The sequence below is a fragment of the Desulfatiglans anilini DSM 4660 genome, assembly GCF_000422285.1.
Classification (GTDB): Bacteria; Desulfobacterota; DSM-4660; order Desulfatiglandales; family Desulfatiglandaceae; genus Desulfatiglans; species Desulfatiglans anilini.
The window spans coordinates 1-57671 of the sequence record NZ_AULM01000024.1 but is presented as its reverse complement, the minus strand read 5'-3'; the positions used below and the strand labels follow the sequence as shown (position 1 = coordinate 57671).

49 protein-coding genes (1 of these 49 running past the window's edge) are annotated in these 57671 nt (G+C 60.2%); 19 read left to right on the top strand and 30 right to left on the bottom strand.

Annotated elements, in window-relative coordinates; genetic code table 11:
* The 5 genes from H567_RS0115090 to H567_RS0115070 all read left to right on the top strand — a co-directional run.
* Positions 1-427, top strand: the 3' end of a protein-coding gene (locus H567_RS0115090; protein WP_051184962.1) for a phenylacetate--CoA ligase family protein. The gene continues 893 nt to the left of window position 1, outside the view; only the last 427 of its 1320 coding nucleotides appear in the window; its start codon lies off the left edge, out of view; it ends in the stop codon at positions 425-427.
* An 86-nt stretch (positions 428-513) separates the two neighbouring features.
* The gene (locus H567_RS25225; protein WP_051184960.1) at positions 514-1605 is read left to right on the top strand and encodes a TRAP transporter substrate-binding protein; all 1092 of its coding nucleotides are present in this window, start codon (positions 514-516) and stop codon (positions 1603-1605) included.
* A 293-nt stretch (positions 1606-1898) separates the two neighbouring features.
* Entirely contained in the window at positions 1899-2375 is a 477-nt protein-coding gene (locus H567_RS25220; RefSeq protein ID WP_051184958.1) for a TRAP transporter small permease, read from the top strand.
* A complete protein-coding gene (locus H567_RS0115075; protein WP_028322042.1) occupies positions 2368-3672 on the top strand; it encodes a TRAP transporter large permease in 1305 nt (434 codons plus the stop codon). The genes H567_RS25220 and H567_RS0115075 overlap by 8 nt, the downstream gene beginning before the upstream one ends.
* A gap of 72 nt (positions 3673-3744) precedes the next feature.
* Entirely contained in the window at positions 3745-4257 is a 513-nt protein-coding gene (locus H567_RS0115070; RefSeq protein WP_051184955.1) for a response regulator, read from the top strand.
* A 1-nt stretch (position 4258) separates the two neighbouring features.
* Here the strand turns inward: H567_RS0115070 and H567_RS0115065 are convergent, their stop codons facing one another.
* The 4 genes from H567_RS0115065 to H567_RS0115050 form a co-directional block, all read right to left on the bottom strand.
* The gene (locus H567_RS0115065) at positions 4259-5542 is read right to left on the bottom strand and encodes a TRAP transporter large permease (RefSeq protein WP_028322040.1); all 1284 of its coding nucleotides are present in this window, start codon (positions 5540-5542) and stop codon (positions 4259-4261) included.
* A complete protein-coding gene (locus H567_RS0115060; RefSeq protein ID WP_035254641.1) occupies positions 5539-6075 on the bottom strand; it encodes a TRAP transporter small permease in 537 nt (178 codons plus the stop codon). The genes H567_RS0115065 and H567_RS0115060 overlap by 4 nt, the downstream gene beginning before the upstream one ends.
* Positions 6063-7148: a TRAP transporter substrate-binding protein DctP gene (gene dctP, locus H567_RS0115055; protein WP_051184952.1), complete on the bottom strand. Its 1086-nt coding sequence runs from the start codon at positions 7146-7148 to the stop codon at positions 6063-6065. Before dctP ends, H567_RS0115060 begins: the two co-directional genes overlap by 13 nt.
* A 169-nt stretch (positions 7149-7317) precedes the next feature.
* Positions 7318-7854: a hypothetical protein gene (locus H567_RS0115050; protein WP_028322037.1), complete on the bottom strand. Its 537-nt coding sequence runs from the start codon at positions 7852-7854 to the stop codon at positions 7318-7320.
* Positions 7855-8203: 349 nt separating this feature from the next.
* Between H567_RS0115050 and H567_RS0115040 the strand changes: the two genes are divergently transcribed.
* A complete protein-coding gene (locus H567_RS0115040) occupies positions 8204-9103 on the top strand; it encodes a protoglobin domain-containing protein (protein ID WP_028322035.1) in 900 nt (299 codons plus the stop codon).
* Between the two features lie 62 nt (positions 9104-9165).
* On the opposite strand, the gene ligA is transcribed toward H567_RS0115040, so the two are convergent.
* The 4 genes from ligA to H567_RS0115020 form a co-directional block, all read right to left on the bottom strand.
* A complete protein-coding gene (gene ligA, locus H567_RS0115035) occupies positions 9166-11181 on the bottom strand; it encodes an NAD-dependent DNA ligase LigA (RefSeq protein ID WP_028322034.1) in 2016 nt (671 codons plus the stop codon).
* Positions 11182-11239: 58 nt separating this feature from the next.
* A complete protein-coding gene (locus H567_RS29970) occupies positions 11240-11377 on the bottom strand; it encodes an entericidin A/B family lipoprotein (protein ID WP_153306212.1) in 138 nt (45 codons plus the stop codon).
* 291 nt (positions 11378-11668) lie between these two features.
* The gene (locus tag H567_RS0115025) at positions 11669-12748 is read right to left on the bottom strand and encodes a DUF1786 family protein (RefSeq protein WP_028322033.1); all 1080 of its coding nucleotides are present in this window, start codon (positions 12746-12748) and stop codon (positions 11669-11671) included.
* Positions 12749-12773: 25 nt separating this feature from the next.
* Positions 12774-13979, bottom strand: coding sequence for an MFS transporter (locus tag H567_RS0115020; protein WP_028322032.1), 1206 nt, complete (start codon positions 13977-13979; stop codon positions 12774-12776).
* 660 nt (positions 13980-14639) lie between these two features.
* Between H567_RS0115020 and H567_RS0115015 the strand changes: the two genes are divergently transcribed.
* A complete protein-coding gene (locus H567_RS0115015; RefSeq protein WP_028322031.1) occupies positions 14640-15092 on the top strand; it encodes a GNAT family N-acetyltransferase in 453 nt (150 codons plus the stop codon).
* Between the two features lie 206 nt (positions 15093-15298).
* On the opposite strand, the gene H567_RS0115005 is transcribed toward H567_RS0115015, so the two are convergent.
* From H567_RS0115005 to H567_RS0114975, 5 genes are all read right to left on the bottom strand, one after another.
* Entirely contained in the window at positions 15299-16780 is a 1482-nt protein-coding gene (locus H567_RS0115005; RefSeq protein WP_028322030.1) for a helicase HerA-like domain-containing protein, read from the bottom strand.
* Positions 16781-16990: 210 nt separating this feature from the next.
* Positions 16991-18169, bottom strand: coding sequence for a hypothetical protein (locus H567_RS0114995; protein ID WP_028322029.1), 1179 nt, complete (start codon positions 18167-18169; stop codon positions 16991-16993).
* A gap of 234 nt (positions 18170-18403) precedes the next feature.
* Positions 18404-19600, bottom strand: a complete 1197-nt coding sequence (locus tag H567_RS25210; protein WP_035254637.1) for a cation:proton antiporter — start codon at positions 19598-19600, stop codon at positions 18404-18406.
* Between the two features lie 48 nt (positions 19601-19648).
* A complete protein-coding gene (locus H567_RS0114980; RefSeq protein ID WP_028322028.1) occupies positions 19649-20131 on the bottom strand; it encodes a cation:proton antiporter regulatory subunit in 483 nt (160 codons plus the stop codon).
* Positions 20132-20202: 71 nt separating this feature from the next.
* On the bottom strand, positions 20203-21258 hold the full coding sequence (locus H567_RS0114975; protein ID WP_153306211.1) for a hypothetical protein: 1056 nt from the start codon (positions 21256-21258) through the stop codon (positions 20203-20205).
* Positions 21259-21437: 179 nt separating this feature from the next.
* On the opposite strand from H567_RS0114975, the gene H567_RS0114970 reads away from it, so the two are divergent.
* From H567_RS0114970 to H567_RS0114955, 4 genes are all read left to right on the top strand, one after another.
* Positions 21438-22211 carry an ADP-ribosylglycohydrolase family protein gene (locus H567_RS0114970; protein WP_028322026.1) on the top strand — a complete coding sequence of 258 codons (774 nt, stop codon included), beginning with the start codon at positions 21438-21440 and terminating at the stop codon, positions 22209-22211.
* Positions 22212-22481: 270 nt separating this feature from the next.
* Positions 22482-23723, top strand: a complete 1242-nt coding sequence (locus H567_RS25205; RefSeq protein ID WP_161626633.1) for an ABC transporter substrate-binding protein — start codon at positions 22482-22484, stop codon at positions 23721-23723.
* Positions 23724-23773: 50 nt separating this feature from the next.
* Complete coding sequence (locus H567_RS0114960) at positions 23774-24172, top strand: RidA family protein (protein ID WP_028322025.1); 399 nt, start codon at positions 23774-23776, stop codon at positions 24170-24172.
* Between the two features lie 195 nt (positions 24173-24367).
* Positions 24368-25147 (top strand): enoyl-CoA hydratase/isomerase family protein, encoded by a 780-nt coding sequence (locus H567_RS0114955; protein ID WP_028322024.1) that lies wholly within the window; start codon positions 24368-24370, stop codon positions 25145-25147.
* A 192-nt stretch (positions 25148-25339) separates the two neighbouring features.
* Here H567_RS0114955 and H567_RS0114950 read toward each other — a convergent pair whose 3' ends face one another.
* On the bottom strand, positions 25340-25918 hold the full coding sequence (locus H567_RS0114950) for a cache domain-containing protein (protein ID WP_028322023.1): 579 nt from the start codon (positions 25916-25918) through the stop codon (positions 25340-25342).
* Positions 25919-26126: 208 nt separating this feature from the next.
* Here H567_RS0114950 and H567_RS0114945 point away from each other — a divergent pair, with 208 nt between their 5' ends.
* From H567_RS0114945 to lon, 5 genes are all read left to right on the top strand, one after another.
* Complete coding sequence (locus H567_RS0114945) at positions 26127-26687, top strand: class I SAM-dependent methyltransferase (protein ID WP_153306210.1); 561 nt, start codon at positions 26127-26129, stop codon at positions 26685-26687.
* Between the two features lie 181 nt (positions 26688-26868).
* Positions 26869-27450: an LEA/WHy family protein gene (locus H567_RS0114940; protein ID WP_084517365.1), complete on the top strand. Its 582-nt coding sequence runs from the start codon at positions 26869-26871 to the stop codon at positions 27448-27450.
* Positions 27441-27965 (top strand): shikimate kinase, encoded by a 525-nt coding sequence (locus tag H567_RS0114935; RefSeq protein ID WP_035254635.1) that lies wholly within the window; start codon positions 27441-27443, stop codon positions 27963-27965. The genes H567_RS0114940 and H567_RS0114935 overlap by 10 nt, the downstream gene beginning before the upstream one ends.
* A complete protein-coding gene (locus H567_RS0114930; RefSeq protein ID WP_028322019.1) occupies positions 27962-29878 on the top strand; it encodes an ATP-binding cassette domain-containing protein in 1917 nt (638 codons plus the stop codon). The genes H567_RS0114935 and H567_RS0114930 overlap by 4 nt, the downstream gene beginning before the upstream one ends.
* 404 nt (positions 29879-30282) lie before the next feature.
* Positions 30283-32709, top strand: coding sequence for an endopeptidase La (gene lon, locus H567_RS25200; protein WP_051184948.1), 2427 nt, complete (start codon positions 30283-30285; stop codon positions 32707-32709).
* Positions 32710-32785: 76 nt separating this feature from the next.
* Here the strand turns inward: lon and uvrA are convergent, their stop codons facing one another.
* Both uvrA and H567_RS25190 read right to left on the bottom strand, forming a co-directional pair.
* Positions 32786-38098 (bottom strand): excinuclease ABC subunit UvrA, encoded by a 5313-nt coding sequence (gene uvrA, locus H567_RS25195; RefSeq protein WP_035254632.1) that lies wholly within the window; start codon positions 38096-38098, stop codon positions 32786-32788.
* A 272-nt stretch (positions 38099-38370) separates the two neighbouring features.
* Entirely contained in the window at positions 38371-39207 is an 837-nt protein-coding gene (locus tag H567_RS25190; protein ID WP_035254630.1) for a J domain-containing protein, read from the bottom strand.
* A 679-nt stretch (positions 39208-39886) separates the two neighbouring features.
* On the opposite strand from H567_RS25190, the gene H567_RS0114905 reads away from it, so the two are divergent.
* Positions 39887-40609, top strand: coding sequence for a uracil-DNA glycosylase family protein (locus H567_RS0114905; RefSeq protein WP_035254628.1), 723 nt, complete (start codon positions 39887-39889; stop codon positions 40607-40609).
* Between the two features lie 318 nt (positions 40610-40927).
* A complete protein-coding gene (locus tag H567_RS0114900; protein WP_028322016.1) occupies positions 40928-41329 on the top strand; it encodes a thioesterase family protein in 402 nt (133 codons plus the stop codon).
* Positions 41330-41367: 38 nt separating this feature from the next.
* Here H567_RS0114900 and H567_RS0114895 read toward each other — a convergent pair whose 3' ends face one another.
* The 14 genes from H567_RS0114895 to H567_RS0114830 all read right to left on the bottom strand — a co-directional run bounded on the left by H567_RS0114895 (position 41368) and on the right by H567_RS0114830 (position 55961).
* Entirely contained in the window at positions 41368-41868 is a 501-nt protein-coding gene (locus H567_RS0114895; RefSeq protein WP_084517361.1) for a tetratricopeptide repeat protein, read from the bottom strand.
* A complete protein-coding gene (locus H567_RS0114890; protein ID WP_028322014.1) occupies positions 41849-44209 on the bottom strand; it encodes a transglycosylase domain-containing protein in 2361 nt (786 codons plus the stop codon). The genes H567_RS0114895 and H567_RS0114890 overlap by 20 nt, the downstream gene beginning before the upstream one ends.
* A 210-nt stretch (positions 44210-44419) precedes the next feature.
* Entirely contained in the window at positions 44420-45652 is a 1233-nt protein-coding gene (locus H567_RS0114885) for a 3-hydroxyacyl-CoA dehydrogenase (RefSeq protein WP_035254626.1), read from the bottom strand.
* Complete coding sequence (locus tag H567_RS0114880) at positions 45649-46575, bottom strand: ACP S-malonyltransferase (RefSeq protein WP_028322012.1); 927 nt, start codon at positions 46573-46575, stop codon at positions 45649-45651. The genes H567_RS0114885 and H567_RS0114880 overlap by 4 nt, the downstream gene beginning before the upstream one ends.
* A complete protein-coding gene (locus tag H567_RS25185) occupies positions 46568-47008 on the bottom strand; it encodes an acyl-CoA thioesterase (RefSeq protein ID WP_279614995.1) in 441 nt (146 codons plus the stop codon). Before H567_RS25185 ends, H567_RS0114880 begins: the two co-directional genes overlap by 8 nt.
* Before the next feature lie 183 nt (positions 47009-47191).
* Positions 47192-48454 (bottom strand): beta-ketoacyl-[acyl-carrier-protein] synthase family protein, encoded by a 1263-nt coding sequence (locus tag H567_RS0114870; protein ID WP_084517359.1) that lies wholly within the window; start codon positions 48452-48454, stop codon positions 47192-47194.
* Positions 48455-48466: 12 nt separating this feature from the next.
* Entirely contained in the window at positions 48467-48787 is a 321-nt protein-coding gene (locus tag H567_RS0114865; protein WP_028322010.1) for an acyl carrier protein, read from the bottom strand.
* Between the two features lie 121 nt (positions 48788-48908).
* Positions 48909-49319 (bottom strand): 4'-phosphopantetheinyl transferase family protein, encoded by a 411-nt coding sequence (locus H567_RS29035; RefSeq protein WP_161626631.1) that lies wholly within the window; start codon positions 49317-49319, stop codon positions 48909-48911.
* A 291-nt stretch (positions 49320-49610) separates the two neighbouring features.
* A complete protein-coding gene (locus tag H567_RS25175) occupies positions 49611-50339 on the bottom strand; it encodes an enoyl-CoA hydratase/isomerase family protein (protein WP_051184944.1) in 729 nt (242 codons plus the stop codon).
* Positions 50340-50421: 82 nt separating this feature from the next.
* Positions 50422-51522 (bottom strand): hypothetical protein, encoded by a 1101-nt coding sequence (locus tag H567_RS0114850; protein WP_028322008.1) that lies wholly within the window; start codon positions 51520-51522, stop codon positions 50422-50424.
* Between the two features lie 54 nt (positions 51523-51576).
* A complete protein-coding gene (locus H567_RS0114845; RefSeq protein ID WP_028322007.1) occupies positions 51577-52821 on the bottom strand; it encodes a beta-ketoacyl-[acyl-carrier-protein] synthase family protein in 1245 nt (414 codons plus the stop codon).
* A gap of 93 nt (positions 52822-52914) precedes the next feature.
* Positions 52915-53163: a hypothetical protein gene (locus tag H567_RS0114840; protein WP_028322006.1), complete on the bottom strand. Its 249-nt coding sequence runs from the start codon at positions 53161-53163 to the stop codon at positions 52915-52917.
* 492 nt (positions 53164-53655) lie between these two features.
* A complete protein-coding gene (gene eno, locus H567_RS0114835) occupies positions 53656-54924 on the bottom strand; it encodes a phosphopyruvate hydratase (protein WP_028322005.1) in 1269 nt (422 codons plus the stop codon).
* 107 nt (positions 54925-55031) lie between these two features.
* Positions 55032-55961, bottom strand: a complete 930-nt coding sequence (locus H567_RS0114830) for a glycosyltransferase family 9 protein (RefSeq protein ID WP_028322004.1) — start codon at positions 55959-55961, stop codon at positions 55032-55034.
* 268 nt (positions 55962-56229) lie between these two features.
* Here H567_RS0114830 and pgk point away from each other — a divergent pair, with 268 nt between their 5' ends.
* A complete protein-coding gene (pgk, locus tag H567_RS0114825) occupies positions 56230-57528 on the top strand; it encodes a phosphoglycerate kinase (protein WP_028322003.1) in 1299 nt (432 codons plus the stop codon).
* The last annotated feature ends 143 nt before the right edge of the window (positions 57529-57671 follow it).

The following is a 57671-nucleotide window of genomic DNA, read 5'->3' as shown; positions in this document are numbered from 1 at the left end:
CTGTGAGACCATGCCCCTTCTCAGGTACCGCATCAAAGACCTGGTCAAATTCAACCGGGAGCGCTGCGATTGCGGCAGAACCTTCCTGAGGCTGGAGGGGGGAATCTTGGGACGTTCGGACGACATGTTCCAGTTTGGCGGGGTCAATGTATTCCCATCGGCCATCGAAAATCTCATCAGAGAGGTGGAGGTATTCTCCAACGAGTATCAGATCGTGGTTCCAAGGATGGGCAGCGGAAAACGCATCCGGATCCGCGTGGAACCAGCTTCCGAGGACGTTTCGGCGGAAAAATTGGAACGGGCCGTCCGTGACTTCATCGAACACTTCAAATATATGGTGACGTTTACGCCGGAAGTGGAGATTGTCGGGGTCGGTGAACTGCCCCGATTCGAACTGAAGGCCAAAAGGGTCATCCGGGAAACGTAATACCGCGTGTCAGTGGAACCCTGCACAGGATGGCAGGGTTCCCGTTTTTTCATCATGGGTTCTCAACAGAAAGGGAGGGGTTGGAAATGAAAAAGTTATCGGTCGAGCGTCATTTTTCTCCGGGGGTTGTGCTTGGTGTAGGCCTGGCCTTTTTTGCCATGCTCTTGACGGGCCTTCTGATGCCGGGTGCGGCGGATGCCAAGGATGTCATCCACCTCACCTACAGCGGATTCATGCCCCCCACCCACTCCCAGAGCAAGGTGGAGGCGGCCTGGTGCAGGGAGGTGGAGAAAAGGACCGACGGGCGGGTGAAAATCGCGCATTATCCGGGCCAGACCCTGACGGATGCTTCGCAATGCTATCAGGGGGTGAAAGAGGGGCTTTCCGATATGGGGTGCTCCGTGCTGCAATACACCCGGGGACGTTTTCCGCTGATGGACTTCATCAATCTGCCTTTGGGTTTCCCGAGCGGGCAGGTGGCGACGGCCATCATCAACGAGGTGTATGAGAAATTCCAGCCGGCCGAACTGGACGAGGTGAAGCTGTTGTACCTCCATGCCCACGGCCCCGGCTTCATCCACACCAAGGACAAACCCGTCCACAAGATGGAGGACCTCAAGGGCCTGAAGATCCGCTCCCATGGCCCGACAGCCAGCATGATCCAGGCTCTCGGCGGGACGCCGGCCGCTTTTCCCATGAACGAACTCTACCAGGCCCTTCAGAAGGGCGTGGTCGACGGTGGATTGTACCCGCTCGAATCCAACAAGGGCTGGAAAATGGCCGAGGTGACGAACTATGTCATCGCGTGCTACCCGACCGCCTATTCCCTCGGGTTTTTCGTCGCCATGAACAAGGACAAATGGAACGCCCTTCCGGACGACGTCAAGGCGATTATCGAGGAGATCAACAGCGAATGGGTCTTCAGGCATGGCAAGGCCTGGGAGGCGGGGGCCTTCGAAGGCATCAATTTCCTGCTGGATTACGGGAATACCATGATCGGGATCGGACCGAAGGAATCGGCGCGGTGGACCAAAGCCGTCCAGCCCGTTCTGGATGAGTATACCAGTGAAACCAAGGCGAAGAACCTTCCCGGAGACGAGGTGCTGAAGTTCGTCCAGAAGAGGCTCGAGGATGCGAAGAAAGGGGAATTCAAGAGCAAATACAAAGAGGCGGAATAGATTCAGCTGAATGAGGTACGATCGGAGGAATATTTGCAGGGAGGTTTTTTTCTTCTCATCCTCCGGGTGCGCAGTCCCACCCCTTCGGTGCGGGTCGTGGTATGACCCCTGTCGGGGAACCAAGCGTCTGTGCGGGGCGGCCTGCAGGTCGCCCCGCACAGACGTACAGGTGGAGGCCCAGATCGGTAAGGAAGACCATTCCGGGATGGAAATGCATTGAAATCTGAACGGCAACCATTGTGAGGGATCGAGCAATTTTTTTCCCGATCCCCCACAAGTCAGGAGCGCGGTAGATGAAGATCGCAAAAGCGCTTTCGGATTTTCTGGTGAAGTTGGGGGGGATCTGCCTTTTGGGGATGATGCTTCTCACGTGCGCGGATGTCGTGGGCAGTCTGTTCGGGCACCCTCTGTTGGGCTCGGAGGAACTCGTCGGTATGATGGCTTTTTTGCTGCTGTCTTTTGCGCTGCCCTATACGGAGATCGAGAAAGGCCATGTGGGGGTGGATCTGCTTTATATGCGGTTTCCCAAACGGGTCAAAGGAATCAACGATTGCCTAGTGACCTTGATCACGACGCTGTTCTTCTGCCTTGTCGCCTGGCAATGCTTCCTTTATGCCCGAGAGATGGGGCAGGCCGGCCAAGTCTCCCCGACTCTTCAATTTCCCACGTTTTATCTCATTTACGGAGTGTCCTTCGCCTGCCTCAATCTGGCGTTGATCATGTTCATTGAATTCCTGGTGTATGTGAGGGGAGGCGATCGGGATGAGTGATTTTACGCTTGTTGGCATCATCGGCATCGTGCTCCTGCTGGTGCTTTTTTTTACGAGAATGGCGGTCGCCTACGTCATGGCCATCGTGGGGTTCCTCGGGTACAGCTATTTGACGAACCTGAGGGCGGGCATGAAGCTCCTGGCCGTGGACGTTTTCAGCGTATTTTCATCCTACGGCCTGACCCTGATCCCTCTTTTCGTCTTCATGGGTTACATCGCCTTTTATGCCGGTGTCAGCCGCCACTTGTACGACGTGGCCTATAAATTCATCGGGCGGGTCCGGGGAGGACTGGCCATGGCCACGGTCATGGCCTGCGCGGCCTTCGGGGCCGTCTGCGGATCGGCTACCGCCACGTCGGCCACCATGGGGACCATCGGATTGCCCGAGATGAAGCGGTACGACTACGGAGGGCAACTCGCGACCGGCTCCGTGGCCTCGGGCGGGGGGTTGGGCTCCCTGATCCCCCCGAGCGTGGTCCTCATCATCTACGGTATCCTGACCGAACAGTCCATCGGGAGCCTGTTCATCGCCGGTATCGTACCCGGCATATTCATCACGGTTCTCTTCATGGTCGCCATCTGGATCTACTGCCTGTGGAAGCCGGAGCAGGGCCCCAAAGGAGAGAAATTCAGCCTGAAGGAAATGCTGTATTCCCTGCGGCACCTTTGGGAAACGATCGCCGTCTTCGCATTCGTGATGGGAGGCCTCGTCATGGGGCTGTTCACGCCCACGAAATCAGGGGCTGTGGGGGCGATGCTGATCCTCACCATCGTGGTGGCGCAGAGAAAGCTTTCATGGGAGAATTTCTTGAACGCCGTTTACGGGACCTTGAAGATCTCCTGCATGGTCATCATGCTGATCGCCGGGGCTACCGTCTTCGGACACTTCCTGGCCCTGACCCGCATCCCGATGGATCTGGCCAGTTCCGTCGGGATGATCCACTGGCCTCCATGGGCGATCATGGCTTTGATATGCCTCATCTTTCTGATCGGGGGCTTCTTCATCGACTCGATGGCGCTCATCATGTTGACGATTCCCATCTTTTACCCGATCGTGGTGAATCTGGGATATGACCCCATCTGGTTCGGGATTGTCATCGTGCTCGTCACGCACATGGGCACCATCACCCCGCCGGTGGGAATATGCGTCTACATTGTGCGGGGTATCGCCGGGGACGTCCCGCTGATGACGATTTTCAGGGGCTCGGTTCCTTTTTTGTTGGCTCTTATCGTAGGGACCGCGGCGATCATCGCGTTTCCCTCCATTGCGACGTTTCTGCCGGAATTGATCGAGTAGGGTGCGTGCGAGGGCTTTTCGGGCCGCCGTTTTTTGTCCGCAAGAGCGTATCCTTATTAGGGAGATGAACCTATGGCTAAAAAGGGATCTGAGAAAGGCGCCGCGCTATCTCGGCTGGAAGGGAAGAAGGTCCTTATCGTAGATGATGAACCGGATGTGCTCGATAGCCTCGAGGACCTGCTTCCCATGTGTTCCATCACGGCCGCTTCCACTTTCGATGAAGCGGCGGAGCTGCTCAATACCAGGCATTACGACCTCGCGGTCCTGGACATCATGGGCGTGGATGGCTTCAATCTGCTTCAAATCGCCCGAAGCAGGGGGGTGCCGGCGGTAATGCTCACAGCGCACGCCTTGTCTCCCGAAAATACCCTGAAGTCTCTGCATGAGGGGGCGGCTTCCTATGTCCCCAAGGAAAAACTGAACGACATCCAATTGTTTTTGGAGGATGTCCTCGAGGCCCGGGAAAGGGGCCGGAGCCCCTGGTGGCGCTGGCTCGAGAGGCTGGGTTCCTATTACGAGAGGAAGTTCGGAGAGGAGTGGAAAAAGGAGCACAAGGATTTCATCGAGAAACGCATCTCTTATTGATCTAGTTCGTGTAGCCCAGTAGCTGCGGCAGCCAAAGGGAAAGAACCGGGAGGTAGGTCACGAGCAGCAGGATGCCTATCTCCGCGCAGATGAACCAGCCGGCGTCCTTCAAGCAGGCTTCATAGGGGATGCGGGCGATGCGCGAGGCGGTCATCAGGCTCATTCCCATGGGAGGCGTGGTGTTGCCGATATTCAACCCGACCATCATGACCATCGCGAAATGGATCGGATCGACGCCGAGCTGGGTCATGGCGGGTGAAAGCACCGGACCCAGCACTAGAGCGGCGGGGATGACGTCGATGAACATGCCGGCGATCAGAACGACCGCGTCCACGAGCGTCAGAATGATATAGGGGCTGGCGTCCAATGAAGCCACCCATTTGCCGGTCTCTTCCACGACACCCGACAGCGTGATGAACCAGCCCAGGGCCGCGGCGGCCCCGATGAGCAGGAAGATCATCCCCGAGAGTACGACGGTGTTCAGCATCGACTGCCAGATCTCCCGCAGACCGAGGCTCCGATACCCCATCCAGCCGAGAAGGATCGCATAGAGAGCGCCGCCGGCGGCGGCCTCCGAGACATCCGTGATGCCGAAAAGGATGCAGCCGAGGATGAAAAGCCCCACGCCCATGGGCGGTGTGGCTTGGATGGCTGCACGGGCTACCGTCCCGAGGGCGGCGCGGTTCGATTTCGGGTATTTCCGCCGCGTGCTCAGGACCCAGCTTTGGGCCAGCAGGCCCAGGCCGCAAAGGAGCCCGGGGATGAGGGCCGCAGCGAAGAGGGCCGGGACGGAAAGCCTCAGGATGCTCGCGTAGATCACCATCACGACGCTCGGGGGTATGATCGGTCCGATGACCGACGAGGCGGCGGTGACAGCTGCGGCATAGCCGGCGGTATACCCCTGTTTTTTCATGGCCGGGATGAGAATGCCGCCTACGGCTACGGTATCGGTGATCGCGGTGCCGGTCAGACCGGCGAACAGGATGCTGACGAAGATGTTGACATGGCTCAGCCCGCCTCGCAGGTGCCCGAAAAGGCTGTCGGCGAAGGCCACGAGCCTGGTGGTCATGCCGGATTGATTCAGGATCTCCGCCGTAAGGACGAAGAAAGGGATCGAGACGAGGATGTATCCGGATGTGCCGGAATGGAGCGATACGGCCACAGGCTCCAGGTATTCCCAGCCGCCCATCTGGAAGAGCCCGATCAGGGACGAGATGCCCATGATATAACCGATCGGGACGGCCAGAATCAGGAGAAGGATGAAGGCGATGAGGACGGTCGTCATGGAAGTTCCTCAGCTCTTTGCTCCATGGCGGCCTGGATGATCGCAGGGCAGGCGAGAATATGGACGAGCTGGACGGCGGCGCTGGCCGGCACGGCCGCCAGCCGCCATTTGAAAGAGATTTGGAGCTTCGCCGAGATCATCATCATCTGGTCGGCCGCGACGGTGGCGAGCCATCCCTGCCACAGGACCACCGCGAGCCAGATCCCTGTGGCCGCATAGCCGGCCAGCCGGATGGTTTTTTCATATTGCGCGGGCAGGGAGCGAACGACCCCTTCGACGGCGACATGTTCACCCGCCTTGAGGGCGACGCTGATTCCGAGGAGCGCGATCCAGACGAGCAGGATGCGCGAAACAGGCAGGGGCCAGGGCAGGGGGTCGTTCAGCGCATAACGGAAGAAGACCCCGTAGACATTGATGGCGAGGAGCACCGCCACCATGGCTCCGCAGAGGCGAAGCACGATGCCGTTCAGTTTATCGCTGAAGGAGACGATCAGGTCCATGGCGGCGGGGATGGGGCCTGCTAACGGCCCCACTTGTCATGATATTCCTGGTCAAGTCCTTTGCTGATGCCGTCTACCGTGGTCCAGACCTCGTTGAGCAGCTCCGGGGCGAGACCGAAATCCTTCGTCGCCCAGGTGAAAAAGGCCGGCCGCATGAGTTTCTTGAAGGCCTCTTTTTCCTGACTGCTCGGGATGTAATGGTCCTTGTACTTCCGGGTGCCTTCCTTCCAGCCGAGGTAGCAAAGGTGTGCCGCGACCCCGCGGGCATAGACGACGGCCTGGCGGGCGGCGCGCAGGATGATCTGCTGATAGGTTTCCGGCAGATTCTTGAACCACTCGTCGTTGACCACCCAGTTGCCCGTATTGTAGATGTGGCCCGTCCAGGTGGTGTATTTGCACGTGTCCCAAAAGCGCATCGCGGTGTTGAGCCCAGGCGCGTTGAACTGGCCGTCGGCGACCCCGGTCTGAAGGGCGGTGGGGACTTGCCCCCACTCGAGCGGGACGGCCTTGGCGCCGAGCGATTCCATGACGGCGATGTGCGCGGGGTTTTCCTCGACGCGGATCCTCAAGCCTTTCATGTCTTCAGGCGTTTTGATGAGCCGCTTGTCGTTGGTGAAGGCCACGAACCCGCCACCTTCATCGAAGGTCCCCAGCCAGCGCAGACCGGTCGCCTTCCGCATCTCGTCCATGAAGCCCGCATACCATTCACTGTCGAAAAAGGCCCAGGCGGTGTTGTAATCGTCGAAAAGGAAGGGCGTTGTAATCACCTGGTATTTTCGGAAGAAAGAGGAAAAGGCGCCTGAGGAGAGGACGGCGGCCTGCACGGTTTTCCCCTGTTGAGCCTTGGCGGTGTATTCGATCTCGGTTCCCAACTGCATGGCCCCGAAGATCTTGACCTCCACGGCGCCGCCGGTCTGGGTCTGGACGATATCGGCGAAGCGGACGAGGGCTGGATGCACCTCGTTGCTTTCCATGTCGGCAGGATACAGATGGGCGATCACCATGCTGTATTCGGCTTTTTCCGCCGAGACCGGGGTTGCCGCAATCAAAAACAGCGCGGCCGATAACAGCGTCAGAATGCCGTGGCGCAGGGGATTTTTTTTCATCTCGGAGTCCTCCTTGGTGCGCTGCCGTTCCTCCAGCTATCCGCGCGGCTGACATGATCTGGAGAGGACGGGAACGGGTTTGGCGGGGCGGGATCCTTTTCCGGCCGGATGTGTCAGGTGACAAGATGAAGCAGGGGCTTGTCCCCTGTCAAGCGGAAAGAAAGAGGGATCAGTCGTCTTCGATCCCGAAATCATGAATTTCGAGCAGCACGTGATCAAACGGCGCCTGGGTTTTTCTTTCGTAGCGGAAGACGCCGAGACCCCCGGCGGGTATTTGTTTGATTCGAGAGAAGAAAAAGGTCTCCTTCCGTTCGATGTTCTGCAGCAGGGTCACCTTGATGCCGTAACCGGTCAGGGTCCGGTCCCCGGAATTGCGTATCCCGCCCGAAAGGGAGATCCCGGAGTCCGTCTTTTCCCACTCCACTGCTTCGAGAGCGAGGTGATGCCGGTAGGTTGCTTTCTCGGCGCGATTGCGCTCGATGGCGATGGTTTCGAGCAAGACCATGAGGGTGAGCTTGTCCGCCGCAAAGTAGTCGCGCGCCTTCGCGACGGCCTCATCGAAGCGTCCGGCCCTGGCATCCTCACGGATCTCCCGCTTCAGCCGCTCGTCCTCGGAGCAGCCTGAGAACAGGATCAGCCATGCCGCTGCAGCGATGCCGGCCAGCACCCTCCTGATGGTGTGTCTTTTGAAAGAGCGGTCCTTCATGACGGAGGACTTTCGTTGTTCTGGACAATGCATGCTGTTGAAAGACGGCCGGTTCCATGAGGACGGCCGGCCCGGGAGGTCGGATCATGCTGAAAAAACGGCTCGCCTCCTGAAAGATCCGTGATCAGGATGGACTTGACAAGAGCCGTCCGGATGCGGCGACGCGCCGTCCGATGTTTCCAGGGGATCTTTTCCGGCGCATTCCAGGCCCCTGTCACTCTCGCCGCAAAAGGCCGTTCGACGGTCCCGAACGGCCTTTTGGTTGACATCGGCAAAAAGGCAAGTAGAATCCACAGGGTGGATGATCGTCTCGTTTTCGACAAGCCGCTCCCGAGTTGGAGGTCACTTGATGGAAAATATGCAGGACATTCGCAAGCACTACCGGTTTTCGACGCTCGACGATAAAAATCTCGCGGAGCTTGCGGGTATCTTGCTGCCGTATGGAGATCAACTGGCCGAGGATTTTTACACCTTTCTCCTGGAAACTCCGCAGACCGCGGCCTACTTCACCACCGATGCGGCTGTCGCAAAACGCAAATACACCATCAAGAGCTGGTTTCGAGACCTCCTGACGGCGGACTACGATCACCGGTACCTGCTTCGCCTGCAGCGGATCGGCAAGATCCACGTGAAGATCGGACTGAATGGGCATTACGTCAACGCGGCCATGAATTTCATCCGAACCTTCTGCATCAGCCACCTCGTCGCCGAGGTGCAGGACACCTCCCGCCGCCAGGACCTGGTGGAGACCATGAACAAGGTCCTCGACATCAGTCTGGACGTCATGACGAGTTCCTACCGGGAGGCCGAACTCAAGAAGGTGTTCATCTCGCACCGGGCGGAGCTCTGGCTGGTGCGCTGGGCCGAACGCCTGCTTCACGGCCTGAATCTGGTGCTCATGGTGGGGCTGGTGCTCATGTCTGCAGGGGTGGCGGGGCTCCTGGTCTCGGACATCCTTTATGCCCTGCGGGAGACCCTCGAGACCGGCATCATCCGCGCCCTCGGCTCCCTCCTGATCCTGTGGATGATGATCGAACTCCTCCACACCCAGGTGGAGCATCTCCGGGGGGGCGGCTTCCGTGTCCAGGTCTTTGTCGAACTGGCGTTGGTCGCCTTCATCCGCAAGCTGTTCGTGGCGGCCATCGATGAAAAGGACGCCGTCACCTTCGCTCTGCTGATCGGCGGCCTGCTGGTCCTCGGCATCGTCTTTTATCTGACCGCCAAGATCGAGCCTCGCAGCCGGTCCTGACAAGCGGACTTCTTCCCGGGTCCGATCGAGGGTGCCGCCAGGAACGGGGTTCACCCGGATGTTCACCCGCCCGTCATGTCGCGAAACGCCGCCTCGTCGAGGATCGTGATCCCCAACCGCTGCGCCTGGTCAAGCTTCGACCCCGGATCCCGGCCGGCCACCACGTAATCCGTTTTGCGGCTGACCGAACCGGTCACCCTGCCGCCGAGTTTCTCGATCAGGCGCCGAGCCTCCTCCCGCGTGTATCCTTGGAGCACCCCGGTCAGCACGAAGGTCTTCCCGGCAAGGGATGCATCCCGTGACTCCGCCTCTTCGACGGGGAAGGCGACTCCGCCCCTCTTCAGCTTTTCGATGAAGGTGATGTTCTTGGGGTTATTGAAGAAATTGGTCACGCTGAGGGCGATGGTGGGCCCGATCTCGTGCACCTGCTCGAGATCTTCCTTGCTTTGGCGGGCGAGGTTTTCGATGGAATGGAAATGGTGTGCGAGCACACCGGCCAAATGCCTCCCGACGTTTCGGATCCCCAAAGCGTAAATGAGGCTCGTGAGCGTAGGATTCCGGCTGTTTTCAACGGCCGCCAGAAGGTTTTCAGCCAGTTTGTCCCCCATGCGGTCCATCTTCATGAGGTCTTCCCTGGTGAGAAAATAGAGGTCGGCCGGATCCCGAATGATCCCTCTGTCCACCATCTGTTCGAGGAACTTGTAGCCGAGTCCTTCCATGTCCATGGCCCCTTTGGAGACGAAATGGGCCAGATGCTCCTTGACCTGCGCGGGGCAGGCGATGCCCGTGCAGCGGTGGATCGCTTCCCCCGGCAGCCGCTCGACCTTGGAGCCGCATACCGGGCAGGTCTCCGGCATGGTAAAGGGCGGCGGGTCGCCCCGGCGTTTGGAGTGGATGACCTTGACCACCTCGGGGATGACGTCCCCGGCCCTCTGGATAACGACGGTGTCCCCCACCCGCACGTCCTTCTTGTGGACCTCGTCTTCGTTGTGGAGGGTTGCGCGGCTCACCTCCACGCCTCCCACCCGGACCGGCTCGAGCAGCGCGACGGGCGTCAAGGCGCCCGTGCGCCCCACGCTGACGAGAATGTCCTTGACGACGGTGTGTTCCTGCTGGGGCGGGAACTTCCACGCGACGGCCCATCGAGGGCTTCGGCTGAGTTCCCCGAGGCTCCGCTGAAAGTCGAAGGCGTCCACCTTGATGACGATGCCGTCGATTTCGTAGGGGAGGCTGTCACGGATCTCCAGGATCTCATGATAGAAGGCGTGCACCTCTTCGGCGCTTCTGCAGAGGCGGATGTGCGGGCTGACCCTGAACCCCAGTTTTTTCAGGGCTTCAAGTGTTTCCCACTGGGTCGCCGGTTGGGGGGAATCCATCCGGCCGATGCCGTAAGCGAACATGCCCAGGGGGCGTGAGGCGGTGATGCGCGGGTCCAACTGCCGCACGGACCCGGCTGCGGCGTTGCGCGGGTTGGCGAAAAGGGGTTCTCCGCGTTCCACGCGGTCCCGGTTGAGCGCTGCGAAATCCTCCTTGCTCATGATGATTTCACCCCGCACCTCGATCGTATCGGGCACGGGGTTCCCCATGAGCTTCAGCGGGATGGATTTGACGGTCTTGAGGTTGTGTGTCACATCCTCACCGACCGTCCCGTCTCCTCGGGTCGCCCCGAGGGAATACGCCCCTTTTTCGTATCGGACCTCGACCGCCAGACCATCGAATTTCGGCTCGACGGTGTAATGGATATCCGTTTCGGGCACCTTCAGCAGATCCTTGACCCGCCGGTGAAAATCCCGAAATTCGGCCTCGGTGGTGCACTTGTTGAGGCTCAGCATGGGGACGGTGTGCCGGAGCGTCCTGAATTTTTCAAGCGGTTCCGCTCCGACTCTCTGGGTGGGCGAGTCGGGTGTGACCAGTTCGGGGTATTTCTCTTCGAAGGCCTTCAGTTCGTCGAAGAGCCGGTCATATTCGGCATCCGAGATCTCGGGGTTGTCGAGGACGTAATACAGGTGGTTATGCCGCCGGATTTCCTCACGCAGGTGCCTGACGCGTTCGATTTCCCGGGGTGTGGGCTTGCTCATGACGCCGTCCTTGGGTTCCACAGCCGATCGACTTGGCAGAATGGTTCGGTTGTCCTGCCTATTTTGCGACGTCTTGAATGGTTTCTCCGGCCCGCTCGACGTCCCTTCCGAAGCCCTTGATGGTGTTACAGGCGCTGAGGGAAAAAAAAAGAAGTCCTGCCAGGAGGAGCACACAAATTTTCTCTGTTGCAGGCATCATTTGACGACTTCCTTTCTATCTGCTTTATAATCGCCGGACCCGGTATCCCTGTCTGTTCACCCAGAAGAAGGACAGGGTGGGTCGAGGCTGCTGCGAGCGATGCAATTCAACAAATTTCCATTATACCATATTTATAGCCACGCACACCTCCAATTTCGTGGATTCCAGGACCGATGCATCATCGTTTGAAGAACCGGGCGGCCGGGCTTGCCGGGGGATGCCCATGACGCCGCTCTTGGACAAGCCTTTTCCCGGACGTGCCTCCGAGAAAAAAGGGGCAGGGCGAGATTAAAGAATCTCCGCCGGATCGAGCCCCTGTCTGCGCCGGATGGCCTCGAGCAGCCCCCCGCAGCCGGTCATCATGTTGTCCCCGAAAGGAGCGCCGTAGACGATGGGTAGCCGGGAATCCTTCAACAGGGCGCGTTTGGGTCCTGTTGCGATGATCGGCAGTGCGTCTTCCCAGGGGAAACGCCGCCGGGTATACGCCCCGTGTCCGCCTTCGCGCAGGATTTCCTCGTGGGTGAGTTTTCCTTCGGGCAGGTCTTTCAGCAGACGGTCTAGACTGGAGGCCGTGATGTCCCGCGTATGATACTCGAAAAATCCGGCGATTTCGTCTCGTTCGAGCGCGGCTCCCACGGTGTGGGAGGTGGCCACGTCCAGCACCATGACCCTTTCTTTAGCGAGGGCGGCACGGTCGCGTGAAGCGCCCAGAATGGCCGCCATCCCGCTGTCCATGACGTAGATCCCTTCTTCCACCGGCAGTTTCCGCGCGGATTCCGCAAGCGATTTCAAGCGGTTCATGGCAGCCGGCACTTCCTCCGCGCGGTATAGAAGCGCGGACGGGGAGGGACTGCGGTCCAGGATCTCCGTGAAAAGGTGGTGCCGGAAGTCGAGGTGCGACACCCCCGGAGGGGCCACGCCATGGTCCTGGGCGCAGAGGCCGACGCAATCGAAGGCGAAGGGCACCCCGAAGCTTTCGATGAGCCTGCGGATGCGCTCCGGGTCGACGTCCGCCAGTTCGAGCCGGTTAAGACCGGGATCTTTCATCCGTTCCAAGGCTTGGGCTGCGTCCACGACCTCGATTCCCCAGGAACGGACCTTCTCCACGTCGTGATGGAGGGTTGCAGCCGCCTCGGTGGTCATGACCACCCGGGCCGAATCGGCCTTGCCGCGTAAAATGCTCCCAAGAGCTCCGCCGCCCATCTCACAGCCGGTCAGGAGGATGTCCCCCTCGATGGCCGACGCCTCCTCGGCCAGACGCCGGACGGGTGATTTGACCACCGCCTTGTAGTGAATATCGAGTGCGGCATCCCAATACAGCACATCCATGGTGCCTGCGCCGACATCGATCAACAAATAACGTTCCATCTCCGGAATGTCTTCCTCCTCTAGGTCAATCGGTTTCGCCGGTGACTGGCTTTCTCACGAACCAGACAAGGGCGACCGCCAGGACGGCCGCGAGGGTGCAGATGACGAAGGCCGCATTGTATCGGCCGGTGGTGTCGCGCAGAAAACCGGTCACCCAGTTGGCCACGATGGCCCCCAGCCCGTAAAACGGGGTCCACATCCCGATGACGCTTCCCATGTACTCCTTCGGGAAGTAATCGCCGGCCGATGCCCCGTAAATCGGAAAGGTGACGCCGTAAAAAACGGCCATGGCGCCTACGGAGACGTAGAGCCATTGCCACGAGGGGCCGCTTAAAAGAATCCCAGCCAGGCTGGCGGCGATCATGCTGTTGGAGATGATGATCGTACGCCTTCGGCCCAGATAGTCCGAAAGGGGCAGCATCGTGAGGACGCCGATCACCTGACAGGATCCGTGCACCGTCGCCAGCAGACTCGCCTTTTCGAGGGGCAGCCCGAGCTGGTCCTTTGCATAGTCGACCATGAAGGTGGTGATCCCGTACAGGCCGTAGGAGGCGCAAAAGTAGCTCCACCCGATGAGCCAGAAGTTCCGGTGTCTGAAGACCTTCCGGAGCGGGATCTTCCGTTTCGAACCCCCCGTCGTCAGGGGGATGCCGATATCCTTCAGGCCCCAAGGCACGGCGCCGGCCGCCTCGGGGCTGCTCCGGAGGAGCCCGCCGTTCAGGAAGACCATGCCAAGGGCCCCGGCAGCCAAGAAATACCAGGCATGGCGCCAGGTGAAGTTGGTGACGATCCACGGGAAGGCCGCCCCCATGGTCGCGAATCCCAAACCGTAACCCGTCGAAAGGATTCCCAGGGCGAGTCCCCGCCGGTTAGGGGCGAACCAGCGCTGGACCACCGTGATGACCGGCGTCCACATCCCTGTCGCCCCGAGTCCCACGACGGCATAGGACAACAGGACCGTCCAGAGCGAATGGGACCGTCCCATGGAGAAGAGGCCGGCCGCCAGGATGAAGGCGCAGGCGGTGATGATGCGTCTGGCCCCCAGGCGGTCGGTGAGATAACCCGTCAGGGGCGTGAGGGCGATATAGGCGAAAAGATAGGCATTGAAGATGGAGCCGCTCGCGGTGCGGCTGAGGTCCAGTTCCTTGATGATTTCGGGAAGGACGACGCCGTAGCCGAGGCGGGCGGAGTAATTTACGAAGAGATCCAGGAAACAGGTTCCCAGAATCACCCAGGCCCAGTGAAAGGATTGCCGTTTCAGCGCCGGTCCTCCCTGTATTGAAGGTTCCTGATGCCCGTCCGGAAGATGTGGAATGCCTTCCTTCTACCAGAAATTGTCGCCTCAGGCCAGAGGTTATCCCGGGCGGTCGATAGGGTTGCTTCTGGAGCATGCGGTCGGGTTGGCTGCGGAGGCGCTGCATAACGGATTTTTTTTGCAGGATCTTTCCGGCGAATCGACCGATCGGCGGAGAGGGATGCGAAGGCCACACATGTTTGAATTTCGAACGAAAAAGGGTTGGCCTCTCTTTTCTGTTTCAGGACTATGGAGCCATCCGTCGATAGTGTGGTATACTTCGGTGAAAAACCCCCGAACGGCCCGAAATTACCTGCCTTCCCGGCAGGAAAGATCCTTCCCGCAGAAACGTCGATTCCATTTTGCCACGATTTCAAAATGGGGTGGATCGACGAGGAAACGCGTCGCAGCACCCGACAGGCGAACCAGCAAAGGATTTCCCTCTAAGGAGGTTCATTTTGCACGGAACCCTTTTCGGAGCAGGAACTGAATTTGGAAAGTGCTCGAGGCCCTGGAGGGTGATCCGTTCGGTTGACGAATTCACAGTGGGAAACAAGAGGACCGACTGCAGTCCATTTCACATAGAAAGGAGCGGTTATGAAAGACGATGCCATAAAGATCAGGCTCATGAAAGCTGATGACTTTGAGGCCGTCCTCGAGATCGATGAAAAGGTCGTAAAGGAATCGCGCCACGAATACTACAAAGCGAAATTCGAGAAGCTCTTCGAGACGAAGGACTATGTCCCGGTGTCGCTGGTGGCCGAAAAAGAAGATGGAAGCGTCGCCGGTTTCGTCATGGGGGAACTCTACATGGGGCAGTATGGCATCTTCCAGGAGGAGGCCACGCTGGACACCATCGGCGTCGACCCCGATTTTCAGCATCAGGGGATCGGTGCCCGATTGATCGCGGAATTCGTCGATCATCTGAAACGGGTGGGTGTCAAGAAAATCAACACGCTGGTTGCCTGGAACGATCCTAAGCTGATCCAGTTTTTCAGTGCCAACCGGTTCTATCCATCCATGACGATCAATCTGGAGCGGAATATCTAGATCCGTCCGGGAAAAAATTTCTCCGTTCAACCCGGTTTCTCATCCGGAAATGAGGATCTTTTCTTCGCACGCTTTGCGGCGGGGCCCGGTTCGCCGATATCGAGGAGATCAAGCGTTTGCGCGGAGGCGATCTGCAGGCCGCCGCACAGGCAAACGCGCGGATTGACCCCGGGGTCGGCCATAATGGGCATTTCCGGATGGAAACGTTAACGGCGGCTGGATCCGCCCAAAATGCCTCCCAGCACACCGCGCAGGATCTGGCGGCCGATCTGACTCCCGATCGTGCGAGCAGCCTGTTTCGCCATGGTTTCCAGCACCCCCTGACGGCGCTTGGTTCCCCACAGAAGCCCGCCGAGTCCGCTGCGGTCCTCAGCGGACTCCGGGCCTCCGGGTGACCGCGCCTCGGGAGGTTCCGCGGCCGCCCGGCGGGCGAGGATCTCGTGGGCCGACTCGCGGTTCAGGCGGGTGTCGTACTTGCCGGTTAGCGGGCTGCGCGCCCGTATCATCAGGCGTTCCTCAGAGCTGATCACCCCCATGCGGCAGCGCGGCGGGCAGATCAGGGCGCGCTCCACGGGCATGGGAAAGCCCTTTTCCTGGAGGGTCGAAACCAGGGCTTCTCCGACGGCGAGTTCGGAGATGACACGGGCGACATCGAGTTTGGGGTTCACGGCGAAGGTCTCGGCGGCCGAGCGGACCGCCTTCTGATCGCGCGGCGTAAAGGCCCGCAGGGCGTGCTGGATGCGGTTGCCAAGCTGACCGAGGATGTCGTTGGGCAGATCATCCGGGTACTGCGAGCAGAAATAGAGCCCTACGCCTTTGGAGCGAATGAGCCGGACGGCCTGTTCGACGCGGCGGCGCAGGACCGGCGGGGCGTCATCGAAGAGGAGATGGGCTTCGTCGACGAAGCAGACCAGCTTCGGCCGGTCGAGGTCGCCCACCTCGGGCAGGTTCTCGAAGAGCTCCGACAGGATCCAGAGGAGCAGACTGGAGTACAGGCGCGGTTTCAGAATCAGCCGGTCTGCGGTGAGGATGTTGATGATCCCGCGGCCGCTCAGGTCCGTCCGCATCAGATCCGGGAGTTCGAGCCCCGGTTCGCCGAAAAGGGCCTCCGCTTCCCGGTCTCCGAGGGAGATAAGGGCGCGCTGGATGGCGGCCACGGATTGGGCGCTGACCAGGCCGTAGGCCGCCGACACCTCCTTGCGGCTGGCTGCAACGAGCCCGAGCAGGGCGCGAAGGTCGTCCAGATCGAGCAGCAGCAGGCCCTGCTCATCCGCCAGCCGGAACACGATTTCCAGGACCCCCATCTGGACCTCGGTCAGTTCGAGGATCCGGCCGAGGAGGGCCGGCCCCATCTCGCTGATGGTCGCTCTGACCGGATGGCCGGAGTCGCCGTAGACATCCCAGAAGATGACGGGATTGCCTTCCTGGGTGTAATCGGGGATGCCGATCCGGGCGACGCGCTCCCGGATCTTTTCGTTCATGGCGCCGGGCATGGCGAGACCCGCGATGTCGCCTTTGACGTCGGCGATGAACACGGGCACGCCGAGGCGTGAGAAACCCTCGGCCAGCACGAGGAGCGAGACGCTCTTGCCGGTGCCCGTCGCCCCGGCCACGAGGCCGTGGCGGTTGGCGTAGCGCGTGAGCAGGTGAACGGGCTGCTCTCCTTTGCCGATCAAGATCCGGTCCACGGAAGACCTCCTTTCAGACCCCATTCAGGATTGACAATAGAGCTCGAAGGCGCCCCGGCGGGTCCAGGCCGCCGGCCTGATGCAGGCCTCTTCGTTCAGCCGGTGGATCCGGCGGCAAGGGGCCGCCGTGCCCGAAACCTGCACCGCAGGACTTCAGCCTTTCCAGGATGGGTACATCCGCAAAAAGACGCTTTCCGCAATCAAAACCGGTCAGATGTCAACATACCCGTCCGGTGCAAGGCTCGTGGCAAGCATCACTCGGTTGATGTCAAGGTGTTCCATCCACACAGGGGTTTCCTGATGGGCGGGATCGAGCCAGAATCCCTCGATTTCGCCGGCGAGCGGTGCGTATTTCATCAGACGGTTGACCAGCCCCTGGAGTTTCCGGGTCTTCAGGGGGAGTTCGCTTTCGTGGACCAGAAGCCGCTCTGTCTTTGCAAGGGCGTGCAGGCCGATGGACAGCCCCAGTTCCCTGAAGGCCAGCCGCTGTTCCGCCGGCCGTTTGATGGGGCTGCTCTTCGTATAAATCTTGAGCCCTTGGAGCGACGCCTCCAGGACGGCTTCGAGCAGACCGTTGCCGAGGAAGTCCCCTCGGGCCGTCAGTTGGGCCAGACGGAAGCCGTCGCACAAGAGCCCTCCGATCCCCAGGGGATCGTCCGTCGCCCAGTTCTTTCCGGCGCAGATATCGGCCAGTTCGGCGATTTCGGTCTCGAGATCGGGCCATCCGTCCTTTTCCGTCTTTCGTGAGGGATTGGAGTCGATCTGCATGAAGGTGATGAAGCCGTCGAGCGGGTCATGGTGCCCCATGGCCTTGACGAGAGGATAGGAGAGATCGATGCTCATCTTCCAGACCATGCGCCGTTCGAGGCCATTCGCAGCGGAGTAGACGAACCGCGTGTAGGCGGTCCTGGCCAGCTCCGAGGCCCATCTCCCGTACTGGTTTTCCCCGAGCAGGCGGGCGGCGCGATCGAGCGCGTGCATCCATTTGGTCAGATAGTGGAAGTATTGTCCGTCCCGATTCCATTCCAGACGCTCGTCGAAGGGTGCTGAGAGGCCTCTCTCATTCAGTTTTTTGCCGATGCGGAGCCCGCCGGCCGTTGGGTGGTCTTCACCGTTCCGGTGGCTGAGACCGCTGATCCAGCCCTCTCGCAAATCATCTTCACGGTGCCGGCCCAGGACGTGGTGAACCTGATCGATGAGGTTTACGGCAAGCTGCCGGTGCGACCGATCTCCGGTGGTTCGATACAGGCCCAGGAAATTGCACACGGCAAAGGCATCCGTCCAGAGATAGCGGATCGGCGGCCGGGTGGCGGCAGGAGGGATCCCTGTCTCTGCAGCGAATCGCGTCATCATCGCCTGGGCTTCCAAGAGGGCGTCAGTCTCGGGCATGGGTTGTTCCATTCGAAAAAAAGATTGCGCTCCGAAAGATTTGCATCCTGCAAACGGGACCGGATTTTACTGTATCGCAGAGCCGATATCAACCGGTTCGAACGTTTTCCCTTGTGCGTGTGCGCGTTTCGGGCCGGAGGCTTCTCTCGGCCCGCCCTGTCCCCGGAAGCAGTTTTCGGCCCGCCTTTCGAGGCTGCCTGCGGGCTGCTCGTTCACCGAGGCCGACCGGTGCAATCACGGCCTCGGGATGGTGTCCGAGGCCGATCCTTTGAGCCTGCCCTTTTTCTTGTCGGGCCAACGGGCGATGTACCAGTTGGCGGCGGCCGGCGCCTTCTGGAACAAGACGACCCCGATGACCGCGGTGACGAAGATATAGATGCCGCTGAATATCCGCAGCTGAGGTAAGGCCAGGCTGGCGATGACGGCCGAGAATTCACCGCGGTGCACCATGGAAAAGGCCGCCCGGCAGGCCGTCTTACGGGCCAATCCGAAGAGGCGTCCCCCGAGGAAGGCGGTCAGAATCTTGCCTGCGACAGCCCAGAGGGCCATCACGATCATCAACGGGACGAAGGGCACGCCTTCGCCGAGGGTGATCGTGGTACCGAACCAGAAAAAGAAGAAGGGCAGGGTGATGTCCCGGATGGGGGCGATCAGGTGCTCGATTTCGCTGGATTTACCGGTTTCGGAAAGCATCATTCCGGCCAGAAAGGCCCCCAGGATCTCGGAAAGCCCCAGGGTCATGGCGGCGCCGGCGTAGGCCAGGGCGATGCCGGCTGCGAGCAGAGGCATGAAGTCCTGCTGCATGTAGCGGGCCAGGAAACCTTCCATGCGCTTGAAGGCATAGTGCCCGATCACGATGGCCCCCGTCATGAGCAGGATGATCTTGAGCAGGAGCAGCCCGAGAAAGCCGATGGTCATCTCCTCGCCTGTTCTCGCGGCGGCGATGAAGGAGACCAGAATCGGTGAGATCAGGTCTTCGAAGATCAGCAGGGCCAGGATGAACTCCGTCTCCGGGTTGGCGAGGCGCTTCTGCTCCTCGAGAAGCTTGGCCGAGATGGAGGAACTGGTCGCGTAGGCGACGGATCCGAGCACGAAGGCGGCCAGGGGATTCAGTCCGAACAGGAGCGCCAGCGCCATGGCGCCGCCGATATTCAGCAGAACATCCATGAGACCGGCCGGCCAGATGCGCCGGCTGATCTCGACCATACGGGCCAGAGGGAATTCGAGCCCCAGGATGAAGAACAGCAGGACGATGCCGACTTCGCCGGCCAGGTGGATGGCCTCGTTTTCCCGGAAAAACGATGTCAGCGCGATCCCGAGTACGATGTAGACCAAGACGGACGGCAGGCGCAGTTTCTGCGAACTGAAACTGACGAAGAAGAAGCTGCAGAGGATCAGCCCTGCGAGGAGCAGAAAGGGCAGCTGAGCCATGGTTTACTTCCTATGGGACAGAGAGCGTGTCGGGCTCGAGGGCTTCGATCAACACTGGCACAAGGACTCCAGGGTCTTGGTCTGGTCGCGCGTTCCGATGGACATCAGGATGTCCCCGGGCTGGATCACCTCGTTCACATCGGGGCTTCCGATCATCTTCTCCCCGCGCTGGACGGCGATGACAGTTGCACCGGTGCGTTTCCGGATCTGCGATTCCAGGATCGATTTGCCCGCCAGGCAACTCGCGGGCGCTACCTTCAGCCAGTCCACCCGCAGGTTCTTCATGAGGAATTCCATCCGGTCGTCGGTTACCGGCTGATAGTCCACGCCCAGAAGAATGGTCCCCACCTGGCGGGCCTCCTCGTCGGTCAGCAGAAACGTTTGGCTGGGGTCGTCCTGGTCCGGGTCCTCGAAATAGTAAAACTCCCGGTTTCCCTGGTGATGGACGATAACGACCAGGCGCGCGCCCTCGGCTGTCTCGAGGGCATAGCTCTTGCCGATGCCCGGCAGTTCGCTGGTTTTGACTTTCATAACGGCTCCTTTCCTGATTTTCCCCAGGGGAAGATACCATAAGCGGGCGCCCTCGAAAACATGAAAACGTGTTACCTGCCTTGTGCAGAGGTGTTCGGTTCCATCCAGATCTCGGCGACGGCCGCACACGTCAGCCCGAAGGGCAGATATCCGGCATATCCCAGGATCGGCATCGCGAAGATCCTGGAGCCCTGGACAAAGGGAACGGTGTATTCCCAGCGGGAGAGACTGCCCGCGTTCCACATCTCCCAGAAAAAGCCGCACAGAAGCGCCGCGAGAGACCAGCTGACAACCCCCCGCCAGTTCCCCTTCGGGATGCCTTCGAGAGGGTGCCGGCCGCCGGTCAGGGACTGCAGGGCGACCATGATCAGGAGCGGCGCCACCCAGAGGCCGGCAAAGAGGAGGTCAGGCCAGACGCCGATGCCGGCCAGAACGGCAGCCGACAGAAACAGCGTCCACGCGGCGAGGCGTGCGGGGTGCCGGGGCCGGATAGGCAGGACGCCCTCGAAGGCCCGGCGGATCCAGGGAAGAGTGAGCAGCCAGCGTTGCGTGGAAAGAACGGCCGGCAGAACGGTCGAAAAGGAGATCGTGGCGAAAAGGGCATAATGCCAGGCGCCGTATTCGCTGCCGAGGTAATGCCAGTTCTGCACGAAGCGGTTGAGGTATTCGAAGAACCACCAGAAGATTGCGCTGAGCGGAAAAAGCAGGATAAACCGCCCGGGCCGGCTGCTGAGGGGGCAATGTCCCAGCCGTTTATGGATCAAGGCGTTCATCGTCAAAATGTAGCCGAGCCAGAGGGGGAAAAAGGTGTGCGGCTGAAAGGGGGCGAACCAGGAAAACCGTGTCCAGGCGAACAGCCAGGCGGCGGTTCCCCATCCGATCCCCGCCCAACCCCACCATGGAAAGGGCCGCTTCGTTGGAAGAGCGGGGGCCGGGGCGTTTCTCGACCGGGCCCACAGAAAAAGGATGAACGCAAGCGCGCCTGTTCCGACCAGGGCGTAAACGCAGAAGACCGGCCATGAAAAAGGCGCGTGGGAGACGAAATCCGAGCGCGGCGGGAATGCGAAGTACGGTCCGATCGGGCGCCCTGCCATCAGGACGCCTGCGGGTGGAAGCCCCAAAAGCATGGCTGCCGCCAGGGCCCATTTCGGTATACGGGTGAGGGGTGATTGCGGTATCATGCCGAAACAGTAACGCAATTTTGAAACAGGGTCAATCCGCTCCGGACCGCTGGCGCAGCCGGGCCTGCATGGGCGCGGCCGGATTTTGCGGATCGGGCGGCTTTGGGCCGGGAAGGAGAGAGGCCATGATTGGGGCGATAGCGGGTGATATCGCAGGATCGGTTTATGAGGGAACACGCATGAAGACCAAGCATTTCGTCTTGTTTTCGGACCTGTGCGTCTACACGGATGACACGGTGCTGACGGTTGCCCTGGCGGACACGATCCTGACGGGAACGCCCTATGTGAAGAATCTGAAGACCTTCTACCGGTGGTATCCGCACGCCGGATACGGCGGGAGCTTCCATCGCTGGGCACGGCGCGAAGACTCGGAGCCTTACGGCAGTTGGGGGAACGGGGCCGCCATGCGGATCAGTCCGGTCGGGTATGCCTATCACGATCTGGAGACCGTTCTCGATCAAGCACGCGGGTTTACGGAGGTGACCCACAACCACCCCGAAGGGATCAAAGGCGGGCAGGCGGTTGCCGCAGCGGTTTTCCTCGCGCGGACCCGGCATTCGAAGGAGGAGATCCGGACGTTCATCGAGACGCGCTTCGCGTACGATCTGAGCCGGTCGATAGACGAGATCCGCCCGGGCCATCCGTTCGATGTGTCGTGCCAGGGGAACATTCCCCCCGCGATCAGGGCTTTTCTGGACTCGACGGACTTCGAGGACGCGATCCGGACGGCTGTCTCTCTTGGCGGAGATACGGACACCCTGGCCTGCATCACGGGAGGCATCGCACAGGCGTTTTACGGAGGGATTCCGGAGGATATCGAGAAAAAGGTGTACGCGATCCTCGATGAGCGGTTGAGCGCGATCACCAAGGCCTTCATGAACCATTACTGCAGAACCTGATCGTTGGACGTCGACAGGCGGGTGTCTCGGCCGTGATTGAGCGAGAGGGCGGGAGGAGAGATTGTTACTTCCGGATGGGCACCCTTTAGGCATTGAATCTGGCTTCTTGTGTTGCCGTCTGTTTTCTGGCACATTACGCAGGTATGGCCGATGGATCGGTTTCGAGAGACGGATTCGATCGGGAAAGGGGGTGATGCGACAGGTATCCCGCGTGGCTGAAGAAAGATGATCCCTTTCAACGCTAATGATCCAAAAACGGAGGTCGGGACCATGAGGGCGATATGGTGTTTGGCGATTGGCGTGCTGGTTGCGAGTGTCACCCTGTTTTGCGGTGGGGCCGCTGCGGAGGAAAAGCCTGTCAAACTAGGGGCGATGTTTATTTCGTCCGGCAAGATGGGGGGGTACGGCAAACACGGTGCCCAGGCGATTCAACTGGCTGTCGAGGAGATCAATGCCGCCGGCGGCATCCTCGGGAGAAAACTGGAGGCGACCACCGAAGACACCCAACTGAACAAAGAACGGACGATAGAGATCGCCAAGCGGTTCATTCTTACCGACAAGGTCGATTTCCTGATGGGCCCGACGTCGAGCGGTCTGGCCATGACGCTCCTGGACATCGCAAAAGAGCACAAGAAGATCCTGATCGCAACCCAGGCTGCAACCGACGCTCTTACAGGCGCGAATTTTTCCCCTTACCTCTTCAGCACGCTCAGCAATGCCATGATGCATTCGCGCTCAGGCGCCTATCTGATGGCAAACAAACCTTACAAACGCTGGATGGTGGTCGGCCCGGACTACAACTACGGACATTCCTCATGGGAGATGTTCATTACCAAACTGAAGGAATTGAAGCCCGATGTCGAAGTGGTGGGGGAGGTCTTCCCGAAATTCATGGCCACGGATTATTCGGCAGCCATTGAAGAGGTGTTGAAAATCAAGCCCGATGCCGTTTGGTGTCCTCTCTGGGGGGGGGATTCGGTCGCGTTCATCAAGCAGGCGCTGCCGAAGGGGTTGTTCGACCAGGTAAAGTTCGCTTTTCCGGTCGGCGGGGCTTTGGAAACGCTCATTCCGGTCGGCAAGGATATGCCGGAAGGGATCTTCATGTCCACGCGCTATTTGTTCACGACGCCCGATTCGGCGCTGAACCGAAGATTCGTGAAGGCCTACAAAGAACGATTCAATGAGTATCCGGATTACATGGCGGGGGAGACCTACGCCGGAGTGACCTTCATCAAGGCGGCCGTCGAGCGCGCAGGCAGCACGGATGCTGAAAAAATCATCGCAGCGGTCGAAAAGGAGCCTTTGGCCTGGGAGAGTCCTGAGGGATGGAAGATCATGCGGGCCGAAGATCATTCGGTTGTCGAGGACTGTCTCTGGGGGGAGACCGTCTTCAGCGAGGCCTATGGTTTTCCGGTGTTGAAAAACATCCACTATGTGCCGGCCGAGGAGATCTGCAGGACCCCCGAGGAACTGAAGGCGGTGCGGGAGGGGTATCGGAAAAGCCTGCAGTAGCCGAGAAGCCCGCAGCGGTTGAAGGCTGCTTTCGCGGAGGTGGAGGAGTCATGGAGAGGATTGCGACCGACAAGGCACCTGCGGCCGTGGGGCCTTACGCTCAGGCGGTGAAGTCGGGGGAGTTGCTCTTCTGTTCGGGTCAGATCGGGATTGATCCGCGCACAGGAAAGCTCGCCGGTGAGGACATCGAGGCCCAGGCGGGGCAGGTCCTGGAAAACATGCAGAAGGTCCTGCTGGCGGCAGGGTTGGGGATGAACGACGTGTTGAAGACGACGGTCTTTCTCGTGGATATGAAGGAATTCCCCGTGGTGAATGCCGTATATGCCAAGGCGTTTGGAGACCACCGGCCGGCGCGGTCCACCGTCCAGGTCGTAGGGCTGCCGCTCGGCGCCAGGATCGAGATCGAATGCATCGCCGACGCCGGTCTTGCCGAACGCCAGGTTGGATGAGCGGGTGACCCTCCATGGCTGATTTTCCGATCCCTGGAGAGCATCCGGCGGGGGGCGTCGGCCGGCTCCGGATGTGTCCTGGCCTGATGTCGACCGAGGCTGGCGGTTGCCCCTCCGGCGCCGACCGGGCGCATTCCAGGAGAAAGCGAAAGCCGTTCAGCGCATGGATTTCGAGCGGAAAGAAGGAGCAGGCGCATGGGATATGAGACCATCATAGTGGAGATCGGGGATGATTATGTCGCGGATGTGACGCTCAATCGTCCGGAAAACCTCAACACCTTCAACGTGGCGCTTGCAACGGAACTTGGGCAGGCGCTCCAGGAACTGGATGCGGATCAGCGGGTGCGCGTGATCGTGCTGAAGGGCGCAGGAAAGGCCTTTTGCGCGGGCATCGATGTCGGAGATTTCCACGGCAAGAGCGCGCTCGAATACCGCGAGTGGATCGGGTGCATGGAGCGCCCCTTGGTTGCCATCAGCGGCTTGTGCAAGCCCGTGATCGCCCAGGTTCACGGGGTCGCGGCGGCGAACGGTGCAGGCTTGGTGGCCGCCGCGGATCTGGCTGTTGCAGGCGAGTCGGCGCGGTTGGGTTTGACGGCCATCAATGTCGGTTTGAACTGCATCGGCCCCGTTGTGCCGGTTGCGCGGTCCGTCGGCAGGAAGAAGGCCCTCGAGATGCTTTTTTTCGGGGATCTCGTCCCAGCCAGAGAGGCTTTGGCGATGGGGCTTGTAAACCGGGTTTATCCTGAAGAGGCCCTGAAGATGGAGACCCGCAGATGGGCGGCTGCCCTCGCTCAGAAAAGTCCGGTGGCTTTGCAGATCGCCAAAAAGGCCTTCTACGCGGCGGAGGATATGGAATATCACCAGGCCTTCGAGTACATGAACGAGGCGTTCGCCCGCTTGTGCTGCACCGAGGATGCCCCTGAAGGCATCCGGGCCTTCAAGGAGAAAAGGCTCCCTGTCTGGAAAGGGAGATGACCGCTCGACCGGAGCCGGGCGGATAACCACAGGCGGTCCGCCCGGCTCCGGTAGGGGTGTGTGTGCAAAAGCTGTTTCCGATTCGGGCGCGGATCGGCGCGGCCTGGGCGGGTGCCGTCCTGGTGGTCCGGCTGAAAGGCCTTGGGCGATGTAGGCATCCGGTTCGTCCCGGCGTCGGCTTTGGGTATCTGCCTATCTGCCTCGCTCGTGCTTTTCCCCAGGTGCGGCGCCGTTTTCCGTCATGGGGCTCTCGTATACGCCGGTGCCGATGAAGTATTCTGTTCCGGGAATCGGTTCGACATACCCCAGCTTCAGCTTTTCCCCCTCTGACCCGGGCTTGATCCAGTGGTAGGTTACGAACCCGCCGCCTACCCGGGCGGCCTCGGCCAGTTCACGGATCACATACTTGCCTTTTGCATCCTGATAGTCGTATAGATTCTTCCCGACGAGGTTTTTCTGGGTGGCATGGGCGATGTTGCGGCAGTCGAGGTCATACACATAGAAGTAGCCGGACCGATCGGGGTAGAATCGGATCGGCTCGATGAAACGGCGGATGAGGGTGATGCGCTGCCCGGGATCTTCCTGGCCCCGGCACAGGGCGCCGAGCCCTTCGGCGGCGCAGTGCACTGCAATCACCGCCCCTTGGGCCTCGCAGGTATTGGAGATCTTGCCGGCCTTCGCCGCCGACTCCATCGAGGCATGCATGATGATCAGACACGCCAGCGCGACCAGGTACGAAGAGAAGGGGATTTTTCTTTTGTCTGAGGTCATTTCCAAAACCTCCTTGTAAAAGGATTGACGGGATGAACCCTTTGCCGAGCGATGGACGGCTGCCCGGGCATGGTATCCTTTGACCGGTCAACACGGGCTACGTATCATATTTTCTTGAGCAGGCCAAGGGCAAATCCGGTTTGCGTCTTCCGACCGTCGGCGGGTGCAGCACCCGAACGTCCGCCGGCCGGAGGCTGAGGGGAGCTTGATGATGGCTGGAAGGGTGTGTCCGCCTTTTATCGGTTATATTCTCTTGAATCCTTTGAGGCGCTTGATCGAGAACCCCGAGAAGATGCTGGGCGGTCTTGTTCAACAGGGGATGACTGTCCTCGAGCCCGGCTGCGCGATGGGGTACTTCACGCTTCCGCTTGCGCACATGGTCGGCCCTGCAGGCAGGGTTGTGGCGGTCGACATTCAGCCCAAAATGCTCTCCGCCCTCTCGCGCCGGGCACGGAAGGCCGGTCTGGAGAAGCGGATCGACATCCGGCAGGGCGGATCCACCGGGATGGGCATTGTGGATCTTGCCGGAGAGGTGGACCTTGTGGTGGCGATCCATGTGGTCCACGAGTTGCCGGATCCGGCGCGGTTCTTCGAGGAAGTGAGAGGGGTCATGAAGCCCGGGGCGAAGCTGCTGATCATAGAACCGAAAGGCCATGTTTCAGTGGCTCGATTCCGCGAAACCGCCGCGTTTGCCGAGGCCGCCGGTCTGGCGGCTGTCGAGGGTTTGGCGGATCCCCGGGCGCGGAGGGCGCTGCTGCGCAAGCTGTGATCCGGTTCGGCCCCATTCCTTCAGCCAGGACCCGGCTGGTCCGAGGTCCATTGATCGAAACGTTTTTTTGGGGCTTGACCCGCCGTTTGCGGCGCGGACGAAACGCGCCGACCCATGCCGGGACCGGCCGGGAAGGCCTTGTTCGGATCATAATTGAAGACTGATCAGTGAGGTGGAGACGATGCGTAGCCTTCCAAAACGGATCTGCTTTGCGGTTGTTGCAGCGGCATGGATGTGCGGATGCGCAGGGTTTCTGCGCTCCATCGAGCCGCCGCAGGTCGGGCTGTCCGACCTTCGCATCCAGGCGATCCGGCACTTCGAGACCTTGTTGGAGGTGGATCTCAGGGTGGTGAACCCGAATGATTTTCCTCTGATCATCCAGGGGGTCGCCTGCGATCTTGCGCTGAACGGGCAGCATTTCGGTTCGGGGGTCGGTAAGGAAGGAGCGACTATTCCCGCTTTCGATACGGGGATTGTTTCGATCGTCGTGTACTCTTCCATGATCGACCTTTTCAGGGGATTTCTGAAAATGCCTGATCGGGAGGAACTGGTTTACAGCGTAAAGGGCTCTGTAAGGGTGGCCAGGGAGAGGGGCGGAACGGTCAAGATCCCCTTCGAGAGCGAAGGGCGTTTCAGGTTGCAGCCTTTTGATTCCGACAAGGTGAGTACGGAGCGGAGAGTTCGTGCGGGAGCGCGTGAAGCGGATGATTATTCAAGCGTCAAAAGATCGGATACAAGGAAAGAGAGTGTCGAATGTCATTGAACCCACCGATCCGAAACATCGTTCTCATTGGCATGCCGGGGGCCGGGAAAAGCACGGTGGGTGTGATCCTGGCGAAGATGGCGGCGATGGGCTTCGTGGACACGGACCTCCTCCTGCAGGCCTCCGAGGGCCGCTCGCTGCAGGAGATCGTCGATCAGGAGGGGTTTATGGCGCTTCGTGCGATCGAGGAGCGGGTCCTGCTCGGACTCGACCTGCAGGGGCATGTCATTGCCACGGGGGGAAGCGCCGTTTACAGTGAGGCTGCGATGGGGCACCTCAAGGGGGCGGGGGTCGTGGTGTTTCTCGATGCGGCGGCTGAAACGCTCGAGCGGCGCATCCAGGACTTCGCGACGCGGGGGATCGCCAGGCGGCCGGATCAGAGCTTCGCTGAACTCTACGGCGAACGGCTCGCCCTCTACCACCGTTATGCAGACATCCGGATCGACTGCGCCGGTCTGACCCAGGAAGCCGTTTGTGCGCGCATTATCCGGGCGCTCGATGGGGGGAAAGCGTGAAATCCACGAGGCCGTCTCCTCTCGTCATGTTGAACCGGATCACCCTTGCGTTCGGAGGGCCGCCGCTGCTTGCCGACGTGGATCTCCAGGTCGAGCGGGGGGAGCGGATCTGTCTGATCGGGCGCAACGGCACCGGTAAGTCGACGCTGCTCAGGCTGGTCCACGGGGAACTCCGGCCCGACGGCGGCACGATTACGCGCGCTTCGGGTCTCCGGACCGCCCTGCTTCCTCAGGAGGTGCCCCTGGACATGGAAGGCAGCGTCTATGATGTGGTCGCCTCCGGTCAAGGCCTTTATGCGTCCCTCCTGCAGGAATACCATCACATCCTCCTCGCCTCGCGCAGGCATCCGAAAGAGACGGATTCGGCCCGTCTCGAACAGGTCCGGCGGACCCTGGAGGCCGGAGACGCCTGGGAACGCCATCAGCAGGTGCAGGAGGTCATCTCGCGCATGGATCTCGATGAGGCCGCCGACAGCGGAACGCTCTCAGCCGGGCTCAAGCGGCGGGTCTATCTGGCCCGTGCCCTCGCCAACGAGCCGGATATCCTGCTGTTGGACGAACCCACCAACCACTTGGATCTGGACGCCATCCTGTGGATGGAGCAGTTCTTGCTGCGCTCGGTCAGGACGATGCTTTTCGTGACTCATGACAGGGTCTTCCTCGACCGGCTCGCCACCCGCATCGTCGAACTGGACCGGGGGATGCTCACGTCCTTTCCCGGCCGCTACGAGGACTACCTTGCCCGCAAACAGGCGCTCCTCGAGGTCGAGGCCAGGCGTAACGCCGCTGTCGACAAGCAGCTGAAGCGTGAGGAGGAGTGGCTCAGGCAGGGGATCAAGGCCCGGAGGACCCGCAACGAGGGGCGGGTGCGGGCCCTTATGGAGTTGCGGGCCGAGGTCGCCCGGAGGCGTTCCCTGAGCGGCTCCGTCCACCTGGCTGAGCATGAGCTCGAAAGATCCGGGAAGCGGGTCATCGAGGTCCGCGGCGTTTCGTTCGGGTACGGGGGGGCTCCCGTTGTCCGAGATGTTTCCACCACCATCCTGAGGGGTGACAAGGTGGGGATCATCGGGCCCAACGGCTGCGGCAAGACGACCTTGCTGCGCATTCTGCTCGGAGACCTGGAGCCCGAAGCCGGTCGCGTGAAACACGGTGAAAATCTCGAAGTGGCCTATTTCGATCAGCTGCGCGCCCAACTGGATCCGGACAAGACGGTCCAGCAGAACGTGGCCGGGGACGGCGACAAGGTCATCGTGGGCGGCAAGGTCCGGCACGTCATCGGATACCTGCAGGACTTCCTGTTCACCCCCGAGCAGGCGCGAGCGCCTATCACGCGCCTTTCCGGCGGAGAGCGGAATCGTCTGCTGCTCGCCAAACTCTTCACGCGCCCGGCCAACCTGCTGGTGCTCGATGAACCGACCAACGACCTGGACATAGAAACCCTCGAACTCCTGGAGGCCATGCTGGTGGAATTCCCCGGGACCGTGCTGATCGTGAGCCATGACCGGGCCTTCCTGAATCATGTCGTGACCTCCGTCCTGGCCTTCGAAGGGGGAGGACGGGTGACCGAGGTTGTGGGCGGCTATGACGACTGGCTGAGACAGCGTCCGAAGGATGCGGCGGCTTCGGGGCCGGAGAAGGCGAAGCATGCGAAGCCCCGTCCACGCAAAGAGGCCCCGCGCAAGCTCACGTTCAAGGAGCAGCGGGAGCTGGAACTTTTGCCTGACCGCATCGAAGGCCTCGAGGCCGAAAAACGCGACCTCTTCGCGGCCATGGCCGAGCCTGAGCTTTATCGGTCGGCCGGGGCCGATGTGACGCGGCTCCAGTCCCGGCTCCATGCCCTCGAGGAAGAGATCGATGCGGCCATGGCCCGCTGGGAGGAACTGGAGGAGGTGAATCTCCAATCGGCCAAGTGAACCTTCCCGCCCGAACAGGCAGCAACGGAGCCATGATGGCGCCCGCGGCGCTCTCCGCCGCTGCCGCCGGGCAGATGATCCATCCTGCACGAATCCGTCAGACATCCCCCCTCCTTTGATCCGGCGGCGGACGGCCCCCGGCCTGTGCCCTTTTTCGGGTCGTGATCCTTGGATCGCTCCTCGTTGCCGCACGTTCCCTCTCCGAGCCCCCGGTCTTTACAATTCCTCGACAGGTCTTATTTTATAACCGTGACCTTCGTTGGTGTTCCTTCAGAAACAATGATCGAACGCCGGCGGATTCCGGTCAGACAGGAAGACCATGTACCAGACGCGCTGGCCGATGCCTGCGGCATATCAGGCGGAGGGCAGGCCTGAAACATTTCAATACAAGGAGTTTTGAAACGATGGAACATGAAAAGGAAAAACAGGGAAAGGTGGATCTGCCCCGTGAGATCCCGATTCTGCCCTTGCGCAACACCGTCGCCTATCCTTTCATGGTGATTCCGTTGGTCGTAGGTATCAAACGCTCCGTGAAGCTGGTGGAAGACGCGCTGCAGGGGGACAGGATCATCGGCCTCGTCACCATGAAAGACGGCCATATCGAAGAGCCTCAACCAGGTGAAGTGTATGAAGTCGGGACGCTCGCGAAGATCGACCGGGTCCTGAGGGCGCCGAACGAAAATACCCTTCAGATCGTCGTGCAGGGTATTGAGCGCTTTCGCGTCAAACACTGGATCGGCTCGGAACCCTACCTTCGTGCAGAGGTGGAGCCGGCCTCGGACATCATCGAGAAGGACCTGGAGACGGATGCCCTTGAGCGCAGCCTGCGCGAACTGGCGCAGGAGGTGATCCATCTGTCGCCCAACCTGCCGAAGGAGGCCGCGGCGCTTCTGAATCAGGTTCAGGACCCGCAGTATCTGAGTTATCTCGTGGCGAGCAACCTGAGGTTGGATGTGCCCGAGGGCCAACTGGTCCTCGAACTGGATCGGGCCAAGGAGAAGTTCCGGCATCTGATCGCCTATCTGGCCCGGGAGAGGGACATCCTGAGCCTGGGAAAGAAGATCAAGAACGACGCCCAGGAGGAGATGGACAAGGCCCAGCGGGATTACTATCTGCGCCAGCAGCTGAAGGCCATCCGCAAGGAACTTGGAGAAGGCGAGGCGCCGGAGTCGCCGGTCGACGAGTACCGTGAAAAGATCGAGAAGGCCGGCCTCCCGGAGGAGGCGGAGAAAGAGGCGCTGAGAGAGCTGAAGCGGCTTTCTTCGATGTCGCCCCACTCGGCCGAGTATCCCGTGATCCAGACCTACCTCGACTGGCTGTGCGATCTACCCTGGAACGAGGTGAGCGTCGACGAAACGGATATCGTGGGCGCGCGCCGGGTGCTCGATGAGGATCATTACGATTTGGAGGAGGTCAAGGACCGGATCATCGAATACCTGGCTGTCCACCAATTGGTGAAGGAGCGCGGTGCGGAGCCGGACGCTGCCGAAGGGCAGGATGGCCCGGACGGGACAGGGGTGATCCTCTGCTTCGCGGGGCCTCCGGGAGTCGGCAAGACGAGCCTCGGACAGAGCATCGCGCGGGCCCTCGGCCGCAAGTTCACCCGTATGAGCCTTGGCGGCATGCGGGACGAGGCCGAGATCCGCGGCCACCGCAGGACCTACATCGGTGCCATGCCGGGGCGGATCATCCAGGCGATCAAGCGCGCCGGGACCCGGAATCCCGTCTTCATGCTGGACGAGGTGGACAAGATCGGCACCGACTGGCGAGGCGATCCGAGCAGCGCGCTGCTGGAGGTGCTCGATCCGGCTCAGAACCATGCCTTCCGGGACCATTACCTGGACCTGGACTTCGACCTGAGCGATGTCATCTTCATCACGACTGCGAACCAGTTGGAGACCATCCCGGGGCCCCTGCGCGACCGAATGGAGATCATCCAGCTGGACGGCTACACCGAGTACGAAAAGCTTCACATCGCCAGGCGGCACCTGGTGAGCCGTCAGCTGCGGGCCAACGGGCTGCGCCCGGATGAGATCACCTTTACGGACGAGGCCCTGTTGAAGATCATTCAGGACTATACCCGTGAGGCCGGCGTGAGGAACCTGGAGCGCCAGATCGGCGCGGTGTGCCGCAAGGCGGTGGTCCGGATCGCGGGCCGTGAGGCGGAGCACATCACCATCACGCCTGAGATCGTCCGGCAGTATCTGAAGAAGGAGAAGTTCGATTCGGAGACCTCGGAGACCATCGAGATCCCCGGCATCGCCACAGGGCTGGCGGTGACCGCCGTCGGCGGGGACATCCTCTTCATCGAGGCTACTCAGATGCGCGGGAAAGGGCGGCTGACCCTGACCGGCCAACTGGGGGACGTGATGCGGGAGAGCGCCCAGATCGCCCACAGCTACGTGCGCTCCAAGGCTGACGGGCTGGGGATCGCACCGGAGCTGTTCGAGCAGACCGATGTGCACGTGCATGTTCCGGCCGGCGCTATCCCGAAGGACGGTCCCTCGGCGGGTATTGCGATGGTGATGGCGATGGCGAGCCTCTTCAGCGGGCGGTCCGTCCGCGGGGATGTCGGCATGACCGGGGAAGTGACCCTGCGGGGCCGTGTCATGCCGGTCGGCGGGATCAAGATGAAGGTCCTGGCCGCCCACAGGGCCGGCTTGAAGGCGGTGATTCTCCCGAAGCGCAATGAGCGGGATCTGGAGGAACTCCCGGAAGAGGTCCTGAAGGCCATGCGGTTCGTGCTGGTCGATAGGATCGATGAGGCGCTGAGCGTCGCGCTGGAGCCCGCGGAAGGCGAGGGAGAGGTCCAGCAGGCCGTGCACGCGTAACCATCTGACAGGGGACCATGGAAAAAAGGGCCGGCGCCCGGCAGAAGGATCCTGCCGGGCGCCGGCCCTCGCTTTTTCAGGAGGGCGTCGGCCCGATCCCGTGCAGGTAGCGTTCAAGCCAGGCGGCGGTGTGCGAGATCCGGGTTTGTTCGAGAATCTCTGTCGGTGAGCCCGCAGCGACGACCTCCCCGCCGGCCTCTCCGCCCTCCGGTCCGAGGTCGATGACATAGTCCGCCGCAGCGATGACTTCCATGTTGTGCTCGATTACGGCTACGGTGTTCCCCTGGTCCACCAGGGCCTGCAGGACCCCGACCAGACGCTGGACGTCGTGGAAGTGCAGCCCCGTGGTGGGCTCGTCCAGGATGTAGAGGGTGCGGCCGCGGGAGGCCTTGCCCAGTTCTTCGGCCAGCTTCATGCGCTGCGCCTCGCCGCCCGACAGGGTGGGGCTGGCCTGGCCCAGCCTGAGGTATCCCAGCCCGATGTCTTCCACCGCCTGGATGGCCCGCCGTATGGCGGGCACGGCATCGAAGAAGGCGGTAGCCTCGCGGAAGGTCAGGTCCAGGATCTCCGCGATGTGTTTGCCCTTGTAGGTAATGTCGAGCGTTTCGGGTTCGAAGCGCCGCCCGCCGCAAATCTCGCAGTGCACATAGACGTCCGGCAGGAAGCTCATGGCCACCTTGACGGAGCCCTGTCCCTTGCAGGCCTCGCAGCGCCCCCCCTGGACGTTGAAGGAGAAACGGCCGGGGCCGTACCCGCGGGCGCGCGCCTTGGGGGTCATGGAGAGCAGCCGGCGGATCTCCGTCAGACACCCGATGTAGGAGGCGGGCACCGAGCGCGGGGTCCTGCCGATCGGGGTGTGATCCACTTCGAGGACGCGTTCGACCGCCTTCCAGCCTTCGATTCCGCGGCAGAGTCCCCCGCCCCCTTTGCCCTGCAGCCGGACGTGCAGTTCACGGTGAAGCGTTTCCTTGAGAAGGGTGGACTTTCCCGACCCCGAGACTCCGGTGACGGCGATGAGTGTTCCCAGGGGAAACACGGCGTCGATGCGCTTGAGGTTGTTACCGGACGCCTCCCGGACCGTGATCGCTGGTCCGTTCTTGTAAGGCCGCAGCCGCGATGTCAGCTCGCGCCCCCGCCCGCCGAAGGCCTGCCCGGTCAGGGATTCGCGGACACGGCTCAGCTCCTCCAATGTCCCGCTCGCCACGATTTGTCCGCCCGCCTCCCCGCCGCCCGGCCCGAGATCGATGATGTGGTCGGCGGCCCGGATGGTCTCCTCGTCATGCTCCACGATCAGGATGGAGTTGCCGCGGCCCTTGAGCGAGTCCAGGGCGTCGAGCAGCAGGCGGTTGTCGCGTGCGTGGAGTCCGATCGTCGGTTCGTCCAGGATGTAGCAGACCCCGGTCAGGTTGGACCCCAGTTGGGCCGCGAGGCGTATCCTCTGGGCCTCGCCCCCCGAGAGGGTGTCGCCGCTCCGGCTGAGGGCCAGATAGCCCAGCCCGAGCCGGTCCAGGAACGCGATGCGGGTGAGGAGCTCCGACATGATCGGGTCGGCGATCGGGGCTTCGGCCGGCGAAAAGGAAAGCCCCTCCAGGAGGGCGCGGGTCTCCGATGCCGGCCGCTGAACGATATCCCAGATGGAAAGCCCCGCGATGCGGGCGCTCAGCGCCTCCGGTTTCAGGCGGCTCCCGCCGCAGTCGGGGCAGGTTCGCTCCTTCCCGGTGCCCTCCCCGCCGATGGTGCCCAACCCCTCGCAGCGGGGGCAGGCGCCCAGGGGGCTGTTGAAAGAGAAGAGCCTTGGATCGGGCTCCTGCAGCCCGATCCCGCAGGCCGGGCACACGCCCCGCCGGCTCAGGGTCTCCTCGCGGCCGGCCCCATCCACGACGGCCAGGGTGCCGTTGCCCTCCTCGAGGGCCGTCAGCACGAGCGCTTCGAGGTTGGGATGGGGGATTTCGCCCACGACCAGCTCGATGGTATGTTCGTGGTAGCGGCTCAGGCTCAGGCCGCGTTCGATCGGCGTGAAGCGGCCGTCGATGCGCGCCTCGCGGAAGCCCTTCTGATAGGCTCGTTCGAAGAGGATCTTGTGGAAACCCTTGCGGCCGAAGATCTTGGGGGCCAGGATCCTGGCGCGGGTGCCTGCGAACCGCTGCGTCACGGCGGCGATGATCTCGCTGAGCCCGAGGGCCTTGAGCTGACGGCCGCAGGCGGGGCAGGACTGCCCGCCGAGTTTGCTGAAGAGCAGGCGCAGGAAATGGTAGATCTCCGTCAGGGTGGCGACGGTGGAGCGGCGGCTGCTCCGGCTGGTGCGCTGCTGGATCGCGACGGTGGGGGGGATGCCGGTGACGGCGTCGACGGCAGGCCGTTCGAGGATCTTCACGTATTGGCGTACGTAGGGCGTGAGGCTCTCCAGATAACGCCGCTGCCCTTCGGCGAAGATGATGTCGAAGACGAGCGTCGATTTCCCCGAGCCCGATACGCCGGTCACGACGACCATCTCTTGGCGTGGGATCGACAGGTGCAGATCCTTCAGGTTGTGCTCCCGGGCGCCGTGCACCTCGATGGCCCCGCCCTCTGGAGCGGGTGGGCCGTCCGCCCAGCGGGCGGCCTGTTCCCGGATGCCCGGGGTCAGCCGGTCGTGCCCCCCGAGGTACTCCGAGAGGAATCGCCCGGTATGCGAATCCGGACAGGCGGCCACGGCCTCGGGGGTCCCGGCGGCCACCACGTACCCGCCCTCGGATCCGCCTTCGGGGCCGAGGTCGATGACCCAGTCCGCGGCTTTGATGACGTCCATGTTATGTTCGATCACGAGGACGGTATTCCCCGCGTTGACCACGCGCCGCAGCACCTTCAGCAGGGTGTCGATGTCTGCGAAGTGGAGGCCTGTGGTCGGTTCGTCGAAGATGAACAGCCGATGGCCGGGCCCGGTTTCCTTCAGATGGCGGGAGAGCTTCAAGCGCTGCGCCTCGCCGCCCGACAGGGTGTTGAGCGGCTGCCCGAGTTCCATGTAGCCGAGGCCCACCTCCCGAAGCGGCAGCAGCGCATCGGTGATGGCGGTGTGGTCCTGAAAGAAGTCCAGGGCCTGATCGACGGTCATGCACAGGATGTCGTGGATGTTTTTTCCTTCGAAGGCGACTTCCAGGACCTCGGGTTTGAAGCGTTTGCCGCCGCAGTCCGGACACGAGATGTAGACATCCGACAGGAACTGCATCTCCACCTTCTCGAAGCCGGCGCCCTGGCAGGTTTCGCACCGGCCCGCGGCCACGTTGAAGGAGAAATGGCGCGGTTCGAGGCGCGCCGCCTTCGCGCTGCGCGTCCTGGCCAGAAGGCTCCGGATGGGGTCCATGGCCTTCGAGTAGGTCAGACAATTGGCCCGCGGTGTGCGGCCGATCGGCCTCTGGTCCACCAGCACCACGTCGCCTACCCGATCGGCCCCCTGGATGGCGCGGTGGGCGCCGGGGCGGCTTTCCGGCTGGCCTTTGAGGCGCTTCACGCCTTTGTAGAGGATCTCTTCCACGAGGGTGGATTTGCCGGAGCCGGAGACCCCGGTCAGGCAGCTGAGGCAGTTGAGCGGAATGCGGATATCGATGTCCTTCAGATTGTTTTCCGCGGCGCCCTCCACGGTGAGCCAGCCGTTATCGGGCGGGCGCCTTTTCTGGGGGAGGGGGATGAACCGTTCGCCTTTCAGGTACTGGGCGGTGACGGTGTCACGGGCATCCGCGGTGGGCCCGAAATACATGATTTGCCCGCCGTTTTTGCCGGCGCCCGGACCGAGGTCCAGGAGAAAGTCGCTGCGGGCGATGATCTCGGGGTCGTGCTCGACCACGACCAGGGTGTTGCCGAGGTTTCTGAGCCGTTGAAGGATCCGCGTCAGCCGGTGGTTGTCACGGGGGTGGAGCCCGATGCTGGGTTCGTCCAGCACGTACAGGGTGTTGACGAGGGACGAGCCCAAAGCCGATGTGAGGGCGACGCGCTGCACCTCCCCGCCCGACAGGGTGCGGGACTGACGGTCGAGGGTGAGGTAGCCGAGCCCGACATCTTCCAGGTATCTCAAACGGCTGCGGATCTCCCCGAGGACCATGAGCGCTGCCTTGTCCACGTCTGGAACCGGCAGGTCGCCGAAAAAGACGCTGCATTCCTTTACGGAGAGGGCATAGATCTCGGCGATATTCAATCCGTTCAACCGGTATTGGAGGGCGGCTTCCTTGAAGCGCGTCCCGGCGCAGGCGGGGCAGGGGGCGTAGCTGCGGAACCGCGAGAGATAAACGCGGACATGCATCTTGTACGTCTTGCTTTCCAGCCACTCGAAGAACCCCCGGATGCCATACCAGTCCTTGCCGCCTTCGACGACGAGGCGTTGCTGGGCGGGGCTGAGCGCCTCGAAGGGAACCGTCGCAGGAATCCGCTCCCTTCGGCAGAAGGCCATCAAGTCCTCGAACTCCATGCGGCCGTCCTCCGCACGGCCCCAGGGTTTGATCGCCCCCTGCTCCAGGGACAGGCCGCGGTCCGGGATGATGAGGTCGAGGTCGATGTCGATGATGCGCCCGAACCCGCGGCAGGTGTCACAGGCCCCCAACGGACTGTTGAAGGAGAAGAGGTTGGCGGTGGGAGCGGGATAGGTGATGTTGCACTCCGGGCAGGTGAACGAGGAGGTGAAAGAAAGCGGCCGCCCGCGTTCGACGACGACGCTCAGACGGCCGCCGCCGAGGCGGAAGGCCTGCTCCACCGAATCGAGGACACGCTGGCGCTCCGAGGATTTGAAGGGAAGACGGTCCCCGACGACGACGAGTTCGGTCTCCCCCGGTTGGGGCTCCCAATCCTCGAGGGGCAGCATTTCTCCTTCGCGGAAAAAGCGGGTGTACCCCATGCGGCGGAGTTCGGCGGCCGCTTTGGCGGGGTCGCCGTTGTCCAGGAGGACCGGAAAGGTGATCAGGACTTCGGCCCCCTGCGGGATCCCGTCGAGGCCTTGCCAGACCTCTTCGGGGCTTTGGCTTCGCACCTGGCGGCCGCACACGCGGCAATGGAGGACGCCGAGGCGCCCAAAGAGGAGCTTTCCGAGGTCGGTCAACTCCGTCATGGTGCCGACCGTCGAGCGCGAGGTCCGCACCGGGTCCTTCCGATCGATGGCGATGGCCGGCGGGATGTTCTCGATCCGGTCCACCAGGGGCCGGTCCATCCGGTCCATGAACTGGCGGGCGTAGGGGGAAAAGGTCTCCACGTAACGCCGCTGCCCCTCGGCGTAAAGGGTGTCGAAGGCGAGGGATGACTTCCCCGACCCGCTTACGCCGGTCACCACGGTGATCCGGTTGATGGGGATCTGCAGGTCCAGATTTTTCAGGTTGTTCTGGCGTGCGCCGAAGATCTGGAGGGTGGGATGGCCGGATTCTTTCTGCACGGGCGGTGATTTCTTCAAGGCAATCAGGGTTGGGAGTCTCCCGGCCCTATCGGGCATACGTTGAACAAGTTGATGTCTGCAGGATGATCATCTGTTTTCCACACACGGTGCCCCAGGGTCCGGGCTCCGTGCAGAGAGCGCCCCACGGCCCTGCGGGGGGCCGCCGGTTCAGTCTCCAGGCGCTTTCAGACTCACCGATGGACAGCGCCGGCGGCCTTCGAACAGGTGTTTCCGGGGATCCCAGGGCTGCCCTGCGCCGGGTCTGCAATCCTTTATGAAGAGCCGTCTTTCGGGTTGATCGTGCCGAGGAAGCGCTGGACGGCCCCGCTGATTTTCTGCATCAACGGCTTGCGGAAACGGATCTTCAGATAGAGGTCCCCCGCTTCGCCCCCTCCCTTGCCTGGTCCACCCATGCCTTTGAGGCGCAGTTGTCCGCCCTCTGGAAAACCGGCAGGGATGCCGACCAGGAGCGTTTTGGAAAATTCTCTCAGGTTGTAGGGTATCTTCCCGCCCTGTTCGGCCTCCTCGGGCGCTATGGTGATGGTGTCGTGCCGGTCGGGGCCGCGTTCGGGGATGTGGACGCCGAGCGTTTTCCGAAGGCCGTACGACAGCATTTTCCCGATTCCCCGGTTCAGCAGGGGTGATGAAGGCCCGCGGTTCTGCACCGGCCGGGAGGTGAATACCCAACCCTTCCCCCGGTAGCCCGGCCCCCCGAAGTCGAAGGTGCGGCCGCCCGAGCGGGTGAATTCCTTGAAGAGGTCTTCAAAGCTCCGGTAGCCGAAGGTCCGGCTCATCTCATCGAAAACGGACTGGATATCCGAGCCGCGGAAGATGTCTTCCTGCGAATAATTCTGACGGAACCGGCCGTAGGCCTCGGGGCCGAAGCGGCTTCGGATTTCATCGTATTCCCGGCGCTTTACCGGGTCCGAGAGGACTGCGTAAGCCTCATTGACGGCCGCCATACGAGCGGTCGCTTCCGGATTGTCCTGGTTCCGGTCCGGATGGTGCTCAAGGGCCAGGCGGCGGAAGGCCTCCTTGATCTGCTGGGGGGAGGCGCCGGGATCGACACCCAGGATCTTATAGTAGTCTCTGGATCCGTTCTCGTTCATCAATCTGTCGGGGTGGGTTGTGTTAGCGTTGACAGGAAACTCGAGGGCAGGCGGCTACGATCGGGCGGAACGCGCTGATCGGGAACTGTCCAGAGAACCTTGTCATCAACAATGAAAAAATGTTTTCTATAGTTCAGAATATAGAATAACGGGAGGGGCCGCAAGCGCAAAACCGGAACAGGCCGGCGACCGAAAGAGCGGCGCCGGGGCGGCTGCCGGCGCGGGCTTGCAATCGGCCGGAATTTGATATAGTTTCCAATCCGGAAATGGTCTTTTTTGCCAATCTCTGCGTCAATCTGCACGTTTGCTTGTGCGGCGACCTGCAGGTCGCCTCCGCGCAAACGCTGGATTTCCTTGATCTTGGCAAAAAATCCTCATTTCCGGATTGGAAACGAATTGGCGTTGGCTCAATGGTCTTTTTTGCCAATCTCTGCGTCAATCTGCACGTTTGCTTGTGCGGCGGGATCAGACCTCGGTTCCGGGTTCCTCGATTCAGTCCCGTCCGGCAAGGGCGCAGGGAACGGCGCTTGCCGGACGATTGAGGGTGGCGATGGGGCCATGAGGCCGGGTTGCCGGGGCTGGCGCCGGCCGGTGGATGCCGGCCAGGGAGATTTGGATCCAGGGCCTTGGTGTTTCAGTGCGGGACAAAGGAGGGCGATTGCTCACCCAATCAGCAAGAATGCAGAGCGCCGAAGCTTGGCGCGACCTGAACGACAGGCTGGTCGAATCCTTGAACCTTCTCCGATTCGACTTACCGGTCACGCATGTGTACAACCCACTGGTCTACGCAAGGGCCCCTTATGACCTCTATCTGGAGCGCTATGCCCTTGGGCCGAAGGAGGTCCTCCTGCTCGGGATGAACCCGGGTCCCTGGGGTATGGCCCAGACCGGGGTTCCCTTCGGAGAGGTGAGTGCGGTGCGCGATTGGCTGAGGATCGATGCACCCGTGGGGCGGCCGCAGCGGGAACATCCGAAACGTCCGGTGGAGGGCTTCGGTTGCAGGCGGAGCGAAGTGAGCGGCCGGAGGCTCTGGGGGTGGGCCCGCTCGCGCTTCGGCGAGCCGGAGGTCTTTTTTAGCCGGTTTTTCGTGGCGAATTATTGCCCCCTGCTCTTTGTCGAGGAAAGCGGGCGGAACCTCACGCCGGATAAGCTTCCCGCAGCGGAGCGGAAGCCCTTGCTGACGGCCTGCGACCTTGCCCTGCGCGCAACGGTGAAGATGATCCGCCCCAGGTTCGTGCTGGGCGTAGGAAAGTTTGCGGCCCGGAGGGCGGCCGAGGCCCTGCGTGAAACGGCGGTCACATTCGGCGCCGTGACCCACCCGAGCCCCGCGAATCCTAAAGCGAACAAGGGTTGGGAGGCCCTGTTGGAGACGGAGTTGGCGGCCTTGGGCATCGCATGGTGAAGCCTCTCTCGAGGCGATGTTGAAATGCCCGCGGTTTAGGGGCCGAAGAAAAATGCCGAGATGTGAGACCTCCGGCCTCCAGGTCCGACGTCTCTGCATCCGAAGGACCGTTCCGGCGGGTGCGTGGCCGGAGGAGACATCCTCCGTTGGCCCCAGCTGTCGAAGCCCTGATGCGGCGGAGAGACGATGCCTGTTGCGGAGGGGGAAAAGGGCCTGTCTGGTGTTTCGTCTCCAGACCGTGGGCGGGAGGGTGATTGGCGGCCGGCTCTAGTGGCCTGCCGGTGCGGTTGGTTCGCGAGGTTGAAAGGAGTGAGGCCGATGATCATCGAGCCTGGTTTGAGAGGGGTTGCGGAGTTGGTGGTTTCGAGGCAGAACCTGGCGAGTTACACCGGGAATCTGGGTGCCGAGGTGCTCTCCACGCATCAGGTCGTCCTCCTTATGGAGCAGGCTTCGCGCAATGCGATAGCCGGCCGTTTGCCGGAGGGCCGCATCAGTGTCGGCACGGAGGTTCGGGTGCGGCATTTCGCGGCGACCCCTATCGGTGTCGGCGTGCGGGCCGAATCGGAGCTGAGCGCGTTCGAAGAGGGCAGAATGGTCTTCAAAGTGGTGGTGAGTGACGAGTTTCAGAAGATCGCTGAAGGGGAAAATGTCCAAATCCTGGTTTCGGTGCAATCGTTCCTGGACAGGGTCCGGCGTAAGATGAAGGCTCAGCGGCGTTGAGCGGTCTCGTCCCTTTTTCCTTCAAGTCCGGGGTTTTGTCACCGCTCTATACGACGCCGCTGCGCGTCGACCCGCGCACGCCATTCCCGGTCTTTCTGCAAGTGGATGCCGGCCAGACGGTTGAACGACTTGGCCTGCCGCTTGTTTCCCTTCACCAGCCAGGCCTCCGCCAGGTAGTAGCAGGCTCGGCCGTTGCCCGGGTTCAGATGGAGGGCCCGTTCGAGGACGGTGATGGCCTCGTCGGTTCGGCCGTCTTTCAGGAGCATGCGGCCCTCTTCCGTGATCTCCAGGGCGGCGACCGCCCTGGGATCGACTTTCGGGGCTGCCGCGGCCCGCGGCAGCGGAACGCTGTCAACGGAGGATCGCGAGGGGGTGGGAGGCGGAGTTTTGACAGTCGGCGCGGGTTCCGGTGCGGGCCTCGGGACGGTCGCCGTTGCGGGTCTCGACGCGGGCTGCGGGGCGGTTGCACAGGACGTCAGGAACAGCAGAAACCCGCCCAGCGTCACGAGGATCAGCATTTCAGAGGCTCTCGAAGACATCTTTAAACCACTCCAGGATTCCGGTTTTTTTCTTCGGCGCGTGCAGCGTGCAGGTCGCGGACGGGGCGTTTTCCAAAAGGAAGACCTCGTCCTGCGGCGATGGACAAGCGCCTGGCAAGGCGAGGAAACCGCTGGCCGGGCAGATCCTTTTGGTCACGACGCCCTCAGGGGGCGTGAACCAGTTGCCGGTGCCGAACTGCGGCAGAGATCGCAAGAGATCGGCCCATATAGGGAGGGCGATCGAGGACCCCGTGCCGTGCAGCGTACCGCCTTCATCGAAACCCACCCAAACCAGGGCCAGGACATCCGGTGTATAACCCACGAACCAGACGTCGCGCGAATCGTTGGTGGTCCCGGTCTTGCCGGCTGCGGGAAAGGGGATGCCGAGAGAGCGGAGACTCCGGGCTGTGCCGTCCTGCACGACGCTCTGCAGCAGGGATGTCATGAGGTAGGCCTTCGCCGGTGAGGTGACCTCGCTGATCTCCATGTGACGCCTTTCGAGCGTTTCCCCGCCTTCATCGATCACTTCGCGCAGGGAAAGCGGCTGAGGCAGGATGCCGTCGCCCGCAAAGGCACAATAAGCGCGGGCCAGCTCCAGAGGGATGACCTCGGCGGCGCCCAGGGCGAGGGATGGATAAGGGGGAAGCGGAGTCGAGAATCCGAATCGTTGCGCCGTTGCTACCACCTTGCTCAGGCCGACCTGCATGGCCAGATCCACGGACGCCCGGTTGACGGATTTGGCCAGGGCCGTCCGCAAGGTGACTTGATCGGCCTCCAGCGGGGCGTAATTTTTCGGCTCCCAGGCCTGGCCGTCGACCGTGTAGGTCTTGGGCTGGTTGGACAGCAGACTGGCAGGCGTGAAACGGTCGAGGGCGCTCAAAAAAACGAATGGCTTGAAGGCGCTGCCGGGCTGGCGGCGAGCGTGGGTGATGCGGTTGAACTGGCTGTTGCCGTAGTGGCGTCCTCCGACCATGGCCAGGATGGATCCCGTGCGGGGCTGCATAACTACAATGGCGCCCTGGACCTGTTTTTCGGGGGAGGACCGCTTCAGATCGGGATGTTGGGATTCGACCCGTTCAAGCCCCTTCTTGAGGGCCGTTTCTGCGGCTTCCTGGACCTGGGTGTCGAGGGTCGTCTGGATGAAGAGGCCCAGGCTGGCCAGGTCGTCAGGCGAATAAAGGGTTTTCAACTGAGAAACGACAAAGTCCAGGAAGTAGGGAGCGATACGCCCGTAAGCCTGGTAGCCGATGGTCTCGAGTGCGGCGTCGGAGGCCGAGGCCGCCTCGCCCTCCGAGATCCACCCCTGTTTGTGCATGGCTTGCAGGACATAGTTGCGCCGCTCCTGGCATCGCTCGGGGTCTTTGTAAGGGGAGTAATGGTTGGGGGCGCGGATCAGGCCGGCGAGCGCAGCGGCCTCATGCAAGGAGATCGCCTTGACCGGTTTCCCGAAATAGAACCAGGACGCCTCCCCGATGCCGTGGATGGCGACGGACCCCTTCTGCCCGAAATAGATCTCGTTCAGGTAGATTTCGAGGATCTCGTCCTTGTCGTACATCATCTCCATGGTGACGGCCAGCAGGCCTTCCTTCAGTTTGCGCTGAAAGGTCTTTTCAGGGGTCAGAAAATAATTTTTCGCCAGTTGCTGCGTGATCGTGGATCCCCCCTGGCGCAGTTCGCCGTGTTTGAGGTCCATGTAGACTGCGCGCAGGATCCCCTTGATGTCCATGCCTGGATGGTCGTAATAGCGGGCGTCCTCCGCGGCGAGCACGGCCTGGATGACGTGCAGCGGGACCTCGTCGATGGAGACGAGTTGACGATCTTCGCGTTCGAGGCCGAAAAAGAGCATCAGCTCTTCGGGTTCGAGTTCCAGGAGCTTCAGCGCAGCGGAAGTGTCCAGCCTTTTGATGGAGTGGATTTGCCCTTTCTGGAGCTGGATCTGGACGGGATAGCCCGCCCTGGCCCTGCCCGGGATGTCGATGTCGTGCAGGAAGATCCGCAGGGTCGTCCCGCTGAAGGACATTTCGCCTTCTTCCCGGGGCGGCCGGTTCACCGGCCGGTACTGGAGGCGCTTCAGCCTGTTCCTCAGGGCCTCGACGTTCACGGACTGTCCAAGGTAGAGAAGTGCGGCATCCGAGTAGATCCTGGAAGGCACTGTCCAACGCCGCCCTGAAAAGCGGTGCTGGATGTCCTGGGCCAGGAAAACCCCATAAAGGGCCAGTCCAACGGTGATGAGCAGCAGAGCGGTGAAGCCCCAGGCAATCAGGCGCCGCCGGAAGGATTTTTTGGGGACACTTTTTCGGCGGGTGCGGGTGGGTTTTTTGGTGCCGGTTTTCTTAGGCATACTTGTAATCAGTTTAACATATTGATTTGCAATCTAAATGCAGTTTCACGATCTGCAACAGCCGCAAGATGTTGAGGGGTTTCTAGCGCGGGGCCGTGACATTGGTTCCGCTCGTGCGAAGTTTTACAACCCTGAAAGCATAGATGATTCAGGTCGGGAGTGCAAGCGTCCGTGGGCAGGATATTCCGCGTGGCCGCGGGACAAGCGCGCTCAGCGTTGTGGATCGTGCGTGATGGTCCAGGCCAGCAGATCCGGGTCCGTGGGTTCGAATCGTTTCCCTGCCCGGGTGGCCAGAAGAGAAAAGTCCCGCAAGACCGCTTCCAAACCCATATCTCTCATCATCCCGAACGGGCCCTGTTTCATCAACAGGACTTCCTTGACAGCGAGATCCAGGTCTTCGAGCGACGCCTTTTTCTGCTGCAGGCTGTAAAGGGTGCCATTCAAAACGGAATAAAGGAGTCTTTTGGTCAGCAGTTCATCTTGGGCAGGGTGTTCGGGCGCCGCGTTGCCGTCGGATCGGTGCCTATAAAAACCTGGTGCATCATCCGAGGCCTTTTGGCCGTCGTAAAGGTATATTCCGCGCGATTTTTTTTTGCCGGTCCGGCCTTGAGAAAGCAGTCTTTCAAATAGGACGGGCGCCCGTAATCCTTGTTTTTCGCATGGCTGGCGGCCTCGTCCGTCCCAGTCCACGGGGAGCAGGCTACCCGGTTGGCCGGCGCGCCGCATGGCTGCGAAGAGAAAGTCGATGCCGATGACGTCCATCGATTCGCAAGGGCCGACATAGAACAAGGGCCGGGCGGCGGCATCCACTGCGCTTGGGAGGGCCAAACCCTCTTCCAGGATGTAAAGCGCCTCGAGGTAATAATAACTGAGGATGGCATTGACAACGGAACCTTGTGCATCCTTTGCGAGAATGGCGTTCTTCCCCAGGCCGTGGCACCAGGATTTGAGGTACGCGGGCAGTTCAGGAGATGTTTCAGGCCCTTCCAGGATTTCGATCAGGTTGATCAGTTCGACAGGGTAGAAAAAATGCAATCCGCAAAATCGCTCCGGATGGTGGAGGTGCCTGGCCAGAGAGGCGATGGAAATGGAAGACGTGTTGGACAGCAGCAGGGCCTTCCATGAAAGAACGGATTCCAGTTGTTTGAAGAGGGTTGCCTTGACCGCGGGATCTTCGTAGACGGCCTCGATGACGACATCCGATCCGGCGAGATCTTGCACGTGCGAGGTGAAGAGGATGCTTCTCCTCGAGGTTTGGTAGGCAGTTTCGGAGATTTGGCCGCTTTTCAAGGCCCGTTCAAGGCGTTTCGTGTGCTTCTTGCCTGCTGTGTGCGCTTCGGTTTCATCGATGCAGAGAACCGTTATAGAGTGATTGGTTCCAGAGAGCAACCGGAAGATCGACGCGCCCATCTTGCCATACCCAGCCAAGCCGATTCTCATCATCGTTCCTCCTTTTCGAAGGAATGGACGATCAGTTTCCGGTCGATGTAATGGGTCAGCCGGGCCATTGATTTCGGCGGGCCGGTTTCATGGCAGGTTGAGACGCCGTGAATCCGGACGGCATTCTGAATGGCCCAATCGAAATGAAGAGGGGTGTGGATGGATCGCACGACGACTTCGGCCGCTTGTTTTTGACCAATCGGTCTTCCGTCGATCAAGGAGAGCACCGTTCTTTTGGGGGGCGCCATGTTCAGGCCTTTGACGAACGCGATAAAATCACCGGCAATAGGCTCCAGGTGGGAGCTGTGATAAGGATGCGCCGTTTGAATGGGCCTTGTGCCGAGTGCCCCTAGACGCAGAGCCTTTTCCATGCACGACTCGAGGGCGGTGCGCTCGCCCGCTATGACGAAGTTCCGCTTGCCGTTGTGCATGGCGATCTCCAGCCGATTGCCGGCCGTGGTCAGGAGAAGATCCTGGATTTCGGGATGGGTCAGGCCCAGGATCAGGGTCATGCCATAGGTTTTGCCGCTCTTGAGACACCATTCCGAGGCCAGGGTGTGGGCCTTTTCAAGGATGGAAAGGCCGGTTTCGAACGTGTAGAACCCGCCTTCGTAGAGGGCTGCATAAATCCCCATGCTGTATCCGATAACCACTTCCGCAGCTATTCCGCGTGCAGCGTATAGATCACACATGGTGCAGTTGATGACGTAGGAAAGCCGCTGGTTGTCGAGCGTGTCCGTCAACGCAGGGCCGTGGTCTTCCGATCCGGGGTCCATTTGCTCGACGAAGGTCGTGATGCAGGCTTTATCGCAGTTTGCCCGGAAGAGAGGACTTTTCGAGACGAGCGGGAGCGCCTTCAGATATGAGGTGCCGATGCCTGGAACGAGGATGCAGACCCGGCGATTCTGTGCCGTGAGATCAGTCATGCTCATGTTGGGATGGCGTTACATCGATTTCAGATAACCGCTTGAGCAGGATTTCTGGAAGAGGTGCGGGATAGCCCTCAATGCTGACCGCGGCAAGCGAGGACCCTCCTCTGGCGATGATCCGGTCTTCCTTTTTGATGAGGAATAGGAAAGAAAGCCTGAATTTATTCCATTTTTTTAAAATGGTATGCACATGGAGAAAATCGTCGAAAGTTGCCGGCGCGCGATAGGTGCATGAGACCTCCGTGATCATGAGTCGGGTGTCTCCACGTTCGATCCGGGTAAATGGGCATCCGATGGCTTCCAGCCAGGCCATCCGAGCGACTTCCATGTACCGGATGTAATTGGAATGGTGGACGACCCCCATTTTGTCCGTTTCACAATACCGCACCCGGATGGGAACTTCCAGATCGGAAAAGCAGGTTTCTTTCATCCGGATATCCTTTCCGGGGATGTTACGGTCCATGCCCCCGGGCTTGGCAGCCCTTCGACCGAGGGCACCGATGCGGCGTCTGATGAGCGGTGTGCCGCCTGCGAAGCGCTGCGCGAAAATAAAAGACCCTCGGGGGCCTCAGGTTTCGATCGCACGGGGTGCGCTGCTCCACAAGGCGGCCGCTCATTCCGCGAGTGAACCCTGGCGGCTCAGAACCGCCACGGCGTTATGCCCCCCGATACTGAACGCATTGACCATGGCACCTTCGACCCCGTTCAATTTTCGCATGGAATTCGGTATGTAGTCGAGATCGCATGCTGGATCCGGAAAGGCATAGTTGATGGTGGGAGGCGCCATCTGGGTCTTGAGCGCCAGGGCCGTTGTCGATAAAGCGATCAGACCCGAGGCGCCCATGGTGTGACCGATCATGGACTGGATGGCGCTGATGCCCAGTGCTTCGGCGTGACCTCCGAAAACGGTTCGGATGGCCTGCGATTCAAGGGCATCGCTGATGACAGCGGATGTGGCGGCAGCGCTGAGATATCCGATGGATTCTTTGGGCATTCCCGAGTCCTGAAGCCCCATTTCCATCGTCCGAGCCATTTCCGCTCCGTCTCGGGCTTCTGAATGGGGGCTGTACGGTTCCGAACAGGTGGCATATCCTTGGATCCATGCGTAAATGGGCGCGTTCCGGGATCGGGCATGGGGGAGAGATTCCAGGACGACGGCACAGGCCCCGTCCGAGAGAAGACATCCGTCTCGCTGGATATCGAAGGGGCGCAGGGCTTTTTCGGGTTCGGCGTTCCTGGTGGAGAGCATCTTGAGATGGTTGGCTTTGATGAGGCTGTTCTTTGTCAGGACGGTGTCTACACCGCCGACGACAACCAGGTCCGCCCATCCATGACGGATGAGATCGACCCCTGCGGCCGCTGCGTAAATACCGGATGCGGCTGCGGCCGAAAGGGTGAAAGCCGGCCCTTTGAATCCGAACTCGATGCTGAGCCAGGCTGCCGGAGCGTTGACCATGTCGCGGATGATCCTGAAGCGCTCCGTTTCGGCATCCGTCAAATCCAGAGGGTTTCCGACACTCGAGCCGCTGGTGCCGACGATGATGGCGCAGCGTGTTGCGTCCAGACCTCTGAGTTCGACGCTGCAGTCCGTCATGGCGTCTTGAGCGCATAAGCGTATCAGACGACTGGAGCGAATCGTCTGTTTGAAGAGCCGCTTTGGTGTCCGTTTCTTTTCTATCTGCGATGCAGCCTCAGGGAGTTGTCCACCGATTGTCGTTGAGCAGCCGGATGTCTCGAATTCTGTGATGGGGCGAATCCCGGACTGACCGTTCAGCATATTCTTCCAGCACTCATCAACCGTCACGCCGAGCGGGCAGATCATCCCTATTCCGGTCACCGCGACAGGCGGGCGGGCGCTTGGCGAGCTGGATAACATATCTTGCAACGGCTACTCTCCGAGATTCAGTTCTTCCAGCAGCTGTTCACCTTTTTCGATGATGGTGTAAATGGCCTGGATGGTTTCCCCGACAGTGTAGATGGGATTTTTCAGCATGTACTGGCCGATCGTTCTGACCTCAAGTTCAATATGGTATTTTGCTTTGAACTCTTCAATCATTTCAAGAAACAAAATGGAGTCTCCACCAAGATCATCGATGATATTTGTGTCCATGGTAATTTCACTGGCGTCGATTTCAAATTCATCAGCCAAAAAATTCAGAATCTCTTGAGCAATTTGTTTCTTTTCCTCATTGTTAAGCGCCTGTGTCACACCTTTTTCCTCCGATATTGCACTCTACACCAACAAGTGATTAACAGACAGGTCAAAGGGACCGCCCTTGCCCTCCGGACGCAATCAGTACGACCTCGCCGCCGGGAGCGCTCCGCAGAAATCAGGCTGAGACGCCGTTCCCCTTCTTAAGCGGTCGGCAGGAACGACAACAAACGACCACCGCATCGTCCAGATGCATAGCCGCCCCTTCCATCTCGACCTCCCCGTTGAAATCGATGCGGATACGCCCGGCATCGTCGATTACGGCGACTATCTTCTTGTAATCGACAAGAAGCCCCAGACCTAAAACCTTCGAAGCAGCCTCTTTGCAGCTCCAGAGCAAGGTGTACTTTCTTCTGGCATCTTCGATGCCCGCGGCGCAATCCTTCGCGTGGCTGAAAGCGCCCGCCAGCCGAACGGGTCTTTCGGAAACGGTCTCGATGTCGATTCCCACCGCCGTTACGCCGTCCTCAGCAAGGCAGACGGCGACCCATCCTTCTTTGTGCGAAATAGAGCACGCAACGTCAACCATTACCCCCTGCTTGACCACCCGGACAGTGGGCCGACCGTAACGGTCCTTGATGATTTTTGCATCAAGAGGGCGGTCAGATGCCGCTGTCAAGGCTGTCAGGATTCTCAAAGCGGTCCTGGACGCTATCCACTCCCGCCTTCTTGCGCATGACAGCATACGCCGAACAGTGGCCCATTCCTCGGAGCAGGGAAAAACAGCATGCTCCGAGATATCATCGGCTTTGCCTACTGCAGCCAGGATCGGTTTCTGTGATGCGCAAGGAAGGAATGGTCGATAAACAATAAGCATAACCTATTTCATTCTATTTCGCACCAATTTTGTGAAACGTCGAGCGGTTTCGAGAGCCTGCCTGGTGTCGGTCTGTTCGCGTAACCCCGCTGCGAGTTCAAGCACCGCCGCGATGGCCTCCCTCGAACCAGCGAGGATCGTCTTGGTGAAGAGATGGACCCGTTCGAAAAAGGTTTCTTTCGGAAGAATACGGTTGATGAGATTCCAGTCCAGGGCCCGTTCCGCGGAAAACATGTCCCCCAGCAGGACCATCTCGAGGGCCTTGGCTTCGCCGGCAAGCCGAATCAGTCGCTGCAGACCGCCAAGTCCGGGCACCAGCCCGATGGAGGTCTCAGGCAATCCGAGACGGGCCTTCGGGATGGAGAGTCTCAAGTGACAGGCAAGGGCCAGTTCGAACCCGCCCCCGAGGCAGGCTCCGTTGATGGCAGCGATGACAGGTTTGTCCAGACGCGAAATGGCATTGATGAGGTCATTCGCGAAAACAAACCGCTCTTCACTGGATGCTGTTCCATCCGCATCTATGGCGGCAAGATCGGCGCCTTTGGAGAAGACATGTCCTTCCCCGGTAAAGATCACGGCGCGGACCTCGGGTGAGATCATGTGTTGGTAGTGATGGTCGAGTTCGTTGAAGAAGGCGGGCGGCATGAGATTGTTGGGAGGGTTGGTGATGGTTAGCACGAGGATGTTGCTGTGCATCGAGGAAACAATCAGATGTTGCGACTTTTCAGGCATGGCAAACGACGCTTTCGCTGGAGATATTTGGAGGCTTAGACCTATCGCCTTGTGTCGGCTATCCGATTTCCAAAGGCCGCCTTCAGCAGTATTTCAAAATGAATCCAGCGTGCATCCACTTGCTCGATTCCGTTACGAAGCTGACGAGGGTGTCGCCGATTTGGAGGTCTTCTGTCTGAAAATAATCATCCAGTGCGACAATAATGGCCGGGGCGCCCTGGTAGCCGCGCGTGCTCAATTTGGTATAGAAAGGGAGATCGACGCCCCAGTGCTTTCGAAGGTAATTTATCGTGAGATCCATCAGATGTTTGGTTGGAATATTGACGAAAAAGCACTTCACGTCCCCTACATTCAGACCCGTCTGATCGATCATTCGTTTGAAACCCTTTTCGCCGAAAGCGGGGGCGAGTTTCGTGACGGTCATCAAGTCCTGTTCCAGATGGTGCCATCCGTTTTCATAGACTTGCAAAGGGTGATAGTTAACAGCCCCCATCATGACGCGCATGGGAGGTTCGTGTCCGATTCCTACCGATTCCAGATAAGTATCCACAACCTCCAGCGCGGGGCGTGTGTTTTTCTCGGCGGTGAGAACCATCGCCCCGGCGCCGTCGCTCAGAAACCAGCGCAGCACAACCTGTTGCTCGGTCATGACCTTCTGATTGAATATCTCCGCCTTGAGGAAAGGCGAGGACATCTGGGAAGCCACCAGCAGGGCGTTTTGGTATCGGCCGTTGGCGATCAGGTCACTTCCGACCTGCAGCGCCTTATAGATGGACGTGCAGTTGGAATGGATCGACATCTCTGCACAGCAAGGGATTTTCAAGGCATCCTGGACGAGAACGCTCGATGGAGGACAAAGATAATCATAGAGGATGCCGGCGTAGATGACCAGGTCGATGTCTGCGGCTTCGATGCCGGCCATCTGCAAGGCCTTTTGAGCCGCTTTCACGCTCATGGACACATTGGTTTCGGTCGCTTCCCGTGTTTTTCGGTCTAAGGCGTAATAGGAATATTCGATTCCCAGGAGCTCCCGCATGACCTTTCGCATTCGGTCCAGTCGCTTCATCAATTTGGGTGGACCATCGGTGAGCGGACCCAGGACTTCTTCGATTTCATCAAAAGGGACGGGGTCTCCAGGAGAAAACGATCCGATTCCAGTAATATAGACATTCCTCCCCCGCATGTTGCCTCCAAAAAAAGTGAAAATCTCTATCAAAAAGCAACTCAGGCGGCGGGGTCATTCCCCGGCAGGTGTCGTATATCTTTCGAGGACGATACAAGAATTGTGGCCGCCAAAACCAAAAGAGTTGCTGATGGCTGCTTCGAGCCCCAGGACGCTTCTTGCTTGATTGGGCACATAGTCGAGATCGCATTCGGGATCCGGCTCTTCATAATTGATGGTCGGCGTCAAGACCTGATGCCGAAGGCTGAGCGCCGTCACAGCGACTTCGATGGCTCCGGCAGCGCCGATCGTATGCCCGATCATGGATTTCTGGGAGCTGACAGGGATTTGCCAGGCTCTTTTACCGAAAACTGCTTTGATGGCGCTGGTTTCAGCGCGGTCGTTATGCACTGTGGACGTTCCATGGGCGTTGATGTACCCGATCCTGTCTTTTTGAATCCCCGCATTGACAATGGCCTTCTCCATGGTCTCGGCCATTCCCAGTCCATCGGGCTCTGGTGCGATGATATTGAAAGCCTCTGAGGTCATTGCATGTCCCGACATGACTGCATAAATGGGGGCTGCACGTCTGACGGCATGGGTAAGCGATTCCAGAATAACCGCGCAAGCACCTTCGGACAGCACGAAACCCGTCCGTTTTCGGTCAAAGGGACGGCTGGCCTTTTCCGGGTGTTGGTTCAGTTCGGAGAGCGCCATCAACCTGCTGAAACCCTGTACGGTCTCTTCTGACAGCATGGTGTCGACACCCACTGCAACACAGATTGCACCGTGACGTCGTATGTAATCGTAGCCCAGACCCACGGCATAAGCACCGGATGCACAGGCTGTCGCAACATTGAAAGAAGGCCCTCTGAAGCCGAGAGTCATACGGATGGCGGCGGCTGGGGCATTCAGCATGCCATGAGCGAAGGGCCGCCGATTGTATTCTTCACCAACTGGAATCAAGGCATCGCCAACGGTCGATCCTCCGCAGCCTGTGATGACACCTGCGCGGTCCGCATCCAGTTGTGCCGGGTCCAAGGCTGCATCTCTCATGGCTTCCAGGCTGCTCAGGAGGGCCAAACGAGTCGACATGGTTCCGTGTCTGAGAAAGTGATGCGGCAGACGGGCGCGTTCATAATCCGGGTATGCCTCGGGCAACTCCCCTCCGATACGGCTGAGACAACGGACAGGATCAAATTTCGTAATGGGTCTTATGCCGGCCGTACCTTGAAGCATGTTTTTCCAGCACGTAGGGGTATCGACGCCCAATGGGCAAATCATACCGATCCCGGTGATGGCGACCGCATTCGGATTCACTTTTTGTCATCTCCAATCAACGAAAAGAGGGTCCTTCCACCTGCCTGATTTTTCGTTCGACGGAGAAGAGCTGCGCAGGCAGGATTCACTGAATTACTGCTGAATGTAGACATTCAGTTTTTCCTGGATATCGTCGATGATATCTCGAAGCCAGGCGACGTCCTCCGCCGTCAGCCGTCCCGATTTCATCGTTCCCTTGGTCCCGTCCCGCTTCGTGAAGTTTCGGGGTCCGATTTGCAGTTTAGGCTCACCATCCCCGTAGCGATTGATCGATATCAGCAACCCTGTTTCCTCGTTTTCCCAGGTGTCCAGCACCTGATCTTTCGATGCGTCATAGGGCATAGATGAATTCCTCCTCGTGAGCATTCTTGCACATGGTTCCAGCTGAAGGCGGCATATTGCACAGGCAGGCGCATTCAAAGGCGGCACTTCCCATGAGTCCAAACGGTCAATCTCCTCGATGAAAGAGATAGGTTCACCCCGCTCGCTGCCCTCTATGCCCATTTCCAAAAGCGTGCGAATGGTTTTGCAGGAAACGTTCAGATGCAGCATTGTCCCAACGAGGCGTGCCCTTTACTCCGTGGGGATCGAGGGTGGGATAGGGTCCATGAGTGTTCTGACGGCTTTTCATGGCGGCTGCGGAACGCCGCGAAAAAAACAATGGCCTGCATCGCACCTTTACATCGGATTTCTCAGGGTGACGGGCAGGTCGACAAGATGCTTTCAAAAATAATCGAAATTCGATGGTATTCCAAGGAACCCTCTGGATAGGCATAGGTTTTATGCCTTATCCAGAAGCAGTTCATCGGCATAAGGGTGGATCTTGAGAAAACCCTAATACGACCAACCGAACCGGGCCATATCCTCGAGTTCCTCTTCGATACGCAACAGCTGGTTGTATTTGCAGATCCGTTCGGAACGGCAAAGGGATCCGGTCTTTATCTGTCCTGTCCCGGTTGCGACCGCTAGATCCGCAATAAAGGAGTCTTCGGTTTCACCCGACCGATGGCTTATGACGGCGTTCCAGCCGGCGCGATGGGCCATCTCGACGGCATCGAGTGTTTCAGTAAGGGTGCCGATCTGGTTGAGCTTGATCAATACAGCGTTGGCCGCGTTTTCCCGGATGCCTCGAGCAATACGCTCGGTGTTGGTTACGAAAAGGTCATCGCCCACAATCTGGATCCGATCCCCTATTTTCAGGTTCAGACTGCGCCAGCCGTCCCAGTCGTCTTCGGCCAGACCGTCTTCAATGGAGAAGATAGGATAGCGATTTATCCAATCCTCATAAAAGGCGACCATTTCTTCGGCGGTTCGTTCGGAATGGTCGGATTTGCTGAAGATATACTTGCCCCCTTTAAAAAAAGACGAAGAGGCAGGGTCCAAGGCCAGGACCACATCCTCTCCCGGTTCATAACCGGCTTTGCGGATGCCGGCGAGCACCATCTCTATGGCTTCTTCATTGTCTTGCAGATCGGGTGCGAAACCGCCTTCATCTCCGACAGCCGTGGACAGGTTTTTTCCCTTGAGCACATCCGCGAGGGCATGAAAGACTTCTGCGCCCATCCTCAGGGCGTCACGGAAGGTTCTTCCGCCAACGGGCATGATCATGAATTCCTGAAAATCTACGTTGTTTGCGGCATGAACGCCTCCATTGAGGATGTTCATCATCGGCATGGGGAGACGCGAGGCGTTGGTCCCGCCGATATAACGGTACAACGGCATGTAGACCGAATCGGCGGCCGCCCGCGCCACGGCAAGAGAAACCCCCAAGATGGCGTTGGCTCCAAGACGATTCTTGTTGGGGGTTCCATCCAGTTCGATCAACGTCTGATCCACGTCCCTCTGATCGAGGGCGTACATGCCTTCGAGTTCGGGGGCGATGATATCGTTGACGTTTTGAACCGCTCTTTCAACGCCTTTGCCCCGATAGCGGCGTTTGTCCTGATCGCGAAGCTCCACGGCCTCGAATTCACCGGTGGAGGCCCCTGACGGGACCGCAGCACGGCCAAAGCTTCCATCTGTAAGGCCCACTTCGACTTCTACCGTAGGGTTGCCCCTTGAATCCAATATCTCTCTGGCGACAACGACTTCGATCTGCTCCATGATGTCTGCCCCCCTGATTTTTCGGCGGATGTGTCCGGAATGACGTTTGCTCCACAGTCCGGGGTAAGAAGAAACAAACCGTAAAAGTACCTATATAAAGGATCTGATCATGGCTGACAAGACAAAAGCGGACGGCCGGTACTCCCCGAGAGGTCGGCAAGAGCTTCGAAGGTCTTGGAGAGGAGGCGCTTTTCCGAGGCTTCTTTGGAAAGGATCATTGCATGAGGCCCCAAAGGGCGCCATAAGGTCTGGTTGGGCGATTGGAAGAAGGCCACGGTCGGTAAACCCATCATGGCCGCCAGGTGGGTCACTCCGCTGTCGTGGCCCAAGTAGAGGCATGCACTTGAAAGGAGCGCCTCCATAGGTTCAGGGTCCTGACAGAGGACGGTTTCGATGTTATCCGGGGGTGTACAGAGGAAAGGATGCCGGGCGGCGTATTCGGCCGGACCGAGGAGACAGATGGGCCTGGTGCCCTCAAAGGCCCTGAAAAGGGACAATTTTCTGACGAGATCGATCCAAAAAGACAAGGGAAGATTCTTTTTCGGGCTTCCGGATCCGGGATGAAAGACGAGTCGTTTCCGATCTTCGGGTGGAAAGGCCGGCCGAAGAAGGGCACGGCTCAGTGCGTGCTTCATCGCACGTGCCGGATCGATCATCAGGCCGGCTCGAGCCAGGCATGTGGCAATGTGCTCGGCCACGTGCACAGGGAGGTTTTCGGGCGGCAGGGACGGCATGATGAACAGTTCCGCCTGAGGAAAATAAGAGCGCAGGTTTTTTTCGAGACCGGCAGTGGGATTGTTGAAGAGTGCGAGCACGCGATCGGGTTTCAATCTTAACGGGAGAGCTTCACTATGGGGTTCACGGGAGAAGAGCCGGTGCCATCCAGGCCCTTCCATATCCTGGATTTCGGATGCCCATCGCCTCGCAAAATAGAGCCCCGGGCCCCGGCCGGTCAAAGCGATTTCTGCATTTTCAGACAGCTCGGCCAGCGCCGGTATTGTCAGAAGGGTATCCCCGAGGGCCCCCGGCCGGATCATGAGGGCCCTTTTATGGACTTGAACAGCGGCGTCTCCATTTAATCTTGATTCAGGGGAAAACATAAGTTTATAAGATAAGACCATCAAGACCGCATTTCGAACGATATGATCCGATCCGTCCTGTAATAGGGTCGTCCCGATGCCTGCAGCGCTGTTAGAAAGCGGGTTTTTGGGGCGGAACGGATGGACGATCAGCAGACACTTTTTTTCTATAATATCAGGGAATATCCGCGAAATAAAGAACCTCACCAACGAAGGAGGGCAGGTTATGCGGACAGGAAAGTTGGATCCCGGGCTGCGGATCCTCCAGAATGCCGAGATGGATGGGAAGGTGGTCCTCTTGCGTGTAGACCACAATGTGGTGAAAGCGGGTGAGATAAAGGACCCCTATCGTATCGATGCTACTTTCCCGACCCTTTATGCCATTGCCGCCCGGGGAGGCCGACCGATTCTTATCACGCACGTGGGTCGTCCCAAAGACAAGAAAAGCGGGGAGATTGTCTGTCGGCAGGGCGAGGCGGTCGACGCGATTGCGAAATACCTGGAGCAAAAACTGGCTGTCCGGATTCATGTGCCCGAGTTCCCGATCGATCCCGAAAGAGGGATTCTGCACCTCGACCGCGAGAGAGTTGCCCCGGCGGTCGAGGATCTGAAGCATGGGCGTTTCGACATGATCTATCTACCGAACAGCCGATGGTTTGCCGGTGAGCAGGCCAAGGGAAAGGAACGGGAGAGCTTTGCCCAGGAGATGGCTTCGATTGCTGATCTCTATGTGAATGATGCCTTCGGGTCCTGGCGCCCCCATGCAAGCACCTTCGACATCGCTGCGAAACTGCCGAGCTTCGCCGGTATCCTCCTGCAGCGCGAGATCAGCAACCTGCATCGGGCGCTGGAGCCTGAAAAGCCGTTTGTGGCCGTGGTCGCCGGCGCCAAGTACGACACCAAGATCGGCCCTATCAAGGCCCTGTATGATAAGGTCGACCATCTGATTCTGGGCGGCCTCATCTACAACACCTTCCTTGCTGCCAAATATGGCGCGCGTATCGCCGGTGTGGCCGATGAGGACATCGCTCTCGCCCGTGAGCTCGTTGAGATGGACAGCGGACAGGGCAGGATTGTTGAGATGCCCTTTCTGGTCGAGGTCGACACCATGGATGAAAAGGGCCGCGAGGGGGCCAGAAAGGTATCGATGGCCGATATGGTGAAGGGGGGTACGTTCGGTTATATCGTCGATGTTCATCCCGATTCGCTAATGCACTCGGAGACGGTCCAGGTCATAGACTCGGCTATGACGGTGTTCGTCAATGCCGTTATGGGCTATATGCCTCTTTACCCCGAGGGAACGCGCGCGTTGTATGAATTGATCGGACGCAACAAGCGAAGTCAGAAGCTCTTTGCGGGCGGGGACACGCTGCAGGAGTTGAGAAGTCTTTGCCCCGGTGTGTATCTTTCGGGCCTCAACGATCCGGATACATACTATTTCACGGGTGGCGGCACTGTCCTCACCGCCATTGAAATGGGCGGAGCCTATCGGCTCGAGCCGGTCTCCGCCCTGATGGGTCGATGAGGACCTCCACCGGACTGCAGAGATTCCATCCGGAAATGGTCTTTTTGACCAATCTCGGCGTCAATCTGCACGTTTGCTTGTGCGGCGACCTGCAGGTCGCCTCCGCGCAAACGCTTGATTTCCTTGATATTGGCCAAAAATCC

Bases quoted from the DNA above. Each gene is read 5' to 3' on its own strand.
- H567_RS25225 (WP_051184960.1), top strand. From the start codon at position 514: ATGAAAAAGTTATCGGTCGAGCGTCATTTTTCTCCGGGGGTTGTGCTT.
- H567_RS25220 (WP_051184958.1), top strand. From the start codon at position 1,899: ATGAAGATCGCAAAAGCGCTTTCGGATTTTCTGGTGAAGTTGGGGGGG.
- H567_RS0115075 (WP_028322042.1), top strand. From the start codon at position 2,368: ATGAGTGATTTTACGCTTGTTGGCATCATCGGCATCGTGCTCCTGCTG.
- H567_RS0115070 (WP_051184955.1), top strand. From the start codon at position 3,745: ATGGCTAAAAAGGGATCTGAGAAAGGCGCCGCGCTATCTCGGCTGGAA.
- H567_RS0115065 (WP_028322040.1), bottom strand. From the start codon at position 5,542: ATGACGACCGTCCTCATCGCCTTCATCCTTCTCCTGATTCTGGCCGTC.
- dctP (WP_051184952.1), bottom strand. From the start codon at position 7,148: ATGAAAAAAAATCCCCTGCGCCACGGCATTCTGACGCTGTTATCGGCC.
- H567_RS0115050 (WP_028322037.1), bottom strand. From the start codon at position 7,854: ATGAAGGACCGCTCTTTCAAAAGACACACCATCAGGAGGGTGCTGGCC.
- H567_RS0115040 (WP_028322035.1), top strand. From the start codon at position 8,204: ATGGAAAATATGCAGGACATTCGCAAGCACTACCGGTTTTCGACGCTC.
- ligA (WP_028322034.1), bottom strand. From the start codon at position 11,181: ATGAGCAAGCCCACACCCCGGGAAATCGAACGCGTCAGGCACCTGCGT.
- H567_RS29970 (WP_153306212.1), bottom strand. From the start codon at position 11,377: ATGCCTGCAACAGAGAAAATTTGTGTGCTCCTCCTGGCAGGACTTCTT.
- H567_RS0115025 (WP_028322033.1), bottom strand. From the start codon at position 12,748: ATGGAACGTTATTTGTTGATCGATGTCGGCGCAGGCACCATGGATGTG.
- H567_RS0115015 (WP_028322031.1), top strand. From the start codon at position 14,640: ATGAAAGACGATGCCATAAAGATCAGGCTCATGAAAGCTGATGACTTT.
- H567_RS0114995 (WP_028322029.1), bottom strand. From the start codon at position 18,169: ATGCCCGAGACTGACGCCCTCTTGGAAGCCCAGGCGATGATGACGCGA.
- H567_RS25210 (WP_035254637.1), bottom strand. From the start codon at position 19,600: ATGGCTCAGCTGCCCTTTCTGCTCCTCGCAGGGCTGATCCTCTGCAGC.
- H567_RS0114980 (WP_028322028.1), bottom strand. From the start codon at position 20,131: ATGAAAGTCAAAACCAGCGAACTGCCGGGCATCGGCAAGAGCTATGCC.
- H567_RS0114975 (WP_153306211.1), bottom strand. From the start codon at position 21,258: ATGCTTTTGGGGCTTCCACCCGCAGGCGTCCTGATGGCAGGGCGCCCG.
- H567_RS0114970 (WP_028322026.1), top strand. From the start codon at position 21,438: ATGATTGGGGCGATAGCGGGTGATATCGCAGGATCGGTTTATGAGGGA.
- H567_RS25205 (WP_161626633.1), top strand. From the start codon at position 22,482: ATGAGGGCGATATGGTGTTTGGCGATTGGCGTGCTGGTTGCGAGTGTC.
- H567_RS0114960 (WP_028322025.1), top strand. From the start codon at position 23,774: ATGGAGAGGATTGCGACCGACAAGGCACCTGCGGCCGTGGGGCCTTAC.
- H567_RS0114955 (WP_028322024.1), top strand. From the start codon at position 24,368: ATGGGATATGAGACCATCATAGTGGAGATCGGGGATGATTATGTCGCG.
- H567_RS0114950 (WP_028322023.1), bottom strand. From the start codon at position 25,918: ATGACCTCAGACAAAAGAAAAATCCCCTTCTCTTCGTACCTGGTCGCG.
- H567_RS0114945 (WP_153306210.1), top strand. From the start codon at position 26,127: ATGATGGCTGGAAGGGTGTGTCCGCCTTTTATCGGTTATATTCTCTTG.
- H567_RS0114940 (WP_084517365.1), top strand. From the start codon at position 26,869: ATGCGTAGCCTTCCAAAACGGATCTGCTTTGCGGTTGTTGCAGCGGCA.
- H567_RS0114935 (WP_035254635.1), top strand. From the start codon at position 27,441: ATGTCATTGAACCCACCGATCCGAAACATCGTTCTCATTGGCATGCCG.
- lon (WP_051184948.1), top strand. From the start codon at position 30,283: ATGGAACATGAAAAGGAAAAACAGGGAAAGGTGGATCTGCCCCGTGAG.
- H567_RS25190 (WP_035254630.1), bottom strand. From the start codon at position 39,207: ATGAACGAGAACGGATCCAGAGACTACTATAAGATCCTGGGTGTCGAT.
- H567_RS0114905 (WP_035254628.1), top strand. From the start codon at position 39,887: ATGCAGAGCGCCGAAGCTTGGCGCGACCTGAACGACAGGCTGGTCGAA.
- H567_RS0114900 (WP_028322016.1), top strand. From the start codon at position 40,928: ATGATCATCGAGCCTGGTTTGAGAGGGGTTGCGGAGTTGGTGGTTTCG.
- H567_RS0114895 (WP_084517361.1), bottom strand. From the start codon at position 41,868: ATGTCTTCGAGAGCCTCTGAAATGCTGATCCTCGTGACGCTGGGCGGG.
- H567_RS0114890 (WP_028322014.1), bottom strand. From the start codon at position 44,209: ATGCCTAAGAAAACCGGCACCAAAAAACCCACCCGCACCCGCCGAAAA.
- H567_RS0114885 (WP_035254626.1), bottom strand. From the start codon at position 45,652: ATGATGAGAATCGGCTTGGCTGGGTATGGCAAGATGGGCGCGTCGATC.
- H567_RS0114880 (WP_028322012.1), bottom strand. From the start codon at position 46,575: ATGACTGATCTCACGGCACAGAATCGCCGGGTCTGCATCCTCGTTCCA.
- H567_RS25185 (WP_279614995.1), bottom strand. From the start codon at position 47,008: ATGAAAGAAACCTGCTTTTCCGATCTGGAAGTTCCCATCCGGGTGCGG.
- H567_RS0114870 (WP_084517359.1), bottom strand. From the start codon at position 48,454: ATGTTATCCAGCTCGCCAAGCGCCCGCCCGCCTGTCGCGGTGACCGGA.
- H567_RS29035 (WP_161626631.1), bottom strand. From the start codon at position 49,319: ATGGTTGACGTTGCGTGCTCTATTTCGCACAAAGAAGGATGGGTCGCC.
- H567_RS25175 (WP_051184944.1), bottom strand. From the start codon at position 50,339: ATGCCTGAAAAGTCGCAACATCTGATTGTTTCCTCGATGCACAGCAAC.
- H567_RS0114850 (WP_028322008.1), bottom strand. From the start codon at position 51,522: ATGCGGGGGAGGAATGTCTATATTACTGGAATCGGATCGTTTTCTCCT.
- H567_RS0114840 (WP_028322006.1), bottom strand. From the start codon at position 53,163: ATGCCCTATGACGCATCGAAAGATCAGGTGCTGGACACCTGGGAAAAC.
- eno (WP_028322005.1), bottom strand. From the start codon at position 54,924: ATGGAGCAGATCGAAGTCGTTGTCGCCAGAGAGATATTGGATTCAAGG.
- H567_RS0114830 (WP_028322004.1), bottom strand. From the start codon at position 55,961: ATGATCCGGCCGGGGGCCCTCGGGGATACCCTTCTGACAATACCGGCG.
- pgk (WP_028322003.1), top strand. From the start codon at position 56,230: ATGCGGACAGGAAAGTTGGATCCCGGGCTGCGGATCCTCCAGAATGCC.